This window comes from Streptomyces sp. NPDC001108, assembly GCF_053598535.1.
This window is the reverse complement of record NZ_JBSFKL010000005.1, coordinates 170225-225331: the sequence shown is the minus strand read 5'-3', so window position 1 is coordinate 225331 and position 55107 is coordinate 170225. Positions and strand designations below refer to the sequence as shown.

At 69.0% G+C, this 55107-nt stretch carries 58 protein-coding genes, 1 tRNA gene and 1 pseudogene (1 of these 60 running past the window's edge); 27 read left to right on the top strand and 33 right to left on the bottom strand.

What is annotated here, in order from left to right; translation table 11 throughout:
• Positions 1-50: 50 nt before the first annotated feature.
• The 3 genes from ACWC97_RS14480 to ACWC97_RS14470 form a co-directional block, all read right to left on the bottom strand.
• Positions 51-1649 (bottom strand): polyamine aminopropyltransferase, encoded by a 1599-nt coding sequence (locus tag ACWC97_RS14480; protein ID WP_450649457.1) that lies wholly within the window; start codon positions 1647-1649, stop codon positions 51-53.
• Positions 1650-1851: 202 nt separating this feature from the next.
• Entirely contained in the window at positions 1852-2373 is a 522-nt protein-coding gene (locus tag ACWC97_RS14475; protein ID WP_352275723.1) for a DUF2617 family protein, read from the bottom strand.
• A 302-nt stretch (positions 2374-2675) separates the two neighbouring features.
• Positions 2676-3017 carry a hypothetical protein gene (locus ACWC97_RS14470; RefSeq protein WP_450649455.1) on the bottom strand — a complete coding sequence of 114 codons (342 nt, stop codon included), beginning with the start codon at positions 3015-3017 and terminating at the stop codon, positions 2676-2678.
• Positions 3018-3161: 144 nt separating this feature from the next.
• On the opposite strand from ACWC97_RS14470, the gene ACWC97_RS14465 reads away from it, so the two are divergent.
• Positions 3162-4319 (top strand): pyridoxal phosphate-dependent aminotransferase, encoded by a 1158-nt coding sequence (locus ACWC97_RS14465; RefSeq protein WP_450649453.1) that lies wholly within the window; start codon positions 3162-3164, stop codon positions 4317-4319.
• Positions 4320-4397: 78 nt separating this feature from the next.
• On the opposite strand, the gene ACWC97_RS14460 is transcribed toward ACWC97_RS14465, so the two are convergent.
• The 5 genes from ACWC97_RS14460 to clpB all read right to left on the bottom strand — a co-directional run bounded on the left by ACWC97_RS14460 (position 4398) and on the right by clpB (position 10311).
• Entirely contained in the window at positions 4398-4748 is a 351-nt protein-coding gene (locus ACWC97_RS14460; protein WP_450649451.1) for a hypothetical protein, read from the bottom strand.
• A complete protein-coding gene (locus tag ACWC97_RS14455; protein ID WP_450649450.1) occupies positions 4745-5230 on the bottom strand; it encodes a prevent-host-death family protein in 486 nt (161 codons plus the stop codon). The genes ACWC97_RS14460 and ACWC97_RS14455 overlap by 4 nt, the downstream gene beginning before the upstream one ends.
• A gap of 165 nt (positions 5231-5395) precedes the next feature.
• The gene (locus ACWC97_RS14450) at positions 5396-5971 is read right to left on the bottom strand and encodes a type III secretion system chaperone family protein (protein ID WP_352275727.1); all 576 of its coding nucleotides are present in this window, start codon (positions 5969-5971) and stop codon (positions 5396-5398) included.
• A gap of 83 nt (positions 5972-6054) precedes the next feature.
• Positions 6055-7314, bottom strand: a complete 1260-nt coding sequence (locus ACWC97_RS14445; RefSeq protein ID WP_352275729.1) for an MFS transporter — start codon at positions 7312-7314, stop codon at positions 6055-6057.
• Between the two features lie 411 nt (positions 7315-7725).
• On the bottom strand, positions 7726-10311 hold the full coding sequence (gene clpB, locus ACWC97_RS14440; protein ID WP_450649447.1) for an ATP-dependent chaperone ClpB: 2586 nt from the start codon (positions 10309-10311) through the stop codon (positions 7726-7728).
• Positions 10312-10533: 222 nt separating this feature from the next.
• Between clpB and ACWC97_RS14435 the strand changes: the two genes are divergently transcribed.
• Complete coding sequence (locus tag ACWC97_RS14435) at positions 10534-10938, top strand: pyridoxamine 5'-phosphate oxidase family protein (RefSeq protein WP_352275732.1); 405 nt, start codon at positions 10534-10536, stop codon at positions 10936-10938.
• 137 nt (positions 10939-11075) lie between these two features.
• Here the strand turns inward: ACWC97_RS14435 and ACWC97_RS14430 are convergent, their stop codons facing one another.
• Positions 11076-11396 carry a (2Fe-2S)-binding protein gene (locus tag ACWC97_RS14430; protein WP_352275733.1) on the bottom strand — a complete coding sequence of 107 codons (321 nt, stop codon included), beginning with the start codon at positions 11394-11396 and terminating at the stop codon, positions 11076-11078.
• Positions 11393-11767: a hypothetical protein gene (locus ACWC97_RS14425; protein ID WP_352275734.1), complete on the bottom strand. Its 375-nt coding sequence runs from the start codon at positions 11765-11767 to the stop codon at positions 11393-11395. The genes ACWC97_RS14430 and ACWC97_RS14425 overlap by 4 nt, the downstream gene beginning before the upstream one ends.
• 140 nt (positions 11768-11907) lie before the next feature.
• Here ACWC97_RS14425 and ACWC97_RS14420 point away from each other — a divergent pair, with 140 nt between their 5' ends.
• Positions 11908-12891 (top strand): helix-turn-helix transcriptional regulator, encoded by a 984-nt coding sequence (locus ACWC97_RS14420; protein WP_385203284.1) that lies wholly within the window; start codon positions 11908-11910, stop codon positions 12889-12891.
• Between the two features lie 121 nt (positions 12892-13012).
• Here ACWC97_RS14420 and ACWC97_RS14415 read toward each other — a convergent pair whose 3' ends face one another.
• The 4 genes from ACWC97_RS14415 to dnaK all read right to left on the bottom strand — a co-directional run bounded on the left by ACWC97_RS14415 (position 13013) and on the right by dnaK (position 17227).
• On the bottom strand, positions 13013-13459 hold the full coding sequence (locus ACWC97_RS14415; protein WP_352275737.1) for a heat shock protein transcriptional repressor HspR: 447 nt from the start codon (positions 13457-13459) through the stop codon (positions 13013-13015).
• 1 nt (position 13460) lies between these two features.
• Entirely contained in the window at positions 13461-14642 is a 1182-nt protein-coding gene (dnaJ, locus tag ACWC97_RS14410; protein ID WP_450649444.1) for a molecular chaperone DnaJ, read from the bottom strand.
• 93 nt (positions 14643-14735) lie between these two features.
• Positions 14736-15386 carry a nucleotide exchange factor GrpE gene (gene grpE / locus ACWC97_RS14405; RefSeq protein ID WP_352275740.1) on the bottom strand — a complete coding sequence of 217 codons (651 nt, stop codon included), beginning with the start codon at positions 15384-15386 and terminating at the stop codon, positions 14736-14738.
• Positions 15383-17227, bottom strand: coding sequence for a molecular chaperone DnaK (dnaK, locus tag ACWC97_RS14400; protein WP_385203276.1), 1845 nt, complete (start codon positions 17225-17227; stop codon positions 15383-15385). The genes grpE and dnaK overlap by 4 nt, the downstream gene beginning before the upstream one ends.
• Positions 17228-17752: 525 nt before the next feature.
• Between dnaK and ACWC97_RS14395 the strand changes: the two genes are divergently transcribed.
• Together ACWC97_RS14395 and ACWC97_RS14390 are read left to right on the top strand one after the other, a co-directional pair.
• Complete coding sequence (locus ACWC97_RS14395; RefSeq protein WP_352275742.1) at positions 17753-20020, top strand: (Fe-S)-binding protein; 2268 nt, start codon at positions 17753-17755, stop codon at positions 20018-20020.
• Positions 20021-20209: 189 nt separating this feature from the next.
• Positions 20210-21202, top strand: a complete 993-nt coding sequence (locus ACWC97_RS14390) for a Yip1 family protein (RefSeq protein ID WP_450649441.1) — start codon at positions 20210-20212, stop codon at positions 21200-21202.
• Positions 21203-21295: 93 nt separating this feature from the next.
• Here the strand turns inward: ACWC97_RS14390 and ACWC97_RS14385 are convergent, their stop codons facing one another.
• Both ACWC97_RS14385 and dcd read right to left on the bottom strand, forming a co-directional pair.
• A complete protein-coding gene (locus ACWC97_RS14385) occupies positions 21296-21820 on the bottom strand; it encodes a phosphoribosyltransferase (protein WP_450649439.1) in 525 nt (174 codons plus the stop codon).
• Between the two features lie 18 nt (positions 21821-21838).
• The gene (dcd, locus tag ACWC97_RS14380; protein ID WP_352275745.1) at positions 21839-22414 is read right to left on the bottom strand and encodes a dCTP deaminase; all 576 of its coding nucleotides are present in this window, start codon (positions 22412-22414) and stop codon (positions 21839-21841) included.
• A 467-nt stretch (positions 22415-22881) separates the two neighbouring features.
• On the opposite strand from dcd, the gene ACWC97_RS14375 reads away from it, so the two are divergent.
• A tRNA-Gly gene (locus ACWC97_RS14375) sits at positions 22882-22955 on the top strand.
• Positions 22956-23135: 180 nt separating this feature from the next.
• Here ACWC97_RS14375 and ACWC97_RS14370 read toward each other — a convergent pair.
• Positions 23136-23363, bottom strand: a pseudogene (locus ACWC97_RS14370) (tyrosine-type recombinase/integrase); the annotation flags it as partial.
• Here ACWC97_RS14370 and ACWC97_RS14365 point away from each other — a divergent pair.
• A complete protein-coding gene (locus ACWC97_RS14365; RefSeq protein ID WP_450649437.1) occupies positions 23283-23711 on the top strand; it encodes an NUDIX domain-containing protein in 429 nt (142 codons plus the stop codon). The pseudogene ACWC97_RS14370 and the gene ACWC97_RS14365 sit on opposite strands and share 81 nt — an antisense overlap.
• A 113-nt stretch (positions 23712-23824) precedes the next feature.
• Here the strand turns inward: ACWC97_RS14365 and ACWC97_RS14360 are convergent, their stop codons facing one another.
• Both ACWC97_RS14360 and ACWC97_RS14355 read right to left on the bottom strand, forming a co-directional pair.
• Positions 23825-24391 (bottom strand): hypothetical protein, encoded by a 567-nt coding sequence (locus ACWC97_RS14360; RefSeq protein WP_450649435.1) that lies wholly within the window; start codon positions 24389-24391, stop codon positions 23825-23827.
• 713 nt (positions 24392-25104) lie between these two features.
• Positions 25105-25629, bottom strand: coding sequence for a DUF5994 family protein (locus tag ACWC97_RS14355; protein WP_450649433.1), 525 nt, complete (start codon positions 25627-25629; stop codon positions 25105-25107).
• A gap of 227 nt (positions 25630-25856) precedes the next feature.
• Here ACWC97_RS14355 and ACWC97_RS14350 point away from each other — a divergent pair, with 227 nt between their 5' ends.
• From ACWC97_RS14350 to ACWC97_RS14340, 3 genes are all read left to right on the top strand, one after another.
• The gene (locus ACWC97_RS14350) at positions 25857-26129 is read left to right on the top strand and encodes a hypothetical protein (RefSeq protein WP_190041589.1); all 273 of its coding nucleotides are present in this window, start codon (positions 25857-25859) and stop codon (positions 26127-26129) included.
• A 139-nt stretch (positions 26130-26268) separates the two neighbouring features.
• On the top strand, positions 26269-27582 hold the full coding sequence (locus ACWC97_RS14345; RefSeq protein WP_450649431.1) for a PP2C family protein-serine/threonine phosphatase: 1314 nt from the start codon (positions 26269-26271) through the stop codon (positions 27580-27582).
• A gap of 41 nt (positions 27583-27623) precedes the next feature.
• A complete protein-coding gene (locus ACWC97_RS14340; protein WP_450649429.1) occupies positions 27624-28184 on the top strand; it encodes a DUF5994 family protein in 561 nt (186 codons plus the stop codon).
• 351 nt (positions 28185-28535) lie between these two features.
• Here the strand turns inward: ACWC97_RS14340 and ACWC97_RS14335 are convergent, their stop codons facing one another.
• Positions 28536-28853 carry a hypothetical protein gene (locus ACWC97_RS14335; RefSeq protein WP_450649427.1) on the bottom strand — a complete coding sequence of 106 codons (318 nt, stop codon included), beginning with the start codon at positions 28851-28853 and terminating at the stop codon, positions 28536-28538.
• Positions 28854-29452: 599 nt separating this feature from the next.
• Between ACWC97_RS14335 and ACWC97_RS14330 the strand changes: the two genes are divergently transcribed.
• The 10 genes from ACWC97_RS14330 to ACWC97_RS14285 all read left to right on the top strand — a co-directional run bounded on the left by ACWC97_RS14330 (position 29453) and on the right by ACWC97_RS14285 (position 38178).
• Positions 29453-29836: a DUF6507 family protein gene (locus ACWC97_RS14330; protein ID WP_450649425.1), complete on the top strand. Its 384-nt coding sequence runs from the start codon at positions 29453-29455 to the stop codon at positions 29834-29836.
• On the top strand, positions 29833-32094 hold the full coding sequence (locus ACWC97_RS14325; RefSeq protein ID WP_450649424.1) for a hypothetical protein: 2262 nt from the start codon (positions 29833-29835) through the stop codon (positions 32092-32094). Before ACWC97_RS14330 ends, ACWC97_RS14325 begins: the two co-directional genes overlap by 4 nt.
• Positions 32095-32106: 12 nt before the next feature.
• Positions 32107-32394, top strand: a complete 288-nt coding sequence (locus ACWC97_RS14320) for a hypothetical protein (protein ID WP_450649422.1) — start codon at positions 32107-32109, stop codon at positions 32392-32394.
• Positions 32395-32558: 164 nt separating this feature from the next.
• Complete coding sequence (locus ACWC97_RS14315) at positions 32559-33986, top strand: DUF6177 family protein (protein WP_450649420.1); 1428 nt, start codon at positions 32559-32561, stop codon at positions 33984-33986.
• Between the two features lie 67 nt (positions 33987-34053).
• Positions 34054-34473 (top strand): hypothetical protein, encoded by a 420-nt coding sequence (locus ACWC97_RS14310; protein WP_450649418.1) that lies wholly within the window; start codon positions 34054-34056, stop codon positions 34471-34473.
• Between the two features lie 142 nt (positions 34474-34615).
• Positions 34616-34840 (top strand): DUF6243 family protein, encoded by a 225-nt coding sequence (locus tag ACWC97_RS14305; RefSeq protein ID WP_450649416.1) that lies wholly within the window; start codon positions 34616-34618, stop codon positions 34838-34840.
• 475 nt (positions 34841-35315) lie between these two features.
• A complete protein-coding gene (locus tag ACWC97_RS14300; protein ID WP_123453305.1) occupies positions 35316-35519 on the top strand; it encodes a cold-shock protein in 204 nt (67 codons plus the stop codon).
• Between the two features lie 277 nt (positions 35520-35796).
• Positions 35797-37356, top strand: coding sequence for a DEAD/DEAH box helicase (locus ACWC97_RS14295; protein WP_450649414.1), 1560 nt, complete (start codon positions 35797-35799; stop codon positions 37354-37356).
• Positions 37357-37402: 46 nt separating this feature from the next.
• Positions 37403-37801 (top strand): CBS domain-containing protein, encoded by a 399-nt coding sequence (locus tag ACWC97_RS14290; protein ID WP_352275763.1) that lies wholly within the window; start codon positions 37403-37405, stop codon positions 37799-37801.
• A 56-nt stretch (positions 37802-37857) separates the two neighbouring features.
• The gene (locus tag ACWC97_RS14285; protein WP_352275765.1) at positions 37858-38178 is read left to right on the top strand and encodes an SCO5918 family protein; all 321 of its coding nucleotides are present in this window, start codon (positions 37858-37860) and stop codon (positions 38176-38178) included.
• 155 nt (positions 38179-38333) lie between these two features.
• Here ACWC97_RS14285 and ACWC97_RS14280 read toward each other — a convergent pair whose 3' ends face one another.
• Positions 38334-38693, bottom strand: coding sequence for a hypothetical protein (locus ACWC97_RS14280; protein ID WP_352275766.1), 360 nt, complete (start codon positions 38691-38693; stop codon positions 38334-38336).
• 794 nt (positions 38694-39487) lie between these two features.
• Between ACWC97_RS14280 and ACWC97_RS14275 the strand changes: the two genes are divergently transcribed.
• Positions 39488-39826, top strand: coding sequence for a helix-turn-helix domain-containing protein (locus tag ACWC97_RS14275; RefSeq protein WP_352275767.1), 339 nt, complete (start codon positions 39488-39490; stop codon positions 39824-39826).
• 217 nt (positions 39827-40043) lie between these two features.
• Here ACWC97_RS14275 and ACWC97_RS14270 read toward each other — a convergent pair whose 3' ends face one another.
• Together ACWC97_RS14270 and ACWC97_RS14265 are read right to left on the bottom strand one after the other, a co-directional pair.
• Positions 40044-40469 carry a DUF4267 domain-containing protein gene (locus ACWC97_RS14270; RefSeq protein WP_352275768.1) on the bottom strand — a complete coding sequence of 142 codons (426 nt, stop codon included), beginning with the start codon at positions 40467-40469 and terminating at the stop codon, positions 40044-40046.
• Positions 40470-40523: 54 nt separating this feature from the next.
• Positions 40524-40970 (bottom strand): DUF1772 domain-containing protein, encoded by a 447-nt coding sequence (locus ACWC97_RS14265; protein ID WP_352275770.1) that lies wholly within the window; start codon positions 40968-40970, stop codon positions 40524-40526.
• A gap of 90 nt (positions 40971-41060) precedes the next feature.
• Here ACWC97_RS14265 and ACWC97_RS14260 point away from each other — a divergent pair, with 90 nt between their 5' ends.
• Positions 41061-41639 carry a TetR/AcrR family transcriptional regulator gene (locus tag ACWC97_RS14260; RefSeq protein ID WP_450649410.1) on the top strand — a complete coding sequence of 193 codons (579 nt, stop codon included), beginning with the start codon at positions 41061-41063 and terminating at the stop codon, positions 41637-41639.
• 271 nt (positions 41640-41910) lie between these two features.
• On the opposite strand, the gene ACWC97_RS14255 is transcribed toward ACWC97_RS14260, so the two are convergent.
• Both ACWC97_RS14255 and ACWC97_RS14250 read right to left on the bottom strand, forming a co-directional pair.
• A complete protein-coding gene (locus ACWC97_RS14255; RefSeq protein ID WP_352275772.1) occupies positions 41911-42510 on the bottom strand; it encodes a hypothetical protein in 600 nt (199 codons plus the stop codon).
• Positions 42511-42930: 420 nt separating this feature from the next.
• Positions 42931-43854 carry a LysR family transcriptional regulator gene (locus tag ACWC97_RS14250; protein WP_352275774.1) on the bottom strand — a complete coding sequence of 308 codons (924 nt, stop codon included), beginning with the start codon at positions 43852-43854 and terminating at the stop codon, positions 42931-42933.
• A 70-nt stretch (positions 43855-43924) separates the two neighbouring features.
• Between ACWC97_RS14250 and ACWC97_RS14245 the strand changes: the two genes are divergently transcribed.
• On the top strand, positions 43925-44578 hold the full coding sequence (locus ACWC97_RS14245) for a maleylpyruvate isomerase family mycothiol-dependent enzyme (protein WP_352275776.1): 654 nt from the start codon (positions 43925-43927) through the stop codon (positions 44576-44578).
• Between the two features lie 291 nt (positions 44579-44869).
• On the opposite strand, the gene ACWC97_RS14240 is transcribed toward ACWC97_RS14245, so the two are convergent.
• A complete protein-coding gene (locus tag ACWC97_RS14240) occupies positions 44870-45754 on the bottom strand; it encodes a sigma-70 family RNA polymerase sigma factor (protein ID WP_450649407.1) in 885 nt (294 codons plus the stop codon).
• Positions 45755-45853: 99 nt separating this feature from the next.
• On the opposite strand from ACWC97_RS14240, the gene ACWC97_RS14235 reads away from it, so the two are divergent.
• Positions 45854-46303 carry a carboxymuconolactone decarboxylase family protein gene (locus ACWC97_RS14235; RefSeq protein ID WP_450649641.1) on the top strand — a complete coding sequence of 150 codons (450 nt, stop codon included), beginning with the start codon at positions 45854-45856 and terminating at the stop codon, positions 46301-46303.
• 80 nt (positions 46304-46383) lie between these two features.
• Here ACWC97_RS14235 and ACWC97_RS14230 read toward each other — a convergent pair whose 3' ends face one another.
• From ACWC97_RS14230 to ACWC97_RS14205, 6 genes are all read right to left on the bottom strand, one after another.
• Entirely contained in the window at positions 46384-46806 is a 423-nt protein-coding gene (locus ACWC97_RS14230; protein ID WP_450649406.1) for an RNHCP domain-containing protein, read from the bottom strand.
• 25 nt (positions 46807-46831) lie between these two features.
• Positions 46832-47203 (bottom strand): RNHCP domain-containing protein, encoded by a 372-nt coding sequence (locus tag ACWC97_RS14225; RefSeq protein WP_450649404.1) that lies wholly within the window; start codon positions 47201-47203, stop codon positions 46832-46834.
• Between the two features lie 330 nt (positions 47204-47533).
• Positions 47534-49141: an oleate hydratase gene (locus ACWC97_RS14220; RefSeq protein ID WP_450649402.1), complete on the bottom strand. Its 1608-nt coding sequence runs from the start codon at positions 49139-49141 to the stop codon at positions 47534-47536.
• Between the two features lie 291 nt (positions 49142-49432).
• The gene (locus ACWC97_RS14215; protein WP_450649400.1) at positions 49433-50422 is read right to left on the bottom strand and encodes a hypothetical protein; all 990 of its coding nucleotides are present in this window, start codon (positions 50420-50422) and stop codon (positions 49433-49435) included.
• Complete coding sequence (locus ACWC97_RS14210; protein WP_450649398.1) at positions 50419-50961, bottom strand: DUF6932 family protein; 543 nt, start codon at positions 50959-50961, stop codon at positions 50419-50421. Before ACWC97_RS14210 ends, ACWC97_RS14215 begins: the two co-directional genes overlap by 4 nt.
• Positions 50962-51160: 199 nt before the next feature.
• Positions 51161-51301, bottom strand: coding sequence for a hypothetical protein (locus ACWC97_RS14205; RefSeq protein ID WP_450649396.1), 141 nt, complete (start codon positions 51299-51301; stop codon positions 51161-51163).
• A gap of 275 nt (positions 51302-51576) precedes the next feature.
• On the opposite strand from ACWC97_RS14205, the gene ACWC97_RS14200 reads away from it, so the two are divergent.
• From ACWC97_RS14200 to ACWC97_RS14190, 3 genes are all read left to right on the top strand, one after another.
• On the top strand, positions 51577-52602 hold the full coding sequence (locus ACWC97_RS14200) for a tetratricopeptide repeat protein (protein ID WP_450649394.1): 1026 nt from the start codon (positions 51577-51579) through the stop codon (positions 52600-52602).
• 245 nt (positions 52603-52847) lie between these two features.
• Positions 52848-53486 (top strand): LysE family translocator, encoded by a 639-nt coding sequence (locus tag ACWC97_RS14195; protein ID WP_450649392.1) that lies wholly within the window; start codon positions 52848-52850, stop codon positions 53484-53486.
• Between the two features lie 366 nt (positions 53487-53852).
• Positions 53853-54809: a hypothetical protein gene (locus ACWC97_RS14190; RefSeq protein WP_450649390.1), complete on the top strand. Its 957-nt coding sequence runs from the start codon at positions 53853-53855 to the stop codon at positions 54807-54809.
• A gap of 135 nt (positions 54810-54944) precedes the next feature.
• On the opposite strand, the gene ACWC97_RS14185 is transcribed toward ACWC97_RS14190, so the two are convergent.
• Positions 54945-55107, bottom strand: partial view of a helix-turn-helix transcriptional regulator gene (locus ACWC97_RS14185; protein WP_352275799.1) — the end only. It continues 2561 nt past the right edge of the window; 163 of the gene's 2724 nt are visible here — the last part of the coding sequence; its start codon lies off the right edge, out of view — the gene reads right to left on this strand; its stop codon occupies positions 54945-54947.

Below are 55107 nucleotides of genomic sequence, written 5' to 3'. Positions count from 1 at the left end.
AGCGGTTCGCCGCCGAGCGGCCCACACCGCACCCACCCGCCCCGCGCCCCTCAGCGCTCCTCCCAGTACCTCGGGTGCACCAGCGTCGACGGCGGCAGCCCGGACGGCCGGGCCCGGTCCGCCAGCTGCCCGGCCTCCGCCAGCGTCCGCCCCGTCACCGACCGCAGCACCGGCGTCCCCGCGGCGAGCCCGAGCCCCGGCCGCTTCCCCCGGCCGGCCAGGACGAAGCCCCAGCCGCCCACGTCACGCCGCCGGTGGGTGGCCCGGTCCGGCCCGGCGGTGGAGTCGGAGGGCCGGCCGCTCATCCAGTACGGGCGGGTGGCGAGCCCGGCCGACCGTATCGACGCCTCGACCGTCCAGTACGTACGCGGCCGGGTCAGCGCCGGGCCCCCGTGCACCACCAGCCGCCCACCGGGCGCCAGCGACTTGGCGGCCAGCCCGTAGAACTCCGCCGAGTACAGCTTGGTGCTGCTGGAGATCCCCGGATCGGGCAGGTCCGAAACGATCACGTCGTAGTGGTCGTGGCGCGCCCGCAGCCAGGTGAAGGCGTCCGCGGTGACCGCCGTGACCCGCGGGTCGCGGTAGGCGTGGCCGTTCAGCTCCGAGAGCGCCCGGTCCTCGCGGGCCAGTCGGGTGACGCCCGCGTCCAGCTCGACCACGGTGACCTCGCGCACGTCCCGGTAGCGCAGCACCTCGCGGGCGGCGAGGCCGTCACCACCGCCCAGGACCAGCACCCGGGCGTGCGGCCCGTTCATCGCCGGGTGCACCAGCGACTCGTGGTAGCGGTACTCGTCCCGCGCGCTGACCCGCAGCCGCCCGTCCAGGTAGAGGTCGAGGGAGTCGCGGTCCGAACCCGTCAGCACCACTTCCTGGACCGAGGTCTGTTCGGCGACCCGCACCCCGTCCCCGTACACCGCGCGCCGCGCCGCCCGCTCGAAGTCGCCGACCAGCGCGGTGGCGACGGCCAGCACCACGATCACCACCACGTTGAACAGGATCAGCAGCAGCCGGGAGCGCCGGGTGAGGTCCCGCCGGAACACGCACAGCACCAGCGCCCCGCCCGCCGCCGCGTTGACCGCCCCGGTGAAGAGCGCCCCGGTGAGCTGCCCGAGCACCGGCAGCAGCAGGAACGGAAAGGCGAGCCCGCCGACCAGCGCGCCCACGTAGTCGGCGGCGAAGAGATCCGCCACGGCACCGCCCGCGTCCTGCCGGTCCACCCGCTGGATCAGCGTCATCAGCAGCGGGATCTCCGCGCCTATCAGGATGCCGATCGTCAGCGAGAACCCCACCAGGGCGAACCGCGACTCCCCGACCCAGGCGAACGAGGCGTACAGCACCAGCGCCGAGGAGCCGCCGACGAGCGCGAGAGTCGCCTCGATCAGCCCGAACCCCTCGGCGGCCCGGCTGCGCAAACGTTTCGCGAGAAGCGACCCGACCCCCATCGCGAACACCATCACGGAGAGCACGACGGAGGCCTGGGTGACCGAATCACCGATCAAGTAGGAGGCGAGCGCGACCAGTTCGAGCTCGTACACCAGGCCGCAGGCGGCGCAGACGAAGACCGCGGCGAGGACGAGACACCGACCGGTCCTCGGTCGTACGGGAAGACGCGCCGCGCCCCCTCGCAGCGACACCTGCTGGTCGATCATGACCGAACGCTACGTCACGAACCCGTGGCAGCCAGTCACCCACAAGGGTGCAAATGGCGTGCTCACAACGGAGTTGGAGGGATCGGCGCGGCGCGAGGAGCCGATGAGACCGGGGGGACCCGACGGAGCCGACCGGACCTGGACGGAACGGCAGGTGATCCCGACACCCGACAAGGTCGACAGGCCGCGTCACCGGACCGGGTCAGAGGACCGCCGCGGGCGTCCGCACCCCGACCCGGGTCCGCGTCACCACCAACTGGCCCTCCTGCGGGTACGCGTGCCAGGTGCGCCACCGCACCTGGCCCTCGGTCCGCTGGGCGAGCATGGCGGTGAAGGCGTGCGGGCTGCCGGGGAACGTCCCGGCGAGTCCGTGCGGATGGTCGGCCACCAGGGCGAGCAGCTCCTGCGCGCGCCCCGCGAACGAGCCCGCCGACAGCGTCTCGACGCGGGCCGCGAACTCGTACTCCCACCCCCCGAGCCGCTTGGAGACACCGAGCGGGAGCGGGGTGCTGCTGCCGGGGATACAGGCGACGGTTTCGGAACAGGTCCCGCGGTCCTCCTCGAGGAGCACCTGATGGGAGGCGCCGAGCAGACGCATCTGCAACTTGGCACCGGCGAGGTCCAGGTCCAGCACGGCCAGCGCGGGCAGCGGTTCGCGCCCCAGCGCCCAGGCGAGGTCGGCAGCACGGGTGTCTGAATAAGCAGTCTGGAGGGTCGTGAGCATGGGTCGGCTCCGCAGGAAAGCATGGACGCATGGACAGGGGACGCCCCCCTGGCGTGCTGCTCGTGGGAGGTGGGTAGCGCCCGATCAGGTCCAACTAGGGTCCTAGGGCTGAAAGTTCTCTCAACCGAGGGAACCATGAATAAGTCGCATCCACAGCGTTTTTACCCAACTTGCCGGGGTTTCCATCCCCTCGGGGGCCCCTCGGATCATCTGTTCACGGACGACCCGCGAAACCTCCAACGAAAAGGTGCCCGGCGGGAGTTCACCCGCCAGACACCTTTCGGCCGTGCTTCACGTCCCGGTCAGCTTCCCCCGCCGCAGCCGCCTCCGCCACCGCACGAGGAACCACCGCCGCAGGAGTGTCCCCCGCCGCACGAGTGCCCACCGGAATGACCACCGGAGTGGCCGCCGGAGCTGCTCCCGGAGTCACCGGCCACCGAGCCGCAGGACGTACCGCCACCACCGCCGGAGCTGCTCGCGGCGTTGTTGTTCCCCGCCCACCAGCTTCCGCCCGAGGTGCTGCCGCCGCCCGAGCCCCGGCGCACGCTCCGGTAGCGCGCCGCCTTCCGCCGTGCCCTCGCCACCATCATCACGATCAGCCCGACCACCACGGCCGCCGCTATCACGCCTATGACCACACGCATGGCTCCCGCCCTTCCGTTCCCCCGAAGCGAGCTCCCCCCGCTTCCACGCCTGCGCGCACCGCACGCGTGGAGGTGGGATGCCCCGCGCCCGAACGGCCAAAGCAGACTTGAGCAACTCCAGAGCTTCCGCGCAGGATGGCAGTCATGACACAGGGACGACCGCTGCTCAACCGCTTCGGCACGACGATCTTCGCGGAGATGTCCGCGCTCGCCGTACGCACCGGCTCCATCAACCTCGGCCAGGGCTTCCCCGACACCGACGGCCCCGAGGAGGTCCGCGAAGCCGCGGTCCGGGCACTGCGGGAGGGGAAGGGCAACCAGTACCCGCCCGGCCCCGGCGTCCCCGAGCTGCGCACCGCGATCGCCGACCACCAGCGGCGCTTCCACGGCCTGGCCGTCGACCCCGACACGGAGGTCCTGGTCACCGCCGGCGCGACGGAGGCCATCGCGGCGGCCATGCTCGCGCTGCTGGAGCCGGGCGACGAGGTGATCGCCTTCGAGCCCTTCTACGACTCGTACGCGGCCTGCATCGCGATGGCCGGCGCCCAGCGCGTACCGCTCACGCTGCGCGCCCCGTCCTTCCGCCCCGACCTGGACGAGCTGCGGTCCAAGATCACCCCGCGCACCCGCCTCCTGCTCCTGAACACCCCGCACAACCCCACGGGCACCGTCCTCACCCGCGAGGAACTGACCGCCATCGCCGAGCTGGCCGTGGCGCACGACCTCCTGGTCGTCACCGACGAGGTCTACGAGCACCTGGTCTTCGAGGGCGAGCACATCCCGATGGCCTCCCTGCCCGGCATGCGCGAGCGGACCGTCACCATCTCCTCCGCCGGCAAATCGTTCTCGTACACGGGATGGAAGGTCGGCTGGGTCACCGCCCCCGCCCCGCTCGTCACCGCCGTACGGACCGCCAAGCAGTACCTGACCTACGTCAGCGCGGGCCCCTTCCAGTACGCGATCGCCGAGGCGCTGCGCCTGCCGGACACCTACTTCGACACCTTCCGCGCCGACCTGCGGCGCAAGCGCGACCTGCTCGCCGACGGCCTGCGGGCGGCCGGCTTCGAGGTCCACCGGCCGCAGGGGACGTACTTCATCACCACCGACATCTCCCCGTTCGGCGAGACGGACGCCCTCGCCTTCTGCCGCGCCCTGCCCGAACGCCACGGGGTGGTCGCGGTACCCAACTCGGTCTTCTACGACGACCCGGAGGCGGGCCGCAGCCTCGTGCGGTTCACCTTCTGCAAGAGGGACGAGGTGTTGCGGGAGGCGGTCGGCCGGCTCAAGCGGTCTGATGTCTGACGGGGCGTATGGAAGAAGTCCCGCCGGGGAGCGGGGCCGGGGCCTGCTCGCGGGTCCCGGCCCCGAAATGACGCGGGCTCACTCGGTGTCCTTCGGGTGCCGCGGCGAGGCGTACACAAGAATCACGGTGGAGGTCTCCGCGCTGACCAGATAGCGCACCCGCCCACCGCTGGTCACCTCGTACTCCCCCTGTTCGAGGTCGGAGCCCTTCCACGCTTTGGTCGCGTGCCTGCCTCGTAGCTGATGCTGGCGATTCCAGTTGGACCGGGACAAGGGGTCGCTCCGGAGGACGTCCAGGCATCGATGCACGTTGGGCAGCGCCACCCGGCACAGCTCCTCCCAGCCCGCCACCGCCTCCGTCGTCCCGAAGACCACGTTCCACCCGCTGAGTGGCGGCACACTGACCCGATCCCCCTTCTTCGGACTCACCCCCGCACCTCGACCGGGCCGAGAACGTCGCCGTCGAGCGGACGCGTCGCCTCCCTCAGCTGGTCGGGGTCCGCGTTGATCCGGGCGGTGGCGCGCCACGAGACGATCGCGCGGTGCACGGCCTCCCCCGCATCGAGTTCCGCGGCGTCGGACAACGCGCCAAGCAGTTCGACGGTGAAGGCTCGTACCTCCTCCGCGTCGAGGTGCCGCACCCAGGGGAACACCTCGGGGAGCGCGAGAAGAAGCGACTTGGCCCCGTCGTCCTGCTTCATCAACGCGAGAAAGAGCCGGGACGCGGTGGTCAGGTTCTCCTCGGCGTGCTCCGCACGCTCCGCCGTCGTCAGCACCATGTCCGGTGCGTCCCGGTGCGTGACACGGAGGCGCCCCAGGGCTGCGGCTCTGGCCGCGACGCCCTTGGGGTTGCGGGAAAGGTCGGTGAAGGAAACGGACTCGGTCTCTGCCCTCAGACGCACGGTAGCCATATCTCAGAGTGTACTCAGACCACGTTCTGATTGCCACGATTGCGGGAGGCGGTCGGCCGGCCGGCTGCGTCGGGCGGCGTCCTGATCGGGTGGGGACGCGGACCGGCCCGGGGCGGCGGTCGGGTGACCGTCGCCCCGGGCCGGGGTGCGTTCGGGGGGGGCGGGTCAGGCGTCGGTGGCCTTCTCCTCGCCGTCCGCCTGCTCCTCGCCGTCCGTCTTCGCCTCGGCGGGCGCCAGGCCGAGGCGCTCCTGGAGCCAGCGGTCGAACTGGATCGAGGCGCCGATCCAGCTGGCCGTCGAGGAGACGAAGTGCTCCAGGCTGACACCCGTGCCGGTGAGCATCTGCGCCTCACCGATGAGGCGGACCGAGACCTCGGTCTCCTCGGAGCCCTCCTCGGGCTCGTGGGTGTGGGTGTAGACCTTGGGCCACAGGGTGTTGCGGTTCCAGTCGTCGATAGCGTCGAGGAGGACCGGACGCTGGTCGACGGCGTGCGGGCGGTCGTAGAACGTACGGACCGCGAAGACCTGCTGCTCGGCCTCGCCGCGGAACATGAAGTACACGCGGAAGTCCTCCCAGACCGCCGCGAGGTCACCCTCGCCGTCGACGCCGTACTTCACCTCCATCTGGTCGAGGAGCTGCTTGACCAGGTCCTGGTCGGGGAAAACAGGGCCCGCGGGTCCTGCCGCCTGCGGTTCGGGCTGGACGCCGAAACTCGGAATCGAGGACGGATCGATAGACATCGCTGGGTACTCCTGTGGATCGCACGTGGTTTCCTGCCGACGACCCTAGCCGCGTTTCACCGCCGGGGCGTAGACCCCCCGGGCTACGCCTTCGCCGGGATCGCCCCGGTTCCCCGGGCCCGGGTCCACGCGGCTGCCACCAGGACGGCGCAGACCACCCCGAGGAGCCCGGAGGCCCCGATGGTGTTCGCGGAGGAGCCGGTCAGCTCGGTCACCGCGCCCCCGGCCGCCACACCGATGCCCTGCATGGCGGTCACCCCCGACCGGGCGAGCCCCAGCGCCTGGCCCCGCCGGTCGGCCGGGGTCAGCAGGACGAAGGTGGCCCCGGCGGTGATCTGGTACGCCGAACACACCCCGGCGACCAGCAGCAGGACCATCGCCACGCCCACGCCGGGATCGAGCCAGTAGGCGACCAGCGGCAGGTTCGCGGCGATCGCCAGCGGGCCGAGCAGCCTGCGCCGGGTCTCGTCCCCGACCCGGGACCGCCCCAGCAGGGCCGCGCCCAGCACCATGCCCGCCGGGTGCGAGGCGAGCAGCAGCCCCACCGAGTACGCCCCGCCGCCGGCCTCGTCCGCGAACGGGGCGGCCAGCCCCTCCGGCAGGACGATGAACCCGGCGAGCCAGCCCAGCGCGAGCAGCGAACGGAGCCTGCGGTCGGACCAGATCAGTGCGGCGGCACCGCCGACCTGGGCGCCGAGCTTCGCCGTGCGGGCCTCGGCGCTCGCCACCGGGCGGGCCTTCACCCCGAACCGGATGAGGGCCGCCGAGAGCAGGAAGGTCGCCGCGTTCACGGCCAGCGAGCGGTTGCTGCCCAGCCACGCGGCCAGCAGCCCGCCCCCGGCGAAGCCGACGAGCTGGCCGACCTGGTGGGTGATCTGCATGACCCGCTGGCCCCGCTCGTACCGCTCGACGCCGAGCACGGTGGGCATCATCGCGCCCTGGGCCGCCCCGAAGGGCGCCTCGGCCAGCTGCGCCAGCACCAGCAGCCCGGCGAGCAGCGGCAACGGCATCCCGGGCAGCGCCATCAGCCCGACCAGCACCATCCGGATCAGGTCGCAGCTGACCATGACCGTACGGCGGGGGAACCGGTCGGCGAGACCGGAGAGCAGCACCCCGGACAGCAGCGCGGGCAGGGTGGTCAGGGCGTAGGTCGCCGCCGTCCAGCCCGGTGAGTCGGTACGTTCGAAAACGAGCAACGACAGTGCCACACGGGCCAGTTGGTCGCCCAGGATCGACTGAGCGTAAGCAGCCCAAAGGGTACGGAATTCGCCAAGGTGAAAGAGATTGTCGGATCGGGGCTTCTTGGGCCCGCTTTTTATCTCATCGCCTATCCGCTCGTTCATGCGGGCACGCTACCGGCTGCCCAATTCGGCCTCGAATCCCAACTGTGGGCGGGGAGCCACGGGCAGGCCGCGGTGTCCTGTTTATTTGTGTCCACCGGGGCGGACGACATCGACCCGTGCCCTGAAGTCCCTTGTCAGAAGCGGTAAGAGGGGATAGAGGGGGCGACGGGGAAGCCGCCCGCGCCCTCCGGTACCGGAGGGCGCGTTTGGCGCGATATCGATGTTGAAGAATGGATCACTTCAGGCGGGGGCCATTTCTCCGAATTCCCGAAATCACCGCATTCTCCGTTTCCGCGACCGGGCGGCACCCCGGCCGGGCGGTCGACCCCCGCCCCTCTACGCGTGGAAACGTGACACCCGGCCCCTCGGGTGTCACGTTCCAGAACGCCGCCCCTGTCCGGGCGTACCCCCTCAGACCGCCGGACCGACGAGCAGGCCGTCGCCGACCCGGTCGACGCGTACGGTGTCGCCGTCCTTGACCTCGCCCGCGAGGATCTCCTTCGCCAGCCGGTCGCCGATCGCCGTCTGGATGAGGCGGCGCAGCGGCCGGGCGCCGTACGCCGGGTCGTTGCCCTCCTCGGCCAGCCAGGCCAGCGCCTCGGGCGTGACGTCGAGGGTGAGCCGGCGGTCGGCCAGCCGCTTGGCGAGCCGGTCGATCTGGAGCTGGGCGATGTGGGCCAGCTCCTCGCCGGAGAGTGCCGAAAAGACCACCAGGTCGTCGAGCCGGTTGAGGAACTCCGGCTTGAACGAGGCCCGCACGACCTCCAGGACCTGGGTCCGCTTCTCCTCCGGCTTGGTCAGCGGGTCGACCAGGAACTGGCTGCCGAGGTTGGAGGTCAGGACCAGGATGGTGTTGCGGAAGTCGACCGTGCGCCCCTGGCCGTCGGTGAGCCGGCCGTCGTCGAGCACCTGGAGCAGGATGTCGAAGACCTCGGGGTGGGCCTTCTCGACCTCGTCCAGCAGTACGACGCTGTACGGGCGGCGGCGGACCGCCTCGGTGAGCTGGCCGCCCTCCTCGTACCCGACGTATCCGGGCGGGGCGCCGACCAGCCGCGCCACGCTGTGCTTCTCGCCGTACTCGCTCATGTCGATGCGGACCATGGCCCGCTCGTCGTCGAAGAGGAAGTCGGCGAGCGCCTTCGCCAGTTCGGTCTTGCCGACACCGGTCGGGCCGAGGAAGAGGAACGATCCGGTGGGCCGGTCCGGGTCGGCGATCCCGGCGCGGGTGCGGCGTACCGCGTCCGACACCGCGCGCACCGCCTCGCCCTGCCCGATGAGGCGCCGGCCGAGCTCGTCCTCCATGCGCAGCAGCTTCTGGGTCTCGCCCTCCAGCAGCCGCCCGGCGGGGATGCCGGTCCAGGAGCCGACGACGTCGGCGATGTCGTCCGGGCCCACCTCGTCCTTGACCATGGTGTCCTTGGCGGCCTCCTGCTCCGCCTCGGACGCCTCCGCCAACTCCCGCTCCACGCCCGGGATCTCCCCGTACAGCAGCTTGGAGGCGGTGTCGAAGTCGCCGTCGCGCTGGGCGCGTTCGGCCTGGACGCGCAGCTCGTCGAGGCGCTCCTTGAGTTCACCGACGCGGTTGAGGCCCTGCTTCTCCTTCTCCCAGCGGGCGTTGAGGCCGCGCAGCTCCTCCTCCTTGTCGGCGAGGTCGCGGCGCAGCCGCTCCAGGCGCTCCCGGGAGGCGGGGTCGGTCTCGTTCCTGAGCGCCAGCTCCTCCATGTGCAGCCGGTCGACGGCGCGCTGGAGCTCGTCGATCTCGACCGGCGAGGAGTCGATCTCCATCCGCAGCCGGGAGGCCGCCTCGTCGACCAGGTCGATCGCCTTGTCGGGGAGGAAGCGGGAGGTGATGTAGCGGTCCGAGAGGGTCGCGGCGGCCACCAGCGCGGAGTCCGCGATGGAGACCTTGTGGTGGGCCTCGTAGCGGCCCTTGAGACCGCGCAGGATCGCGATGGTGTCCTCGACGCTCGGCTCGGCCACCAGCACCTGCTGGAAGCGGCGCTCCAGGGCCGGGTCCTTCTCGATCCGCTCGCGGTACTCGTCGAGCGTCGTCGCGCCGACCATGCGCAGCTCGCCGCGGGCCAGCATCGGCTTGAGCATGTTGCCCGCGTCCATCGCGGAGTCGCCGCCGGCGCCCGCGCCCACGACGGTGTGCAGCTCGTCGATGAAGGTGATGATCTGGCCGTCGCTCTCCTTGATCTCGGAGAGGACGGTCTTCAGCCGCTCCTCGAACTCGCCGCGGTACTTCGCGCCCGCGACCATCGCGCCGAGGTCGAGCGAGACCAGCCGCTTGTTGCGCAGCGACTCGGGGACGTCGCCCTTGACGATGCGCTGGGCGAGTCCCTCGACGACGGCCGTCTTGCCGACACCGGGCTCACCGATGAGCACCGGGTTGTTCTTCGTACGGCGGGACAGCACCTGGACGACCCGGCGGATCTCCTGGTCGCGCCCGATGACCGGGTCGAGCTTGCCCTCGCGCGCGGCCGCGGTGAAGTCCGTACCGAACTTCTCCAGCGCCTTGTACTGGCCCTCCGGGTCGGGTGTGGTCACCCGTCGTCCTCCCCTGCTCGTCTCGAACGCGTCCAGCAGCTTCTTCGCACTGGCCCCCTGACCGGCAAGGATCTCACCGGCACGGCCGCCCTTGGCGGCGATGCCGATCAGCAGGTGCTCGGTGGAGACGTAGTCGTCGCCGAGGTCCCGCGCCCGCTCCGCCGCGTCCGTGACGACGGCGAGCAGGTCGCGGTTGGGCTGCGGCGGGGCGACGGTCGAGCCGGTGACGCTGGGCAGCGAGCCCAGCAGCCGCTCGGTCTCGGACCGCACCGCGATCTGGTCGGCGTCGACGGCGGCGAGCAGATCGATGATGTTCGCGTTGTCCTCGCCCGCGAGGAGCGCGAGCAGCAGGTGCCCCGGGGTCAGATCGGCGTGCCCGTCCTTCACGGCCCTGTTGGTGGCCGCGTTGATGGCGTCCCGGCTCTTGTTGGTCAGCTCGGCGTCCACGTGCGCTCTCTCCTCCTGACTCGACCAGCGTGCGTAAAGTTGAGTCTACCCCACTCAAGTGAATGTTGAGTCCACTCCACTCAACTTGATTCGGGGGTCTTCCGTGCCCGTACCGGACGGATCCGCTGTTCCGAGTGAACCGGCCGGGCGGGCCACCCGCCACCGCAGCCCGGCCCCCGCCCTGCCGGGATCGCCGGGCCTGCGGGCCGTAAGGTCTGCCCCATGGCAGTCGACGTGACGAACCCCGGCCCCGAGTACCTCGCCTTCTGGCGCGCGCGGCACGTGTGCACCCTGACCACGCCGCGCCCCGACGGCACCCCGCACGTGGTGCCGGTGGGCGTGACGTACGACCCCGAGGCGCGGCTGGCCCGGATCATCACCGGCCGGCACACCCGCAAGGCCCGCAACGTCCTTGCCGCGGGCCCGGACGGGGCACGGGTCGCCGTCTGCCAGATCGAGGGGCGCCACTGGGCGACGCTGGAGGGGCGCGCGACGGTGCGCACGGAGCCGGAGGCGGTGGCCGAGGCCGTACGCCGCTACACGGAACGCTACGGGCGTACGCCGAGGCCGAACCCGGAACGGATCGTCATCGAGATCGCGGTGGACCGGGCGCTCGGCAGGGCCTGACCGTCCCGGCCCCTGGAGCACCCCGGAGCCGTCCGGGAGCCGCCCGGGGAAAAGCACAACGGCGCCATCGTGTTCAGGTCACGATGGCGCCGTTGTGTGGGGGAGTGACTGAGCGACATGGAACGACGGGGGATCGCTCAGGCACTGCGGGGGGTGGCGGAAATAGTCTCTGGCTCGAACAGCTGGTGGTCACGCCGGTCGAGGTTCACGAAGATCATGTCGTACCGGATCGCGCAGCGGACGGGCTGCGGAGCTCCACGCGGCTTGCGGAGACACCGGTAGGCGCGTACTTCGTCGTCTTCTTCGCGTGCGACAACGATCGGGTCGCCGAACAGAGTGACCATCAACGAGTCGCCACGGTGGGGAACGGCGGTGACGAGGTCGATGAAGTGCCAGCCCGATCGGTAGGCGGTGGCCATCTCCCGTCGGAAGGTCCGGTCGTCCGGCGGGATGGTCATGCGCTCGTACGGGCCGTGACGGAGGGGGCGACCCAGCCGATGTCGGACGACGTGGCGGGCGCGACCCAGCCGATGTCGGACGACTTCGCGGGCGAGACCCAGCCGATGTCGGACGCTCCCGCAGGGGAGACCCAACCGATGTCGGACGACGCGGCGGGGGCGACCCAGCCGATGTCGGACGACTTCGCGGGCGAGACCCAGCCGATGTCGGACGACGTGGCAGGCGCGACCCAACCGATGTCGGTGGCCTGGACGGTCCAGCCGATGTCGCCGCCGGCGGCACGGTCCTCGCTCCAGCCAATGTCGCTGCCGCCCAGCAGCCCGATCCCCAGGGCCGCGACGAACGAGACGGCAAGCGCCGAGCGATGCATTCGCTTATACATAGTCGGCTTCGTCCTCACTTGTGGATTCTTCTCCCCCGCACTTAAGACGATGTCTCACCTGGGCACGCGAGCACCACCGAGTGGATGCATCATGTTCTTGCATGTTCAGGAACCTGGGGGGTGACGATATGACTACAAGTGACGCAAAGCCGACACATCCTCACGGGATCACCGAACTGTGCGATGCGGGAGCACGCCTTTACGCCAGCGCTTTGCGACTGGGACGGATCGCCCGCGTCGAAGTGGAACCGGCTCCCTGCCTCATGGAGTTCGCGCTGCTTCATCCCGATCCGGACGACCCGACCTGGCTCCGCCCCGTTCCGCCGTCCACCGCTCTCGCGCAGCATCTGCACCCCATAGAGCGCGAGATCCTGGAGCGGCGCCGGCACTCGGTCGAGCTGACGGAATCGTTCGAGCCGTTCATGGACATCAGCACCGTGGGGCCGCCCACCACCAATGCCATCACGGTGCTGGAAGGCGTGAACCGCATCAACGCGGCACTGGACCTCGCCACCGCAGAGTGCCGTACCGAAGTGCTCACCGTCCAGCCCGGCGGCGGGCGGAGCGAGGACCGCCTCATCAAGTCGCTGGAACGGGGCCTGTCCGTCGTCCACCGGGGCGTCCGGATGCGCACGCTCTACCAGCACACCGTGCGCCACAGCCCCAGCACCCTCGCGTACGCGGAGCGCATGGACGACGCCAACGTCGAGATACGCACGCTGGAGGAGCTGATCGGCCGCCTCATCGTGTTCGACCGGACCGTCGCGTTCATACCCGCCAGCGACGACGACCAGATCGCCCTGGAGCTCCGCAACCCGGGACTCGTGCACTACCTGGTCAACGTGTTCGAACAGTTCTGGACCAGGGCGGCGCCGCTGTGCGAGGAGGTCAAGTACGAGCCGACCTCGCTCGGCATCAGCGGGGTCCAGCGGTCCATCGCCCAACTCCTGGTGGAGGGGCACGTGGACGACTCCATAGCCCGCCGGCTCGGTATGAACGTCCGCACCTGCCGCGCCCACGTCGCCAAGCTCGCCGCCGCCCTCGGCAGCAACAGCCGGGCCCAGCTCGGCTATCTGATAGCCCGCTCGGGCATCCTCGAAGAGGACTCCTGACCGCCCGTACGGACCCCCTGCCGCACAAAGGGCGTCCCGGAACGGCCGAAGGGCCGGGAGCCGTCCCTCAGGACGCCTCCCGGCCCTTCTCCGGCTGTCGCGCCGTCGCGCGGCCCCGTTCTCAGCCCTTCGGCCGCTTGGGCCGCCAGACCACCAGCGCGCTGGTCTGCTGCACGTCCTGGTACGGCACCAGATCGCGCCGGTACGAGGCGTGCACCTGGGCCTCGCGCTGCTGCATCGCCTGCGCCGCGCCGTCCACGGCCGCCGACAGCTCGGCGACGCGCTGCTGGAGGGCGGCGACCTGGTTCTCCAGCTCGATGATGCGCTTGATGCCGGCGAGGTTGATCCCCTCGTCCTGCGACAACTGCTGCACCGTGCGGAGCAGCTCGATGTCGCGGGCCGAGTAGCGCCTGCCGCGCCCGGCCGTGCGGTCGGGCGAGACCAGGCCGAGGCGGTCGTACTGGCGCAGGGTCTGCGGATGGAGTCCCGAGAGCTGGGCCGCGATCGAGATCACGTACACCGGTGTCTCATCGGTCAGTTCGTACGGATTGCGTCGTCGGCCGTCCACCTCAAGCTCCCTTCGCGGCCTGGAACAGTTCGGCCCGCGGGTCGTGGCCCGCGGTCGCCCGGCGGTACGCCTCCAGCGCTTCCCGGGCCTCTTCGCCGAGGTCCTCGGGGACCGCCACCTCCACCGTGACCAGCAGGTCGCCCCGGGTGCCGTCCTTGCGCACGGCGCCCTTCCCGCGGGCCCGCATCGTACGCCCGTTGGGCGTGCCGGCGGGCAGCTTCAGGGTGACCGGAGGTCCGCCGAGCGTGGGCACCTTCACCTCGCCGCCGAGCGCCGCCTCCGTGAAGTCGACGGGGACGGTGACCGTGAGGTTGTCGCCCTTGCGGCCGAAGACCGGGTGGGCGTCGACGTGGACCACGACGTACAGGTCGCCCGCCGGACCGCCGCGCTCGCCGGGACCGCCCTTGCCGCGCAGCCGGATCCGCTGGCCGTCCGAGACGCCCGCCGGGATCCGGACCTGCATGGTCCGGGAGGACTTGGCGCGCCCGGACCCCTTGCAGACGTCGCACGGATCCTGGGCGATGAGGCCCCGGCCCTTGCAGTCCACGCAGGGATCGGTGAGCGAGAAACCGCCGCCGGAGCCGCGCGAGACCTGGCCGGTGCCGAGACAGGTCTGGCAGACCCGGGGGGTGCCGTTCTTGTCACCGGTGCCGGAACACGCCTTGCAGGGCGCCTGGCTGGACATCCGCAACGGGACGGTGGCCCCGTCGACCGCCTCGGTGAAGCTGAGCGTCACCTCGGACTCGATGTCCTGGCCGCGCCGCGGCTGCACCCGCGTCCCCGTACCGCCCCGGTTGAACAGGCCGCCGAAGACATCGCCCAGGCCGCCGCCGCCGAAGCCGCCGGCACCGCCCTGGCCGCCGCCCTGGGCACCCCCGAAGAGGTCGCCCAGGTCGAAGTTGAAGTTGCCGCCCGCGCCGCCGGGGCCGGCCCGGAAGCCGCCGTTGCCGAAGAGGGCGCGGGCCTCGTCGTACTCCTTGCGCTTCTTGCTGTCGCCGAGGACGTCGTTCGCCTCGGAGATCTCCTTGAAGCGCTCCTCCGCCTTGTCGTCGCCCTTGTTGGCGTCCGGGTGGAACTCGCGGGCGAGCTTCCGGTACGCCTTCTTGATCTCGGCGTCGGTGGCGTCCTTGGGGACGCCGAGGACCTTGTAGTAGTCCTTCTCGACGAAGTCCTTCGTGCTCATCGACGTCCCTCCTTCCGGACGATCGGCCATGCGGCCGGCGCGTGGGCCGGTCGCATGGCCGGGCGGTGGGCCCCGAGGTGGTCGGACGGGATGTCAGACCTCCTCGGTGCCACCGCTCTCCTCGTCGGTTGCCTTCTCTTCCTTGGCGGCCGCCGGGGTCGCCCCCGGCTGGGGCTCGGCGACCGCCACCCGCGCGGGGCGGATGGTGCGCTCGCCGATCCGATACCCCGGCTGCAGGATCGCCACGCAGGTCGTCTCCGTGACGTCCGGCGCGTACGAGTGCATCAGGGCCTCGTGGATCGTCGGGTCGAAGGGCTCGCCCTCCTTGCCGAACTGCTGCAGGCCCAGCTTGGCGACGACCGTCTCCAGGGATTCGGCCACCGACTTGAACCCGCCCACCAGCTCGCCGTGGTCCCGGGCGCGGCCGACGTCGTCGAGCACCGGCAGCAGCTCGGACAGGAGGCCCGCCACGGCGATCTCCTTGACCGTGGCCCGGTCCCGCTCGACGCGGCGGCGGTAGTTCTGGTACTCGGCCTGGAGCCGCTGGAGGTCGCCGGTGCGCTCGGTGAGCGCGGAGCGGACCTGGTCCAGCTGGGCCGTCAGGCCGACTGTCTGCACTCCGTCCCCGGCCGGGGACGCCTCCTCCTCCGCGGAGGGCTTGGCGTCCTTCGGCTCGGCTCCTTCAGGGGTGGCGCCGGAGGGGACGTCGGGCTTCTCCTCGAAGCCCGGAGTCTCCTCGGTCACACCGCACCGCCCTTGGAGTCCTTCTCGTCGTCCACGATCTCGGCGTCCACGACGTCGTCGTCGGCCTTGGCCTGCTGGGCACCCTCGCCCTGCGGAGCACCCTCGCCCTGGGCGTTGGCGTACATCGCCTGGCCGAGCTTCTGGGAGACGGCCGCGACCTTCTCGGTGGCGGTACGGATCTCGGCGGTGTCCTCGCCCTTGAGCTTCTCCTTCAGCTCGGTGAGCGCGGTCTCCACCTCCGTCTTCACGTCACCGGGGACCTTGTCCTCGTTGTCCTTGAGGAACTTCTCCGTCTGGTAGACGAGCTGCTCGCCCTGGTTGCGCGACTCGGCGGCCTCGCGGCGGCGGTGGTCCTCCTCCGCGTACTGCTCGGCCTCCTCACGCATCCGGTTGACCTCGTCCTTCGGCAGCGAGGAGCCGCCGGTGACGGTCATCTTCTGCTCCTTGCCCGTGCCGAGGTCCTTCGCGGCGACGTGCATGATGCCGTTCGCGTCGATGTCGAAGGAGACCTCGATCTGCGGGACGCCGCGCGGGGCCGGCGGGAGGCCGGTCAGCTCGAACATGCCGAGCTTCTTGTTGTACGCCGCGATCTCGCGCTCGCCCTGGTAGACCTGGATCTGCACGGACGGCTGGTTGTCCTCGGCCGTCGTGAAGATCTCGGACCGCTTGGTCGGGATCGTGGTGTTGCGCTCGATGAGCTTGGTCATGATGCCGCCCTTGGTCTCGATACCGAGGGACAGCGGGGTGACGTCGAGGAGCAGGACGTCCTTGACCTCGCCCTTGAGGACGCCGGCCTGGAGCGAGGCGCCGATGGCGACGACCTCGTCCGGGTTCACACCCTTGTTGGCCTCCTGGCCACCGGTCAGCTCCTTGACGAGCTCGGCGACGGCCGGCATACGGGTGGAGCCACCGACGAGAACGACGTGGTCGATCTCGGAGAGCGCGATGCCCGCGTCCTTGATGACGTTGTGGAACGGGGTCTTGCAGCGGTCCAGGAGGTCCGCGGTCAGCTGCTGGAACTGCGAGCGCGTGAGCTTCTCGTCCAGGTGCAGCGGGCCCTCGGCGGACGCCGTGATGTAGGGCAGGTTGATCGTGGTCTCGGTCGAGGACGAGAGCTCGATCTTCGCCTTCTCCGCGGCCTCGCGGAGACGCTGGAGAGCCATCTTGTCCTTGGACAGGTCCACGCCGTGCCCGTTGGCGAACTGCTTCACCAGGTAGTCGACGACGCGCTGGTCCCAGTCGTCACCACCGAGGTGGTTGTCACCGTTGGTGGCCTTCACCTCGACGACGCCGTCACCGATCTCCAGGAGCGACACGTCGAAGGTGCCGCCACCGAGGTCGAAGACGAGGATCGTCTGGTCGTCCTTGTCGAGCCCGTACGCCAGGGCGGCGGCGGTCGGCTCGTTGACGATGCGCAGGACGTTGAGGCCCGCGATCTCGCCGGCCTCCTTCGTGGCCTGGCGCTCGGAGTCGTTGAAGTACGCGGGGACGGTGATGACCGCGTCGGTCACCTTCTCCCCGAGGTACGCCTCGGCGTCGCGCTTCAGCTTCTGCAGGATGAAGGCGCTCATCTGCTGCGGGTTGAAGCTCTTGCCGTCCAGGTCGATCTTCCAGTCAGTGCCCATGTGGCGCTTGACGGAACGGATCGTCCTGTCGACGTTCGTCACTGCCTGGCGCTTGGCGACCTCGCCGACCAGCACCTCGCCGTTCTTCGCGAAGGCGACGACGGACGGCGTGGTCCTGGCGCCCTCGGCGTTGGTGATGACGGTGGGCTCGCCGCCTTCCAGAACGCTGACGACGGAGTTAGTCGTGCCCAGGTCGATGCCGACCGCACGTGCCATTTCGATTCCTCCAGCTTGACTACTTGAGTGGAACTGACTCAAGGATGCACGACACCCATCCCACTGTCAACAGACCTGAGTCGACCTGACTCAACTATCGTGCACGCCCCCACGTCATTCACCCCTCCGCACGGCGCGCAGCACCCCTCACCCCCGACCCCGCCACCCCTCCCCCATCATCGCCCCATGGGATCGTTCTGTCACAAAATGCAGAAATCACGACAGAGCATCCACCCCGATTACCGAACTTCCGATCGAGAGGGAACGATGCGGGTACGAACATCGACGCGGACACCGAGACGCGCGCGGCCGCGAGCGCGCACGCGCGGGGACGCCCGCGGAGAACAGGTACCGGCACGGGTACGGGTGAGCGACACAGATCACCGCCTGTCCGGCTACAGAGCGACGGAATAAGTGGGTAGTGTCAGCACAGACTCATTAAGTTACTGCTTAGTAATCGCAGATGATCCCAGTATCCGCTCATCGACACTGGGTCCCACCCTCGCAGGCCCGAGGAGCCCCCAAATGCAACTCGCCGCGATCATCGTGTCGCTGGTGCTGACCGTCGTCGCCGTTGCGCTCATCGCCCGAGCCGTCGCGCAGATCTACCGGTTCGTCAAGCTCGGCCAACCGGTTCCGGCAGGCAGCCGCACCGATCATCCCAAAGAGCGCACGATCACCCTGGTCAGGGAGTTCCTCGGCCACACCCGGATGAACCGGTGGGGGATCGTCGGCTTCGCGCACTGGTTCGTCGCCATCGGCTTCCTGACCCTGCCGCCGACCCTGGTCCAGGCGTACGGGCAGCTCTTCCAGGCCGACTGGGTCCTGCCGATCATCGGCGACTGGGCCCCGTTCGAGATGTACACCGAGTTCATCGGTCTGATGACGACGGTCGGCATCCTCGTGCTGATCGCCATCCGGCTGCTGAACCTGCCCTCCCGGGCCGGCCGCAAGTCCCGCTTCGCGGGCTCCAAGGCCTGGCAGGCGTACTTCGTCGAGTACGTCATCCTCACCATCGGCCTCGCGATCCTGACCCTGCGCGGTCTGGAGGGCGCGATCCACCACGTGGAGGGCTACGAGGCGTCGTACTTCGTCTCGTACCCGCTGGTGCTCGCCTTCAAGGGGCTGGCGACGGGCACGCTGCAGAACCTCATCTACTTCGTCGCGATGATCAAGATCGGCGTCTCGCTGATCTGGATGATCACCGTCTCGCTCAACACCAACATGGGTGTCGCCTGGCACCGCTTCCTCGGCTTCCCGAACATCTGGTTCAAGCGGAACGCGGACGGCGCGACGGCGCTCGGCGCGCTCCAGCCGATGACCTCGGGCGGCGAGGAGATCGACTGGGAGGACCCGGCCGACGACGCCGTCTTCGGCGTCTCGCAGGTCGAGCAGTTCTCCTGGAAGGGCATCCTCGACTTCTCCACCTGCACCGAGTGCGGCCGCTGCCAGTCGCAGTGCCCCGCCTGGAACACCGGCAAGCCGCTCTCCCCCAAGCTCCTGATCATGTCGCTGCGCGACCACGCGCATGCCAAGGCCCCGTACCTGCTGGCCGGCGGCGGCAAGACCATGGAGGGCGAGGAGAAGGCGTCCGAGGAGCAGCTGAAGGACGTACCGGCCGCGGCCCTCGCCGAAGCCGAGCGCCCGCTGATCGGCACCGTCGAGGAGAACGGCGTCATCGACCCGGACGTCCTGTGGTCCTGCACCACCTGCGGCGCCTGCGTCGAGCAGTGCCCGGTCGACATCGAGCACATCGACCACATCGTCGACATGCGCCGCTACCAGGTGATGATCGAGTCCGCGTTCCCGTCCGAGGCGGGCACGATGCTCAAGAACCTGGAGAAGAAGGGCAACCCCTGGGGGCTGGCCAAGAAGCAGCGCGTCGAGTGGACCAAGGAGGTCGACTTCGAGGTCCCGATCGTCGGCAAGGACGTCGAGGACCTCACCGAGGTCGACTACCTGTACTGGGTCGGCTGCGCCGGCGCCCTGGAGGACCGGGCGAAGAAGACCACCAAGGCCTTCGCGGAGCTGCTGCACATCGCGGGCGTCAAGTTCGCGATCATGGGCGGCGACGAGAAGTGCACCGGTGACTCCGCCCGCCGCCTGGGCAACGAGCCGCTGTTCCAGCAGCTCGGCCAGGAGAACGTCGCGATGCTGAACATGGCGTTCGGCGAGGACGACGAAGACGACTCCACGAAGAAGGCCAAGTCGGCCAAGAAGATCGTCGCGACCTGCCCGCACTGCTTCAACACCATCGCCAACGAGTACCCGCAGCTCGGCGGCGAGTTCGAGGTCATCCACCACACCCAGCTGCTCCAGCACCTCATCGACGAGGGCAGGCTGATCCCGGTGACCCCGGTGGAGGGCCTGATCACGTACCACGACCCGTGCTACCTGGGCCGCCACAACAAGATCTACACCCCGCCGCGCGAGATCATGGACAAGGTCCCCGGTCTGCGCCAGCAGGAGATGCACCGCCACAAGGAGCGGGGCTTCTGCTGCGGCGCCGGCGGCGCCCGGATGTGGATGGAGGAGCGGATCGGCAAGCGCATCAACAACGAGCGCGTCGACGAGGCCCTCTCGCTGAACCCGGACATCGTCTCCACCGCCTGCCCGTTCTGCCTGGTCATGCTGACCGACTCGGTCAACGGCAAGAAGAACGACGGCCAGGCGAAGGAGTCGGTCCAGGTCGTCGACGTCTCGCAGCTGCTGCTGGACTCGGTCAAGACCCCGGCCGACCCCGCCGGGGAGGCCGAGTCGGAGGATGCTCCGGAGCCGGAACCGGTGAAGTAGTTCCGTACGGACCGCGCGTCGGCAGCGGCCGGATCCGCCTCGGGGGCGGGACCGGCCGCTGCCGCCTTTTCCGGCCCGGGGGCAGGCCCCCCGGGGTTCCCCTAGGGGATGTCACAGCTCGGCCGCAATGGCGGGCCCGCACCCCAGGCCCTCTGACCGTCCCGGCCCGGACCAGGTACGTTCAGTGACGTGGCTGGATTCAGGATCGGACGCGGCCGGGACAACCGCACCCCGCAGCAGGCGCAACAGCAACCGCGGCAGCAGCCGTACGGCACACAGGCACCACCGCCGTACGGTCAGCAGTCATGGCCCCCGGCGGGAGGCAACGCGGCCCCGCCCCCGTACAACAACGGCGGCTACGGCAACGGCGGCCAGCCGGGGTACGGCGGCGTCCAGGGCGGCTACGGGCAGGGGCACGGCGGCGGTCACGGCAGCGGTCACGGCGGCAGCCACGGTGAGCCGGAGTACTTCGGCGACCCGTACCAGCACCCCCAGAATCCGCACCACCCCCACGGCTCCCCGCAGCCGGGCGACCCGTACGCCGACGCCCCCGGCCACACCCAGGCCTTCAGCATCGGCGAGGACCCGTACGGCCCCGGCGACACCTACCGCGCCGGCCAGGCCCCCGCCCAGCCCACGGGCCCCCGGCTGCCGTGGAAGCAGCTACTCAGCGGCATCGTGCTCCGCCCGGGACCGACGTTCTGGCAGATGCGCGACTACCCCGTCTGGGGCCCGGCGCTCATCGTCACCTTCCTGTACGGGCTGCTCGCGCTCTTCGGCTTCGACCAGGCCCGCGACGACGCGATCCACGCGACGATCTCCACCGCGGTGCCGTACGTGATCATCACCGGCGTCGGCTTCGTCCTCGGCGGACTGGTCCTGGGCATGGTCACCCACACGCTCGCCCGCCAGCTCGGCGGCGACGGGGCCTGGCAGCCGACCGTGGGCCTGTCGATGCTGATCATGTCGATCACGGACACGCCGCGCCTGATATTCGCGCTCTTCCTCGGCGGCGAGAACTCCCTGGTCCAGATTCTCGGCTGGGCGACCTGGCTGGCCTCGGCCGCGCTCTTCACCTCGATGGTGAGCAAATCCCACGACCTGCCGTGGCCGAAGGCGCTGGGCGCCTCCGCGATCCAGCTCATCGCATTGCTGTCGATCATCAAGCTCGGCACGCTCTGACACGGTCCCCGGCCCGCGCCCGGGGACAAACGGCTGAAGCCCCGGCACTTCCCGTGCCGGGGCTTCAGCCGTTCGTCCACACCGGGGGGCGAATCAGGCGTCGAGAACCTGCCCGCTGCGCCGTACGACGGGCTTCTCCACGCTCCACGGGAAGTTGATCCAGTTGTCGGTCTTCTTCCACACGTATTCGCACTTCACGAGGGAATGCGACTTCTCGTAGATGACCGCGCTGCGCACCTCGGCGACGTGATCGATGCAGAAATCGTGCACCAGCTTCAGCGTCTTTCCGGTATCGGCGACGTCGTCGGCGATCAGCACCTTCTTGTCGGAGAAGTCGATCGCGTTCGGAACCGGTGCCAGCATGACCGGCATTTCCAACGTGGTACCCACTCCGGTGTAGAACTCCACGTTCACCAGATGGATGTTCTTGCAGTCCAGCGCGTAGGCCAGTCCACCGGCGACGAAGACCCCGCCGCGCGCGATGCTGAGCACCACATCGGGCTCGAACTCGTCGTCCGCCACGGCCTGCGCCAGCTCACGCACCGCGCGGCCGAACCCCTCGTAGGTCAGGTTCTCGCGCTCGTCGGTCGTCCCGGCACCACTCATGTCAACGCTCATGTCACCGCTCACGGGGCATCACACCTGGGTCCGATGGAAATTCATGAAAGAACGCGAAGCGGTGGGCCCGCGCTGGCCCTGGTACCTCGACCCGTACCGCTCGGAGCCGTACGGGAACTCCGCCGGCGAGCTCAGCCGGAACATGCACAGCTGCCCGATCTTCATTCCCGGCCACAGCTTTATCGGCAGCGTCGCGAGATTCGACAGCTCAAGCGTCACGTGCCCGGAGAAACCGGGGTCGATAAAGCCGGCGGTCGAATGCGTCACCAGCCCGAGCCGCCCCAGCGAACTCTTCCCCTCCAGCCGCGAGGCGATATCGTCCGGCAGCGAAACGACCTCGTACGTCGAGGCCAGAACGAACTCACCGGGGTGCAGGATGAAGGCCTCGTCCCCGTCCGGCTCGACCATGCGGGTCAGATCAGCCTGCTCGACGGCCGGGTCGATATGCGGATAGCGGTGGTTCTCGAACACCCGGAAGTAGCGGTCGAGCCGCACATCAATGCTCGACGGCTGCACCATCGACGTGTCGAACGGATCAATGCGTACACGTCCGGCGTCGATCTCGGCCCGGATGTCCTTATCTGAGAGAAGCACGTCCCGAGGATACGCAGAACGCGCGGGCCCACCCCAATCAGGTCCGCCCGCGCGCCTGCCGTCAACCGCTACCGCCGCACGGAAACCACGGGCACGGCATGCCGCAGCCGCGCACAGCGCGGACAGCGGATGAGCCGCCCCGGACCGATCCGCCCGGCCCCGAGCTGCTGCATCGGGAACGTAGCGGTAGCGAAAACGTGCCCTTCGGCACAGCGGACGACGGTGCGCTCCATGGAGTCCATCAAGTCCCTTCCCCAACCAAACCGTGGACGAGACCGCCACATTAGGGGATGAACGGGACGCCGCTCCACGCGGCACTCCGACCCCCCACGCTACGCCCCAACTCCCGCCCCCCGCACCCGCGTCCACCCGCCCCTCACACCAAGAAGGCCCCACGGCTCAAACGCCGGGGACCTGGCATGGGGTACAGTGTGCGACGGTAGCCGCCGATCGGGCGGGCTGCTTTCGCGGGTGTAGTTTAATGGTAGAACATGAGCTTCCCAAGCTCAGAGCGCGAGTTCGATTCTCGTCACCCGCTCCACGATGAAGGCCCTGGTCAGAGACCAGGGCCTTGTTTGTTGTCTAGACCTCTCCGAGCTCGCGTGCCATTCGCGTGCCATACGCGCCATAACGGGACGTCAGATTGAGTTCTGGCGCACGCTCCGCGACCACGCGATATTGCGCACTCTCGAATATCAGGACGCGCATCGAGTGATCCACGTCACCTCCTTCGTGCGCTTTCCGGCGACGCCGGGAACGGAGGCAAGAGCTGGTGAACGGTGGCAGCCGCGCCGCCCTCCGGGCCCCGGGCAGCCACCGCACGCCGACGGCGAACGTCGGCGTCGATGTCGTCGGCGAGCTTGCGCTGGTGGGCCTTGGTGGAGTGCTGGTAGATCAGCTGGGCCCGCTCGGAGGACTGGCCTGCGCGGACCATCAGGTCTTTCAGCTCGACGAGGCCGCCGCCCGCGAACTCAAGGAGGAGACCGGCCTGCTCGTCGACCCGGCCGATCTCTCGCTCGTCCACGTCGTCCACGTCGAACAGGGCTGGGACCAGGCCGGCCAGCTCGTCGTCTTCGTCTTCGCCACCGAAACCTGGACCGGCGAGCTGATCAACACGGAGCCGAACAAGCACCTGACTGCTCAGTGGGTCGCCGCGAACCGCCTGCCCGAGCCCTCGTTCCCGACCACCATGCAGGCCCTGGCGGCGTACCAGAACGGAGGCCCCGTCCTTATCCCGCTACGGATGGCCAGGCATCACTGGGTGACGAGCGGGCTCCAGAGCCAGGCGTCGCACTGAGCAAGGTGCTCCACCGCCGCACCCACACAAGCCACGAGGCGCCTCCGGCCTGACCCCCGCCTGCCGGTGGTCGAGCGCTGCTGGAATCGACCACCGGCCGACGACGGTCCGGATCAGGCGGCGGCAGCGTTCCCATCACACAGCTCCAGCAGACCGGCGATCACGCCGCCGGCGCTCTCCCCGTTGCGGAGTCGGCTTCGAGCGGTGGTTCCGCCGATACGGAGTTCCAGCATGTCGGCGGTGACGCCATGGGCCCGCAGTTGTCCGACGGCGTGCGGGTGTCGCACCCCGATGATGGCCGCCCACCCGAGGACCTCGGCCCGGCCCACACAACCGGACTTGGCCCAGGCCTTCGCCAAACTCCATGCCGTATCGCGGTCGCAGCCCGGCAACGTAGACATGGCGAGGTCGAACACGAACGCCTCCACGCTCGGCTCAGCCTGTCGCTGACCGTTCCGTCGACGCTCCGGCCTGTTGGCGGTCCGGCTGGGTGACCGACGTTCCAGCCCCAGGTCGAGCCCCTCCTGCCGGGCGATGTCCGCCGCAGTAGCGGGCCTCGTGCGGCGACGGGGCATTCTCGCGGGTGACGGCTTTCCTTCCGCGGTTGCCACGGTGGGCTCGGAACGAAGGAGACGGTAGATCGCGGCGGCTTCCGCATCGTGGCTGAAGTCGGGCTGCATGGGACCTGCCTTTCAGAAGCCCGCTGTGTGCGGGCGTGCGAAAGGCCCCGTCCGATGTCGAACGGGGCCTGGAGAAGAGGTCGCAAGGCAACGTAAACCCGGAAGGCGGCGCCTCTCAGCGGGCATGAAAAAAGGGCGAGGAGTGAACTCCTTCGCCCTGCTGTTCGCGCTGCCGTTTCCGGGCACGCGAAAGCCGCTCCAAGCGTCTCACCAGAGCCCCCAGGGCACAAGGCCCTTCGCCCATCAGCAGCCGACAGGCAGGCAGGCGCTCCGGGCGCGCGACTGGACGCCGTCCGGGGGCCAATCCACCGCGGCTACGGCCTCCCAAACAAGTCCGTCGCGCGGCAAGGCCCAGAGTTGAGCCCCCACTCCATCGCCGAACTCGCCCCCTGGCCGGCCCGGTGGCTCGTACCGCGCTCGGTGATCGTTCTCGCCTGCAGAGTGAGAGGCTGGTCGTCAGCCGAGCGGGCCCAGACCTCACGACGACGGCCACGAAATCGCTAGCACCGCCACACCTACTGGGCACGTGCCCCATCCGTGCCCTTCAGGGCGGTAAACAGCGGTCAACGCAGGTATCTCAAGGCCAGCGAGACCCCCATCCGCGAGGACGTTTCCGCAGGTCAGAGCTCGAATGATAGAGATGGGCTCCGGTGATTCCCAAGTTTATGGCGCGGGTTCGATTCCCGTCCTCCGCTCTTCTGTGAAGCCCCAGGTCAGCGACCTGGGACTTCGTCGTTCTCCAGGGTGGTGCCGACCGACGGGGCCGCGGCGTGGTGGAGTTCGGCGAGGAGGATCTCGGCGGCCTGGGTGGCGTTGTCGGCGTGGACGGCGCGGGCCATGGCCATGCGGGCGGCCTCGGGCGTGGTGGCGGGCGGGACGACCATGAGGGAGAAGTGGTCGTTGTCGCCGCGGGTGATCAGGACGGTGTCGTCGCCGACGGGGAAGGAGTCGAGGTGCACGACCCGGTCGTCGACGACCAGGCGGGTCGGGATGACGTTCCAGGCCGAGGCGTCCAGACCTACCCGGGTGAGGGGTCCGAGGTGTTCGGTCAGGGCGGTGATCAGCGGCGGGAGCTCTCGCTCCACGTCACGTGAGCGCGGCCACCAGGCCCCGTCGAGCAGGCTCTGCCGGGACCCCGTCGTCTCCAGTCGGAGCAGTGCGATACCCGGTCCGACGGCCCGGTGGATCTCGTCTGGCAGAAGGCGCGGGGGCGCGTGGGGAATGCCTGTGTCGGTCATGGCCGGGCCGTCCGTCCACGGGCGGTCCGCTGCCGCTCCGACCGGTGCTACGGCGGAAGCCGAACCGGTGAGCGGGGCGGCGGCCCCGTTCTTTCACCGTACTCCGGAAGGACTCACGGACGTGCCGCTCCCCGCCGCAGAACCGATCGGCGCCGGGCCTTCGGACGTACCGTGGACGTACAGAGACACGACCAGCCTGGCCTTCGACGGGAAAGGACGATGCCGCCTTGGACCGCAACGAGCCGGAAGCCGAAGCCCTGCCGCCGCCCGGATACGCCGAAGTCCGCATCGTCGCCGCCACCCCGGACGCCGCCCGGATGGTGGCCGATGTCCTCCGTCACTGCTTCGCCGGTGACGAGCAGCGCAGCTACCCCGCCCCTGGCGGGGGCACCCGCCTCCATCTCACCGTCGACACCGCCCACACCGCCGAACCGGCCCGGTCCTGGCTGGCCACCAGCAGGCCCCCGAGCGGCACCGGGCCCCACTCCCAGGAACCCTGATCAGTCAACCGGGCCGTCGGGCGCGCGTGGCGGCCCCGGCCGCCGCGGAGCATCCTGGAAGCCGCACCGCGATGCCGAGGGATCGGCCAGTCGGCACCGGACCAGGGTGTTGCCCCGCTGCCCGCCTGGAGGCCCCCGGATGACCGTCGGACCGCACGAGGACGGGGGCCCCGACCGCTCGGAGAGCTTCGGGGAGGTGCTGCTGGGCGGATTCCTGGACCACGCCCACGCGCTGCCGCCCGATCGGGTGGGGCCGGCCCTCTTCGACGTCCTCGCCCGGATCGGCGGCCGGGACCCGCAGATCCTGCTCCAGGACTACGGGCAGCGGAGCCTGATCCCCCTCGCCGGGGACGGACTGGCTGACGGCGATCCCGTACCCATCGACGGTTCGGCGGCCGGTCACTGCTTCCTCACCTCGCGTTCTGTCGAGGTGCCGGTGGTCGAGGGGGTGCGGGTCCACGTCCCGCTGCTCGACGGCGGCGACCAGGCCGGCGTCCTGGCCGTCACCCTCGACGCGGTCGACGACGACGCCCGCCGCCTCCTGCGCAGGCTCTCCGCCCTGGCCGCCGACACCATCCGGACCAAGAACGGCTACACCGACCTCTTCTTCCGCACCCGCCGGGGCGAAGCGATGAGCGTCGCCGCCGAGATCCAATGGTCGCTCCTGCCACCGCTCGCCATGACGATGCCCCACGTCGCCGTCGCCGGAGTCCTGGAACCCGCCTACGACGTGGCCGGCGACAGCTTCGACTATGCCCTGAACGGCGACGTCCTCCACCTCGCCATGATCGACGCCATGGGCCACGGCCTCGACGCGGCGACCATGGCGACGGTCGCCATCGGCGCGTACCGGCACGCCCGCCGCACCAGTGTCGAACTCTCCGAGATCTACCTCTTCATGGACCAGGCCGTCGCCGAGCAGTTCGCCCCCGACCACTTCGTCACCGCCCAGATGCTGCGGCTCGACACCGGCACCGGCCTCCTCCAGTGGGTCAACGCCGGACACCCCGCCCCCATGCTGATCCGCCACCACCGTGTCGTACGCCGCCTCGACAGCCCCACCACCCTCCCCGTCGGCTTCGGCGGAGACCAGCCGCAGGTCAGTGAGGTGGCGCTCGAACCCGGGGACCGGATCCTCTGCTTCACCGACGGCCTGATCGAGGAACACGAGAGCGGGCAGGAGGAGTTCGGCGAGGGCCGGCTGATCGACTGGGTCCACCGGCTGGACCGGGCCGACCGGAATGTACGGGCCGTGGCACGCGACCTCTCCCACACGCTCAGAAGGGCCCGCGGCGGGGTCACCACCGACGACGCGACCCTCGTCCTCATCGAGTGGCGCGGACGAGGGCGACGGGGACCCGGCGCGTCCGGCTTCGCCGCGGAGTACGTTGGAAGTACCGGGAGCACTTCGTACACCCGCTGTCACGCGGACGTCGTTCCCGGCGCTCACTAAGCCGGGGCGCCCCGGGCGCCCCGGGGACGGGTCCCGGTCTCATGACCAGCACCACTGCTCCCACCCGTCAGGCGCGCCTGGCCCTGACCCCGAACACCGCCGTGGTCGGCCTGCTGGACGGTGCCTGGTGGCCGTACTCACGCGATCTCGCCGACGAGTTGCTTCCCCTGGTGGAGGCTTTGCGGGACCGCTTCGGACGCGTCACGCGCATCACCGCGAACCCGGCCTCCTGGCCTGTTGCTTTGCGTAAGGTCCCCGTCGGCGGCTACGCCGTGCACGTGGGCTGGTTCGCCGGCCAGGCCCCCGACACGATGATCCTGCTCTCGTACAGCCTCGGCCGCTGCGACCTGCTCGTGATCCCGCCGGAAACCGAATCCGCCTCCGCCGCGCGCCTCATGGCCGCCGCGTCCGCCCCGGGCAACGTCCGCACCACCGGCTCCCTGATGTCCGAGGAGCACGAGACAGATCGCCTCCTGCGGGAGGAAGGGGCCCGTGAGGACGCCTGGGAGACGGACGGTGGCGCCTCCCCGCAGCCCCGGCTCCGCCCCCGCCCCGTCGTCGGGGCACGCATGATCTACCTGCCCCACAGCGTGCGGAGATGACACCTGCTGCGGCCCGCCCTCCGATCCCGTGCCCCATCCATGCCCTTGGTGGCGGTGAACAACGGTCAAAACGGGTGCCCATCGAGCCGATGGAAAGCCGACACAAGGACGCGTTTTCCCAGGTCAGGCGCTAGATGATCGAGACGGGCATCGGTGATTCCCAAGCTCAGAGCGCGAGTTCGATTCTCGTCACCCGCTCTTCCACGGAGCCCCAGGTCAGCGACCTGGGGCTCCGTCGTTGTCCAGCCCTTCGGACAGCCTCGCGCCCTTCCTCCGGCACGGGCGGGGGCCATGGTTCGTTCGCTCGGAGGGCAGCGAGGATCGCCGCCCCGGCCATCAGGACAGCGCTGATCACCGAGGCGGTCCGACCTCCCGGGCAAAGGTGTCGAAGGCCGCGCTCCGCAGGCAGTTCGCGATGCCCGGCGGGAGGGCTGCGGCGGTCTCGTCCGCGCCGCCGAGGGTGCCCTTCGCAATCTCCAGCGTTTCGGGCGTGAGGTCGTCGGGAGCCGTGGCGGACAGTTCCGAACGGTGGACGGCGGTGCAGATGCCGCCCAGGAGTGCGATGCCCAGGGCACCACCGAATTCGGCCGAGGTCTCGGCGAGGGCCGAGGCCGCCCCGACCCGTTCCGGGGGCGCGGCGGAAAGGATCACCTCGGTGACGACGGCCACACCGCTGACGAGGTGGCCGATTCCCGAGTCGCATGGAGCGCAGTCAGCGTGACGCAGCCGACGGTCGCCACGAGCAGCCCTCCTGCGACCACGTTGTGCTTGCCGACACGGGGAGCGGTCACGGTGGCCGGCGCGATGCCCGACTCCCGCCGAGGTCAGCTGTCATATCGTCCCTGCCGGGCGCGGCTGCTCATCTGTCCGGCCGAGCCACAATTTGCCGCAAACTCATTGCAGCCGTGGCTGATTCCCTCATGAATTCCATTGCTACGGTAAAAGATATGTGGACGTTCCTCTATTCACTTTGCAAATGGTAATGCCCTGCTGATAGACATGACGCACCGGTGCAGGCCACGGCGACCGGACGGCGGGCCCCGGGAAGCGGCGGAGTCCAGCTCGTGAAGTGCGGTGCGACCGAGCGATGTTGACCGGACCGGCGACTGACACGAGATGGTGACCGACACCTGCTTGACCATCGCGCGCTCGACGTTGGGTACAGCAACGGCACGGCGCACCAGCCGCCGGTCAGGGCCACGGACGCCGTCGGAGCCATCGGCGGACGCCGGGGCATTGGAAAGAGACGTTTACGGAGCGGGGGGACCGTGTCCAAGTGGGACATCAAGCCGGATGGTGTTCGCGGAGTTCTGAGCAGGACGGGCGAGGTCGGTGGTGAGTTCGAGGAAGAGTTCACCTCGTACGACGAAGACCTGCTGGGGGCCGCGACGAGTGCGGGAACGATGGTTCTGGGCGGGACCGAAATCCCCAAGGGCGGTGCGTTCGGTCCCGTGGCTCAGGCGCTGCAGGAGTTCCAGAACCATACGAGCGGCGACTTGAAGTTCCTTGCCGTCCGGACGGGGAAATCCATCACCGGGGCGCGCTTGGCCACTGAGGAGTACATCAAGGGCGACCTGGAGATGGCGAGGAACAAGCAGGAGCAGTATTCCAAGGCTCCGACTCCGGAAGAGCTGAAGGGCCTCAAGAAATGATTGACCTGGAGAAGATTCCGACCTTCACAGGCGATCTGGAGACCTTGGAGACGCAGGCGACTTCACTGAAGACGACCGCCTCCAGTATTCGTGGCACGGGCAAGGACACTCACAACGCTTTCCAAGCTCTGGACGCGGTCTATGACGCTCCCGAGCAGGAAGAGTTACTTAATTCGACCATCCCGGTCCGGGACGGGGCGGATGAGTTCGCGAAAAAGCTGGAGTCCGTCAGTGGTGCGTTGACGGAGTTCGCGTCGACCGCCCGTCCGCTGGTGACCAAGATGAAGCAGCTCCGCGAGGATGCGGAGAGGTTCGTCGCGGAGAACAAGGAAGACGACGACTGGCAGAAGGATCAGGACAAGATCGACGAGAACGCGCGTCTTGTCCGTGAGGTCGGCACGACATGGGTGGCGTTCCAGGGCGTCGAGCGTGATGCGGCCAACAAAATCACTTCGTTGGTGGGCGGTACGCGCTTCGTTGTCGATGACGGGTCACACAAGGCCGGCATGTACGGCTTCAAGGAAAGCGACGTCAAGGACGCCACGGAAACACCCTGGGGAACGGTCGACGAGCGTGAATACACGGGTCTGCGGGCTGCGTGGGAGTGGACGAAGGACCACGTCGGCGGCGGACTGAAGGGGTTCTTCGTCGATGGCGTCTGGGGCACCCTCAAGGGCCTGGGAAGCATGGTCAACGTGTTCGACTGGGATAATTTCAAGAACACCTGGTCAAGCATCGGCAATACCTTTGGAGGTGTCAGCGCCTACCTCATCACCCCCTACGACTGGGCCATGGACAAGATGTTCGGTCCGGTCGACCACAGTGACCGCGAGAAGCAGAAGGCGGTTCTGCGTAACTTCAGCAAGTCGCTGGTCGCATGGGACGAGTGGGACAAGGATCCTTCACGGGCGGTCGGGGCGGTGCTTTTCAACGGTGCGACGCTCGGTTCAGGCTCGTTACTCAAACTCGGCAAGGCCGGAAAGCTGGGTGTGGGCGCAGAGGCCGTGACAGCGCTGGGGAAGGCGGGCGTGCTCGTCGATCCGATGAGTTACCTGGGCAAGGCAGCGGGTGTCACCAAGCTGAAGGTCGGCGACTTCATGGAGGGCCTGAAGGCCAGCCAGGCCGGTATCGACGACATGGCCCGCAACGCACCCACCGGGGTTCCGTCTCCCGGCCGTGAATACATCGACCACGCGGGCAACAAGCGCATCATCGGCGACGACGCGTACATCAGGGACGAGCACGGCAATGTCGTTCCCGATACCCACCCCGTCCCGGAGCCGCACAAGGACGACTTGCCCAACACGCACGAGACCATCCCCGGCGAGGAGAAGGTGCTCGAGGGCGCGGGCGGACCCGGCCGCGCGGAGAACTCGGCGAGCCACCCGACCAACTCGGCGCACCCAGGAAGCGCGGCGCCCCACACCCCGGGCAGCACGGCCGACAACACAGTCCGCAACAGCCACACGACACCAGGCGGCAATGGCTCCGGGCCTCCCGGGGGCACTGGCACCAGCGCAACGGGCGGTGGAACCGCCACCCATAGCGAGCCCAGCACAACCGGCGGAGACGGCCATGGCGTCGGCTCGGGCCTCCCCCACGAGGGGGATAGCGGGAGCCACGATGCCTCGGGCGGCTCCGACACAGGCAGCCACGGCGACGCACCCAATTCTTTGCAAAGTGGTGCGGGACACCCGCCGATGGACCCCAAGGCCGTCGACGAACGCATTACGGAGTTGGACGACCGGAGGGGAGGACAGGGCCACGCGCCAGGCCGGCACCTCTACCCGAACGACCAAGTCCTGACCGACCGGCTCGGCACGGTTCTCCGAGACAATAACGGGGCACCAAAAATGTACGGGCCGAACTCGAACTATCCGGGGCTGGTAAAGTCGGAAAACAACATCGACCCATTGACCGGTACTGCGGTGGACGGTGTGACCGGCGGCGCACACCGAGTCGGCGCGTTCGCGACGCGTTTCGACAATGCGGAAGACATGGTGCGCGCCGACGCCTACTTCCGCGAAGAAATGGCGCGTACCGGAAGTGAGCCGATGGAGACACCGATCAGTGATGTGCTCGGGCCCGGTGCCGAGAGTCGATTCACCGGCTATTATCGCGACCCTGCCAACCTGAACGAATTCAAGCCGGTGAATTTTGAGGGTGGAACCATCGTACCTGTGTACCGACTGCTCCCCGACGGGCAGTACCGCCTGCACACCATGTTCGCCAACCCGGCCCGCGGTCGGCATCCGTAGAGAAGGATTCCAATGGACGCACGCTTCAAGAATTTCATCAGAGTGAACCTGGACCTTGAGCGAGGATATGAGACAAGTGGCGACCTGAGGCCCACTTTGTTGAGCTTCAGCGATTCCTACGTTGATTTGATCCGCACAGGATTCGAGGAGATCATTTCAGACGAATCCTTTGGGCCGGCCGAATACGAGCGACTGACTGATATCGAATTTCCCGACAGGGAAACCCTGCAATCCTATCTTCGCGGCATGTACGATTATCTGTTCAACGATGCACCGGAGCAGCCACTGCCGCCCGGTTAGCCAAGTGCGGGACTTCGAAACCCTTCCCGAGGGCCGACACTGTCGCGGAGCAGAGGAGACCGGGCTCAAGGCGCCCGACGTCAGCGACGAGCAGAGGTCAGGCCTCACCAATGCGGTGCTCGGCTGGTACCCGACCTGGCCCACGTTGTCCTGAGGAAAACTTCATGACCAAGGACGTGATCGCGCTCACCGAGCGCATGCCGGATGCGCTGAGTGTGCTGGCCGGCCTGCTCGCGGGCGGCCCGGATCTGCTGGTCGAGACTGCCGGTGAGGGGGCCGTGGTCCAGCTGTGTGATGCCGGGGGGCGGCCGCTCGTCTCGATCGAGGTGCCGCTGCTGCTCCAGGCGCGGGGTGAGGCGGCTCGGCTGCTGGGGCCCGGCTTCGAGCCGTCCGGCGGTGGTCCGGCGTGGTGGGTCGAGGCCCGTGCCGCCGCGGGGGTTCCCCAGGCCGAACAGCTCGCGGGCGCCTTCGCAGCCCGGCTGACCCTGCTTCTGGGCGGCAGGGTTTGGCCGTCGGATGCCCCCGGCACCGTCGGTGCGGCCAGCCCGGTCGATGTCTCCGGCATCACCGCCGTACCGGCTCCCGCCGCTGCCCAGCCGGCCGTCGACATGCTCACCGACAAGGCTGCCGTTGTCCTCCAGGACCGGCCGGTCGTCCCCATGACCAGCTGGCTCTCCGAGGCACTGCGGGCCACCGTGGACAGCGACCGGTCCCTTCAGATCGTCACCCCGCCGCACAGCCGGCTCTCCCTGCCCACCCGCACGCTGCTGCAGTCCACCTCCTCGCGCTGGGTGGTCCAGGACGAACGGTGCGGCTACTACGACGGACTGACCGGTGCAGTGCTGCGCTGGCAGGGCGACGCCTTCTCCCCGGTCCGGGATGCGAACGGGGAGACCCTGGTGGCGGACGCCTTCGCAGAGGTTCGGCCCAGCGGCGAGCGTCAGCTCGTCGTTTTCTTCCGGACCCTGCACGCTCCCCGGGCGGACCTCGTTCTCGGCGGCGCGCTGGAAGCCGCCTGGCAGGCGCTGGCGGGCGGCCCGCCGACCGGCTGGGGAACGTCGGAACCGGCTGGTCTGTCCTGGTCGAAACGACAGCTGACCGAGCTGGCGTACGGGCGTGCCCCGAAGCCCACCTGGATGGTGGTCGTCGGCGCCCCGGACCGTCCCGCCCTCGCCACCCTGCGCGTGATCCGCACACCGGAAGGCGTCGAGGAGGACATCACCCTCACAGTGGGCTACGGACCCGGCGAGAAGCCGCCCCTGGAAGCACTGCCGGAACTGGCCGACGACCTGGTGACCCGGCACGGGCTGAAGACCATGCTGTGCCAACTCCGCTCGGCACGCCAAGACTTGAGCGCCCCACCCCACTTCGAAGACCCACCACTGCCCTACGCCTTCGTACTGGGTCCCGACGAGGTCCGGGAGGCAGGGCGCGATACCGCGAGCAGAACACCGCTCGAGGAACGCCCGGTGCGACTGGGGCCGGACGCCCGCCCCGGCTTCTACTACCCGCTCGGGGACGGAGAGACCGCCGAGAGCTGGCACGCGCTCGAACAGCTGGTGCGCCATGTGCGGGGTGCACCGTCCGCCTGAGCAGTCACACCCGCACAAAGAGGTCCGGCTCCGTGGGTCCACGGGCCTCGGCTGTACCGTGTCCGCCGTGACGGAAGAGAACGAATGGGGGCTGCGGCCACTCGCGCCAAGCGAAGCCGACCGCCTCCGTGGGCTCGCCGCAGCGGTTGCGGCGGACCTGGCCCGGTCCGGGCTCGTCGTATCCGGCCAGCAGAATCAGCATCGGGAAGCGTCGGTAGGCGGACTGAGAGTCGAAGTGGATGAATTCGACGACGCCGCAGGCGGCATCTGGCTCCACTGGGAGGTACACCCTTCCCTCCGGGAAGCAACAATCGAGGCTCTCCGGGGACAACGACTCGATGACCCGGTGGTCGCGGCAGCGGGTCGCATTCAGGAACGAATGGCGTCGACGATCCTCTGCATGCTGGGGGCACTCGGGTACGTCGCGGAGGCGAGCGATGACGACTACCGGCCCCTTGCGGTCAAGGTGCTCTCGGCCGCCATCTGAACAACTGCCGCGCCCCTGGGCAACGCAACGCACACCCCTACCACTTTGTCCGGGCCGGGCCTCTGCTGACGTCCCTCGGCGTCGCCACGCCCGTTCCGCACCGTTCAATCGCCAGATCACTTCACCTCATTCCGGAGAACCCATGACCGTGAGCAAGAACATCAACAACCCTGTGGGCATGGGCGGCGGCCAGCGCAAGAGGCTGTCCCGCGCCGAACGGGAGAACAACGGTCCGCACCGCAACCTCGACCGTCAGGGTGCCGCCGACCGGAAGGCGGAGCTGGTGCGCAAGATGCGCGAGAAGGCCGGCGCGGCCGAGGGTGCCGAGGGTGCCGGGCTGACGGGTGACGGCAACGCGCAGAGCTGACGACCGCCGCCGGAGGGCGGCACCGCACGCAGCAGGGCCGGAACCACGACGCGCGGTTCTGGCCCTGCCGCCGTCCCGGGGCCCTGCTGCCGTCCAGGGGCCCTGCTGCGTACCGGGCCCCGCGGCGACCGCGGCATGTTCGACATGGCGCACGGCATTCTCAAGTACGGCAGAGACATGCCCGAGGTAAATGAATATCTATGTCGGCGGTCTCAGACTTTGACAGCCCTTACCGGGAGAGTTCCTGCCGCAGCGCGCACGGGAATTAAATGTGACACGCACAATCCGCCGCGGCGTGCTACTGTCGGACTCAGTTGCAGTTTTGGTACCCAAAAAAACTTCAAGCGTCTCCGGTCAGCCTTCGGGCCGCAGGGAAGCGCTTTGTATTTCCGGTCATTTTCCGGGCGGGCATCATCGCGGCGACACGGTTTCCGTACAGTGCGGATTCCGGTGTACTGCCCAAAGGAGATATGACATGGCTACTGGCACCGTGAAGTGGTTCAACGCGGAAAAGGGTTTCGGCTTCATCGAGCAGGACGGTGGCGGTCCTGACGTGTTCGCGCACTACTCGAACATCGCCGCCCAGGGCTTCCGCGAGCTGCAGGAGGGCCAGAAGGTCAGCTTCGACATCGCGCAGGGCCAGAAGGGCCCGACGGCCGAGAACATCGTTTCCGCCTGACGCTGACGCGTAATTCGTAGCTGGGGCCCGCATCCCTCGGGGTGCGGGCCCCAGCTACACGCTTTTCTGCAGCACACTGTCGAGGGGCGCACCCACTTCGGAGACGTGCCCGGCGATGCACCGGATTCTTTTCGCACGCCATCCTCCACTTCTGCTTACGTCGACACGGATTTCCCGTGAGCCACGTTCGCATTCCATTCGGTCCGTGCCTGTGATTCACCGCGCTGCTCCTACGCCGGGAATTCCTTGATGCGTGCCGTATCAAGGAAGGTTCTTCATGAACCCCACAAACACGAACAGCCGTTCCTCCCGCGCCCGCCGAGGCGGCGGCCCCGGGTACGACTCCCCTGCTGGTTCGACCCGGGGCAGTCGCTTCGGTTCGTCCACCCCGAACCGTTCGTCCGCCCAGAACCGTTCGTCCGCCCAGAACCGTTCGGCGGGTCCGAACCGTTCGGCGGGTCCGAGCCGTTCGGGTGGCCGACGGCCCGCCGCGATGCAGGGCGAGTTCGCCCTGCCCGAGACGACCACTCCGGCACTGCCCGCAGTCGACGTGTTCAGCGACCTCGACATGCCGAGGAGCCTGCTGACCACCCTCACCGCGCAGGGCGTCACCGCGCCGTTTCCGATCCAGGGCGCGACGCTGCCGAACTCTCTGGCGGGCCGTGACGTTCTGGGCCGCGGCCGGACCGGCTCCGGCAAGACTCTCGCCTTCGGCCTGGCTCTGTTGGCCCGCACCGCCGGACAGCGCGCCGAGCCCCGTCAGCCGCTGGCCCTGGTCCTGGTACCCACCCGGGAGCTCGCCCAGCAGGTCACCGATGCCCTCACCCCGTACGCCCGGGCGGTGAAGCTGCGCCTGGCCACCGTCGTCGGCGGGATGTCGATCAGCCGGCAGGCGACCGCGCTGCGGGGCGGCGCCGAAGTCGTCGTGGCCACCCCCGGTCGCCTCAAGGACCTCATCGACCGCGGCGACTGCCGACTGAACCAGGTCGCGATCACCGTCCTGGACGAGGCCGACCAGATGGCCGACATGGGCTTCATGCCGCAGGTCACCGCGCTCCTGAACCAGGTCCGCCCCGAGGGCCAGCGCATGCTGTTCTCCGCGACCCTGGACCGTAACGTCGACCTTCTGGTCCGTCGCTACCTCACCGACCCCGTCGTCCACTCCGTGGATCCCTCCCAGGGGGCGGTCACCACGATGGAGCATCACATCCTGCATGTGCACGGTGCCGACAAGCACCGGTTGACGACGGAGATCGCGGCGCGCGACGGCCGGGTGATCATGTTCCTGGACACCAAGCACGCCGTCGACCGCCTCACCCAGGACCTCCTCGCCAGCGGTGTCCGGGCCGCCGCCCTGCACGGAGGCAAGTCGCAGCCGCAGCGCACCCGCACCCTCGCCCAGTTCAAGTCGGGGCACGTGACCGTCCTGGTCGCGACGAACGTCGCGGCGCGCGGCATTCACGTCGACCACCTCGACCTCGTCGTGAACGTGGACCCGCCGACCGACCACAAGGACTACCTCCACCGCGGCGGCCGTACCGCGCGGGCCGGCGAGTCCGGCAGTGTCGTCACCCTGGTCACCAACAACCAGCGCCGCGACATGACACGCCTCATGGCGGCCGCCGGCATCGTGCCCCAGGCCACCCAGGTCCGCTCGGGCGAGGAGGCGCTCCACCGGATCACCGGCGCCCGCACCCCCTCCGGCATCCCGGTGACGATCACCGCGCCGGCACCCGAGCGGCGCAAGCGCGGCACGGCCTCCCGGGGTCGACGCAGCCCCGCTGCGGCTGCCCGGCGCGCGAGCGGGCGGAACTCCGCCTTCGACGCGGCGGCCTGAACACCGCGTGATCCGGAAGCTGACCCATCTCTGCAGGAGGTACGTCGTGACACTGATCCAGCTGCAGCCGCCCTCGGCGAACGCCACCCCCGTGGCCGAGGCGGCGTTCGACACCATGAACACGGCCGGGCCGCAGGTCTGCGACGACATGACCGTCGAGGTGGCCCTGTCCGTCATGGCCAGCGACAGGACCGGACACCTGAGGGTCTGCGACGACGACGGCCTGTGCACCGGACTGGTCACCCAGGCCCAGCTCACCACCGTCCGCAGCAGTTCCGCCTACACGGACCGGCTCCAGTTGCGCGACATCCTCGGGGAGCACGGGCCGCACACCTCGCCCGCCACCCTGGTGGCCGAGCACGGCACGCACCTCCGTCGGCCCGCTACCCCGTCCGCCGGGGACGAGCGGGCCGGCGCGTCGGGCGTCCCCGCCCTGGCCCTCTGAACCCTCTCGCCCGGCGGAACAACTCCTTCCCTTCTCTCTGATCCCTGTGAGGCATCGTGCGCTGTGTCATCGCCCGCTTCCCGTTCGAACTCACCAGGAACGGCGTCCTGGACTCCATGAAGGACATCAAGCCCGAGGAGGTCGTCGGCGAGTCCGTGACCATCGGCCGCCGCACCTACCCGGTCAAGCAGGTCGGCCAGGTCATCACCCGCCAGGACCGCCGCGACTTCAGTGCCGACGAGGTCGTCCGGGCCATGACCAAGCTCGGCTTCACCTGCCACGGCCTTCCCCAGCCGAGCGCGCCCACCCGCGCCCTCAGCCCGCACCAGCACGCCTCCGTGATGCTCGGCGGCCCGGTGGTCCCTCCGACCGCCTGATCGTTCGCGTCTCGTTCGGCTGCCCGCTCGGCTGATCGTTCGGCCGGGCGAAACATACGCGGACGACCGAACAGCCCAGAGGGCCCGACCGGCACACGCCGGTCGGGCCCTCTTCTGTACGAGTGAGTTCCTGGGTTCCTCCGTGCGGCGCGAGGTCAGTGGTCGGAGTAGCTGAAGTCGCCCACGGTCCAGGCGCTGACCTCCGCGATCGAGACGCGGTACATCCCACCCGTCTCCGGGATCCCCACCGCGCCCTGGAGGATCCGCGCCATATGGAAGTGCAGATATTCGGGCGGCCCCTCCTCCCGCGTCGTCGCGGTGAACATGGCGGAGAACTCGCCCAGGCGGGACGAGTCCGTCAGGACTTCCGCCACCCGTTGCCGCCACACGGCTTCGGGGGCCAGCCGACCGGTGATGACAGCGCCACCGGTGACCACAGTCAGGGACATCTGATTGCTGTGCCCGGACTCCACCAGCGCGGCGACGTCAACGAGCAGCTCGTCAGGCTTCGACATGAAAGCCGATCCTAATCACGAGTCGGCCCGTCCCCCACCGTTCCCGCTGTCGAGCAGGACGGACAGTCGCCGCCCTCCGCCAGGAGACCCGGCGGGCGACCACGGTCGTTCTGGCGAGCCGGTTGGCCACGGGCCCGTCCGATGTCTCCGGCAAGGCCGATTACCTCCTCACGGGACACGCGAAAATCTCTGTTCGCCGGAGTAGACATTGGGTGGTGGCGTGGCTATGGTTTCTCTCGTACCCAGAGAGACAGCAGGGCCTGGCAGAGAAGAACTGCCGGCAGTGCATGTAGTTCGCAGGACGGTGCGGTGGTGGAGTTTCGAAGCCAGGGTTGTTGCAGGACGGCGACGGGACTGACGGCCGGACCGGGTGGCCCGCAACGAGGGGCCGCCGGAGCGGGACCACTGTCATGGAAGGTGCGGTCCCGTTAGTGCAGTTCGCAGTACCCAGCAGTGAAGTGACAGAGCGGTACCTCGGTGAAGGCGTCGGCTGCGGACGCGCGCACCGGGAAGCAAGTAGTCGATCACCGAGGGAAGAACGGAGGAGCCCACGCCATCAGGATCGCCCGGGCCGGAGCAACGAGCCCGGGTACCGCAGGACATCGATAGCGAGGTGGTCCACGGTCAAGCAACCGCGATCCCCGCAATCCCGACAGCAGCCAGGTCGGGCACGCGGACACAGAATGCCGGTGCAGTAGCAGTATCAGGACCGGCAGGTGGTGTAGTAGTTCCTTCGGGGCCCTGGTGCCGTACGGCATCAGGGCCCCTCCATGCGTTCCACAAGAGAGGTGCCAGTGACAGCAGACGACTCGTACGGCCGACTTGACGACGACGACTACCCCGCCTTCACGATGGGCCGGGCCGCCGAGATGCTCGGCACGACCCAGGGCTTCCTCCGCGCCATCGGCGAAGCCCGTCTGATCACCCCCCTGCGCTCGGAGGGCGGACACCGCCGCTACTCCCGCTATCAATTGCGCATCGCCGCCCGCGCCCGCGAACTGGTCGACCAGGGCACGTCCATCGAGTCCGCCTGTCGCATCGTCGTCCTGGAAGACCAGCTCGAAGAGGCGCAACGCATAAACGCCGAGTACCGCCGCGCCGCCGAAGCGGCAAAGCCGCCGACCGAGGACTGAGGCGGTGCGGGTCCGCCGGACACCGGCGGACCGGAAGCGTGAGGCAAGGCATGAGGCGTGGCTGCGGGAGCTGCGAAGCGTTCCACCGCGGAGTTCGGCTTCGCCGCTCAGGACGGCAACGCGCGTAGGGAGCTCGGGGCGCGAGCTCGGTTCTCGTCACGCGCTCCATGACGAAGGCCCTGGTCTCCGGGACCAGGGCCTTGTTCGTTTTCCATCCTCAGGCGGGCTGCGGGGCGGGCGTCGTCGGGGCGGCCGTGGGGGTGCGGGTCTCGCGTATGAGCAGGAGACCGTTGGCCACCATCAGCGTGGCGGTCAGGCAGTGGACGCCGAACGCCATGGCCATGGAGCCGTCGTGGGCCAGCACGTTGGCCATGTCGCCGTAAGCGGCCAGGGCCTCGACCAGCAGGGCCCAGCCCAGCGCCCGACGGTGCCCCGTCACCAGCAGGACGGCCAGGACCAGGGCCAGGACGACGTCGCGGACGCCCTTGATGATCAGGAAGCCGCCGCCGTCGCCGGACGGCCAGCTCGGCAGGCCGAAGCTCGGCGCCGTCGTCTCCGGGCTCAGGATGTACTCCGTCCCGAACCAGAGGACGAAGAAAATGAAGGCAGCTGCCAGGACGGTGTTGATCTTCTTCAGCGACATGGTTCTTCTCCTTGCGGAACGTCGTAGACGTGGTGGGTGGCGGTGCTGTCGCTGTCAGACAAGGGCGGTGACCAGCAGGGCGAAGGCGGCGACGATCACGGCGACGCGGACGTAGTGGTAGCGCTCCCAGCGGTGCAGCTGCTGCTTCCAGTCGGCAGGCCGGTTCTCGGGGGTCCAGGTCTTGCCCCGGTTGTTGATCGGGACGAGCAGCAGCATCGACATGATCACGCTGAGGATCAGCAGGCCGGCGGCGGTGACGACGAGTCCGGCGCCGGGGTGGTGCCATCCGGCGGCGGCCCAGATCGCACTGAGGACGAGCGAGCCGATGTACCAGAACGGCATGAGCGCGCCGAGCATGCGGCCGCCGTGGGAGTGGCCGAGCTGGGCGCTGTGCTCGGGAAGGGCGTTCAGGATGCGGCTCATGATGAAGGCGACGGAGAACTCGACCCCCACCATCAGGCCGACGACGACGGTGGTGACGACCTGGAGTGTGCTGAGCATGACGGTTCCCCCGTTTTCTAGCGGCGCTAGGTGACGAGGCAACGCTAGTACTGCTGACGCTCGATTGTCTAGCGGTGCTAGGATCGGGTCATGTCAGTACAGGAACGCAAGGAGCGCGAACGGGCGGCCCGCAAGCGTCTCATCGTGGCCACGGCCCGTGAACTCGCCGAGCAGCAGGGCTGGGACGCGGTCACCACGCGCCGGCTCGCCGAGCGCATCGAGTACAGCCAGCCCGTCCTCTACAGCCACTTCCGCGGCAAGCGGGAGATCATCGGCGCCGTCGCCCTGGAGGGCGCGGCCGAACTGGCCGCAGCGGTGCGGGCCGCGACCGCCGCCGAGGACGGCCCGCGGGCCCGGGTCGCCGCACTGGCCCGCGCCTACCTCGACTTCGCCGCCCGCCACCCGGCGGTCTACGACGCCTTGTTCCAGCTCGACGGCGGTCTGGCGTACGCGCGGGAGGACACCCCCGAGCCGTTGAAGGACGCCTTCGCCGCACTGATGGAGACCCTGGCCGAGGTCTCCGGGGACGGCGTCGAACCGGGGACGTTCACCGAGACTTTCTGGGCCGCCCTGCACGGCCTGGCCACCCTGACCCGTGCGGGCCGCCTGCCTCCCGAGTACACCGAGACGAGGGTGGGGCTGCTCGTGGACCGGCTCGCCCTGGTCTGACGGACCCCGTCCTGCGGAAAGCGGGGAGAGACGGGAGCACCCGGGGAAACCTCGGCTTCTGGACGGTTGGGCCGGGACTGCTCGCCGGCCCTGGAGTCCTGACGCCGCTCCGGGCGGTGGTGCCGACGCGAAACGCCCGGCCGGGATGTTCCGGCCGGGCGTTCTACGTCAACTTCTGTCACCAGCCCGCTCGTTGGTGAGCCCGCGTTGGTCCGTCACGGGGGGAGTGGGCTCCTGCGAGCGGGGCGGCCTCCGGGCCGCCGCCGCCGGGTCAGATCGTCGGGGTGTCGTCGACGATCTCCTTGTGCGGCTCGACGACGAACTTCCAGCCGTCGCTGGGCTCCAGGAACCGCACCCGGGTGGGGTAGATGTCCAGGGCGCGGCGGTCGCGGTTCTGGCCGTTCGCGTTCTTCCGGGCCTTGGCCGGCTCCTCGTACAGGTCGATCTTGACGTCCGGCACCGCGACGACTTCCTCGCTCCAGCGCTGGACGACCCCCGCACCGAACGCGTCCCGTGCGGCGGAGTAGAGCGCCTCCAGGGACTCCGCGCCCCCGCTGGGCACGAAGAGGGCGAGGTTCAGGAGAACCCCGGCGCTCTGGAGGACCTCGATCTCCTCCCCGTTCTTGTCGGCGATCCAGATCCCGGCCTCTTCCGCGTTGTCCGGGAGGACGTGGACCTCCTCACCGAAAACCGTCCTCGCGACGAAGGACCCTCCCTCGAAATTCTTGCCCGGCCCGGTAAGAAATGCCGGGGCGTAGCAGTCGAGAGGAAGGGCACTCGTCCCTGCCGAGACGAAGATTCCATCCTGCGGACCCAGGCCCGAAATCTCCTCGGCCGTAAGACGTCGAGCCGTAACCTTCTCGGTGTTCACGCCATTCCCCTTTTAGTCGCGGCGTCCAGTGAATTCATTGATACTCTATCACGAAAATGATCACTAAACTCCCCGTCGCGAACGACTTCACACCCACTCCCACACCGGCCGACCTGCGGGAATTCCCTCCAGGGGCCCATAGGTCAACTCCCTTTGCTTCACTGGAGGATCACGGCGGGCACAGAGGAATGAAAGCAGCCCGCAAACGGGTTAGACAATTACAACAGCTTGCGTCACATCCAGACAAAACATGAATCTTTGCGCTCCGGACTTCAATCCGGACCGGGTGAAATCGAGTCGACGGCGACCGGTCTTTCCACTCCCCCTCGCAGACCGTCCCCCGAGTATCGGCGATAACGACGCCCGGAATATCGCGCCTCCAGATCCCGGACGGAAAAGGCTACAGCCTGTGTCGGTGCGTCAGGCCGGGCTGTCCGGTGCGGTGAGTTCGGTGCGCAGCAGGTCCAGAAAGATGGTGGCCGCGGGGCCGGCGAGGCCGGCCGTCCGCCAGGCCAGCGCGACCCGGCCGCGCAGCCGGGGCTCGGTGATCTCCAGTGTCCGCAGGCCCAGGGCCGCCGCCGCGTCGGCGGAGAGGGCCGGGATCACCGCCACCCCGAGGCCACGGGCGGCGAGCTGTGCGAGGAACGGTGGAGCGGCGGCCTCGAAGGCGATGCGGGGCCGGAACGCAGCCTGCGCGCACGCGCGGTCGAGCACCCCGCGCAGCCCCGTGCCACGCGGCAGACTGATCAGCGGACGGTCGCGGAGCTCGGCCAGCGGAATGGTCGTACGGTCCGGGGGCACGAGCGCCGGGTCGTCCGGAGCGACGCCCGCGACCAGGGGCTCGTCCACCAGGAGCTGGACGGAGATGCCCGGCGGGGGCTCCTCGTCCGCGAGTCCGACCACGGCGATGTCGAGCTCCCCGCGACCCAGCGCGGCGAGCATGTGCTCCGAGGTGTCCTCGGTCAAAGTGATCTCGACCCGGGGATGGTCCTCGTGGAAGCCGGCCAGTACGGCGGCCAGGCCGAACTCCGCCGCCCCGGCCGCGCCCGGGACCAGGCCGAGCGTGACCCGCCCGCGCAGCAGACCGGTGAACTCGTCGGCGGTCTGCCGTACCGCTTCGACGGCGCCGAGCGCGGCCCGCGCGTACGGCAGTACGGCCTGGCCCACCTCCGTCAGCGTCACCGACCGTCCGGAGCGGTCGAACAGCGGATGCCCGAGTTCCCTTTCCAGCTGCCGGACTTGGGCGCTCACCCCCGGCTGCGCCAGATGCAGGCGGGCGGCGGCCCGGGTGAAATTGGCTTCCTCGGCGACCGTGACGAAGTACCGCAACTGCCGAACGTCCATAACCGATCATTCTAGTTGCGAGACTTACAAACTCTTGGACTTATGGCACGGCCGCCGAGAGCCTTGAGTCATGGGGAACACGTCGCACCGGAGACCAGCAGCGGACGTCAGAGCGGCGATCGCGGCCGAACGACGAGAACTGGCGGCCGTGCTCGACGGCTTGTCGGCCAAGCAGTGGGAGGCTCCGAGCCTGTGCGGGGGCTGGCGGGTACGGGAGGTCGCGGCCCACATGACGATGGGGTTCCGGTACTCGCTGCCCAGGATGGCCCGCGAACTGGTCCGGGCGCGGGGCAGCCTCCACCGGATGACCGACCTGTGCGCCCGCAAGGACGCCACCGCCCACGGGACGTCGGAGCTCGCCGCCTTCCTCCGGGACCACGCGGACCACCCCTGGAAGCCGCCGGTCGGCGGGATCGAGGCGGCCCTGGGCCACGATGTGGTGCACGGCCTGGACATCACGGTGGCGCTGGGCCTCGGCCGCCACGTCCCCATGGACCGCGTGCGCATCCTCCTGGACCGCGTCGATGCCAGGTCCCTCGCGTTCTTCGGTGCCGACCTGAGCGGCGTGCGACTCCTCGCCGACGACCTCGACTGGTCCTTCGGCACCGGCACGCCCCTGTCCGGCGCCGGGCAGGATCTTCTCCTGGTCGCGTACGGCAGACGGCTCCCGCCGGGACACCTGCGCGGCGAACCGGGCGACCGTTTCGTCGCCCCGGGGAAGTGACGGACATGCGCATCCGGCTCCTTCAGGGACTCGCCCTGCTCGCCCCCGGCCGACCACGCGGAGATCCTGCGGCGCTGGGAACTCTTCAACGACCTGCGGACGTTCACCGCCCTCACCGCGTTCGTCCTCCTGATCGTGCTCCTTCTGAGGCGACCGGCGGCGGACTCGGGTACGGATCCGGGTACAAGTACAGGTGCGGGTGCAGGTACGAGTACGGGTACAGGTCCGGAGACCGCCGCCGGGGCGGGGAACGTGCCGGTCAGGGAGTCGTAGCGCCGGACGGTCCGCCGGTCACAAGGCGAGGCCGAGGGCGACCAGGCGTGACGGGTCCGTGAGGATGTCCAGTCCGGTGATCCGGCCGTCCCTGATGGTGAAGGACATGACGGCCAGCGGCCGGTCCTCGGCGAACGACACCACTCCGGGCGTGCCGTTGACCAGCACCAAGCGCGCGTCCGCGGCGAAGCGGGCGAAGGTGACCGCCTGGGACGCCACGTCGGCCGCCCCGCGCCTCAGGATGCTCGGGACGAGCGTGCCGCCGTCGGAGCGCGCCACCACCTCGGGGTCGAGGACGGTCAGCAGCGCCTCGAAGTCCCCGCTGCGGGAGGCGGTCACGAACGCGTTCACGACCTCGCGCTTGCGGGCGACGTCCGTGTCGGCGGCCGGTGCGACGCCCTGGACACGTCGGCGGGCGCGGCTGGCGAGCTGCCGGGTGGAGGCGGCGGTCCGGCCGAGGATCCGCGCGATCCCGTCGAAGGGCACGTCGAACATGTCGTGCAGGACGAAGGCCAGCCGCTCGGCCGGCGAGAGCGTGTCCAGCACGACCATGAGCGCGATGCCGACCGAGTCCGCGACCAGGATCTCCCGCTCGGGATCGATCGGCGCGAGGCCGCTGACGAGCGGGTCGGGCAGCCGGAGCCGTTCCTCCCCCTCGGGCAGCGGGTCCTCACGGCGCGACGCACGGGAACGCAGCATGTCCAGGCAGACCCGGCCGACGACCGTGGTGAGCCAGGCACCGAGGTTCCTCACCTCGCTCACGTCGCTGCGGCCGAGCTTCAGCCACGCCTCCTGGACGGCGTCCTCGCCCTCGGCGACCGATCCCAGCATCCGGTAGGCCACGGCGCGCAGTTGGGCGCGTTCCGCCTCGAACCGCTCGGCCAGAAGTTCTTTCTCGTTCACCGTCACACCCCCGTGTCGGGATCCGTCGACCTGATGACGGACACTCACCGATGAAGAGGAAACACCACGTTGAGCGCCAACACCACGACCACCGCCCGCATGAAGAACCCCGCGATGGTCCTGCCGGACGCCATGAAGGGCATCCAGAACATCTACAAGGCCATGTACCAGGGTGGTGTCGCCCCGCAGGTCCTGGAGCTGGTCCATCTGCGGGCCAGCCAGATCAACGGCTGCAGCGCCTGCGTCTTCGCGGGCGTCGCGGGCGCGAAGAGCCACGGCGAGACGGACGAGCGGCTGCACGCGGTGGCCGCCTGGCGCGAGGCGCCGTTCTTCGCCGACGAGGAGCGCGCCGCCCTGGCCCTGACCGAGGCGGCCACCCGGATCGCGGACCGCTCCGGGAAGGCCGTCCCCGACGCGGTCTGGGACGAGGCCGCCGACCACTTCAACGAGGAGCAGCTCTCGGCGATCATCCTGATGATCGGGCTCACCAACTTCTTCAACCGCATCAACGCGACGATCGAGGAGCCGGCGGGCGCTTCCTGGAACTGACCCGTCCGGGCCCGGACCGGAACCACGGCCGAGGCCCCCTGCCCGGACGAGGCCGGACAGGGGGCGCGGGGACCTGGGGGTTACAGGGTGAGCAGGGACCGGCCGACCGCCCCGGCACCGGCGAGGGGCCTCAGGGCGAGGCGCACCAGGGCGAGCGGATTGTCGTCGCCCGCGATGCGGTTGGCGCTGAGCTCGCCGCAGGAGGTGCACTGGTGGATGATCGTCCACTCGCCGTCGGTCCGGACGGACATGCCCACCGCCTCCATCCGGCCGCGGCAGTCCGCGTCGCGGTCGCCGGGGATCCTCCGGTCGACGTGCCGGCTCGCCAGGCAGTGGGGGCAGTGGTTGCGGTGCGCGGTGCCGGGGGCGTCGGGGGAGACGTCGAGACGGCAGGAGACGCACCGGAAGGCACGCGTCCGGTGCCCGCCCCCGGTGTGCAGGACGTCCTTGTGCCGCTGCGGGCGCCTCCGCCCGCGAGCGCTTCGCCCGTTGTGGCGCGACATGGTGCTTTCCTTTCCCGCCGGGTGGTCAGAGGGTTCCGAACGCTTCGAGGGGAAAGGGCGGTTGGGCCAGTGGCCGGACCGCCATGCGCATCAGGATGAGCTGGTTGTCGTCGGCGCACACCGCGTTCGAGGTGAGTTCGTCGCAGCGGACGCAGCGGTGGATCACCATCCAGTCACCGGTGCGGAGCACGGCGATGGCGATCGGGGACATCCGGCCCGCGCAGTCGCTCGAACCGCCCTCGACGTGGTCGAGGACGTGCCGGGAGTGCAGACAGGAGGGGCAGTGGTTGCGCTGCGCGGCGTCGGCGGCGTACGCGGACACGGTCAGCCCGCACCAGGCGCAGGCGAAGGTGTTGAGGCCGAGAGTGTTGTTGTTGGTGGTGGTGTTGCTGGACACCCGTGTGCTCCTTGCTGAGAAGTCTGTCAGGACAGCAAGAGCAGGCCGAGTGGCCTCGTCGAGGAACGGCCCGACATCACCGCAGGGCGGCGGACGGGCAGATCGGAGCACCGGAGGACACGTCCGGCGACCACCCGGGAACCGGGCGGCGGAAGGCGGCGGACGTTACGCGGAGCGGCGAGGCGCGCTCGGCACGGACCGGGTCATAAAACACCCCTTCTGGGGCGCATGGGCCCATAAGTAATCAGAACAACCCGCTCAGGCTAACAGGGTGCCTTCCGGGGGCGTCAACGCATTATTGGGCGCTGCCCCGCGCCCTCCCCCGACCGGTCAGGCAAAGGCTGTCTTCAGCGCGGACCAGGCGATCTTGGGGTCGGCCAGGCCGTGGTAGATGGACGGGATCTTCCCCTCGTCGAGACCGAAGTGGTGGTAGACGGCCTTCATGGCGCCGCGTACCGAGTACTCGACGGTGAAGACGACGTCCTCGGGGATCTCGACGAACTGGCCGAGGAAGGCGAAGTTCTCGGCGCCGTCCGGCACCACGAGCGGCCGGTCGGCCACGACGCGGCGCTGGAACTGGGCGTCGATGTACGGCATCTGGACGGTGGTGACCTGGGTGGTGGCCCGCACCTCGTCGGCGATGTCGTCGAAGCCGAGATGGCCGAGGAGTTCGTCGAGGATCTCGGCGCCCGTGCAGTCGTCCATCTTCTTCGGCACGTGGTCGCCGGGCACGTCACCGAAGAGCGCGTACCCCCACAGGGTGTACGTGTTCTCCTCCTGGTCCCGGAAGTGCGGCTGGGCGGGAACGACGACCGACAGCAGCCAGCGCGAGTCCTTCCAGGTCATCAGGGCGCCCTCGCCGGGCACGTTGCCGGTGTACTCCTGGATGCGGTCCAGGAGGGTCCGGCCGGTCATGGTGAGGGTGAAGGACTCCCACTTCGTCTCGTCGATGTTGCCGCAGAAGGCGTTCGGCCGGCCGAAGTCCGGCGCCTTCTTCGCGATCGACTCCCACAGCCGCCAGGAGCCGTCCCGCTTGTCGCGGATCAGCTCGGGGACGGTGGTGCGGTCGCCGTAGGTGGCGTCGGCGGTCATGGAGCCGATGGTCAGGAACGCGTAGTCGTCCTCGCCCAGCTCGATCGTCCCGGCACCGGCTCCCGCATCGGTCCCGTTCCGCTCCAGATGCAGCCGGGAGATCCGGCGCGCGTCGGGGTCGGAGAACTCGACGTCGGAGACGGTCGTGCCGAAGTCGATGTGCACGCCCTGGGCGGTGATCCACTCCTGGATCGGGCGGATGACGGAGTCGTACTGGTTGTACTTGCTGCGCCGTACGCCGGACAGGGTGTGGATACGGTCGAACTCCTGGACGAAGGCGAGGAAGTACCGCTTCAGCTCGATCGCCGAGTGCCAGGTCTGGAACGCGAACGTCGTGCGCCACATGCACCAGAAGTTGGTGGTGAAGAAGTGCGGCTGGAAGAAGTCGTCGATGCGGCGGGCGCCGATGAGCCGTTCGGGCAGCGCGAGCAGCCGGGTCATGTCGGCGCGGTCGCGGGTGTCCAGCCCGAGCCGGGCGGCGTCGGCGATGGTGCGGTCGGCGTTGATGATCCGGGCCTTGGCGTTCGTGGGGTGCTCGATGTTGAAGGCGAGCATCTCCTGCCGTACCGAGATCGCCGGGTCGTCCAGGGTCGGGATCGTCTCCAGGAGGTTCCAGAGGCACACATAGTGCTCCTCCTCGAACATCCGGCCGCCCCGGGTGACGTACCCGCCCTCGGGCGTGGGCGCCTTCGCCCCGTCCATCGACCCGCCGGCGATCGGCAACTGCTCCAGGATGTGCACGTTCTCCCCGGGAAGCCCCGCGTCCCGTACGAGGAAGGCCGCGGCGGTGAGCGAGGCGATACCGCCCCCGACCAGGTAGACCTTGGAGTTCTTCGAAGCCGGCACGGTCGGACCTCCGGATGCGTCGCGTATGCGGGGTGGGCGCGGGATGGGTGCTGCGACCGGCTCCGGAGTACGGGACCGCCGCCCTGCGCGCACCCTCCCGAGCCTGCCCCAGATGTCCGTCCTCCGCGATCGGAGACGTACACGCGCGGCCGCCAGCGGGTAGCACGCACCGGTTCAGCGATCATCTGGACGTGTCCGGCACCCCTGCCAGGCCGAAACGCCGACGAGGGACCATCCCCGATGGGATGATCCCTCGCTCGACCAGAAGCAGCCGAGGAAAATCTTTCTCAGTTAAGAGAACTGTTCCCCTAGTTCCAGCCCCAGAAGAAGATAGCTGCGATGCTCGCGCCCACCAGGCGACCGAGCAGTGAGCACATGCACGTCGGCCACCACACGACGCTCCGCATAACTGGCCAGGAAATGCGTCACTTCGTCCTTTGGCGCTCGCACGATCACTACCTTGCCAGCAATGGGCTCCAATTCAATGAAACCCCTTATCTTGCTGCCACCGACAAGCGTTCCGGAAATTCTCTCAATATTGTCTTCGACATGCGCAGATCTGAGAGCCTTCCGACAGCGATCGGCATTAATTGAACTCAGCCGAGCAACCCGACCGCTCGTCTCTCTCGATTGCCATGTGAATGTGACATTCGCACCCGACGACGCAAGAATTTCCGAGAGGTCGGACAAGTGACTGATCGCCCGCCGCCCCAACGGTAGCGCCGCGTCCAGAACAGCGTCAGCCGCACCTGAGGACAGGTTGGCCTGTTCGGCAATATCCAAGATTCGATTGACTGCCAGGTCGAGCAACTGCTCGTCGCCAATCCCTGGAATTTCTGCCTGCACCGGCGCTTCGGCGCCCTCCAGGACCATCCCATAAGAAGATGCGAAAACAGGACCTGCCAACAGTTTCGTTGCAGCTTGGATGGCTTTGGGGACTGGTCCAGAATCTCGCGTCGGGCGCACATCGTCCAACGCATTGGCGACTGAACTGACCGCAGTTTGCAGGGCAGTGAGCCATCCACCCAATACACCGGCCTCGACCTTGTGTCCCGGAACTGGGCCACCATCAAGAGCAAATCTCAAAATAGGTCGCCGGAAAGTCTCTCGACCTTCTTCGGTCATCCCGCCGGAAAAACCACTGGCCAACTTGTTGAGCTGACGTTCCCGAAGTTCTGCCATTGTCGTCGGAGGAGGCCCGGCATCATCACGCCTTGCTTCCATCCAGGCACGGAGAGCATCCTTGTCGGTAACGTCTGGCCACGCTTTAGGAGTGCTCATAGCGTCACCTCCACGTAGCCCCTTCGTCGACCGTTACCCACCCGGCAACGCTGCCAGATTTCGTCGTACAACCCAAGCTGCTGAAAAACTTCAGCGTCCTCTGTGGCCATCGCACCGGTCAAACCCAATGCGGTGAACTCTTCCGTGGCGGGCAGGCTCAGGATGTATGCGTCCACGCGCATGCCCTGTTTGGCGCACCACTCACGATCCGCCAGGTTATTCAGGTGTGCAACACCGCCCGGATCTTCTGCGACCGCCCGGTACGTGGATGCTTCGAGCAGGTAGGTCACGTCCACGTCGGACGGGTCGAGCTTGCCGCTGACGAAGCTTCCGGCAATCCAGAGGCGGCTCGCGTAGCCGACAGCACATTCCACCATCTGCCGGTGTGCTGTGAACTGCTCCCACAGCTCCAGCCGCGTCGTCGATCCTTTGAAGGCGTCTGCTCGCACAAGCGCCTCCTCCACCTCGGCCAAGGTCACGGGGAACCTGCCGGGCGGAGGGCACTGCGTCTCGGGGTCAAACGGCGGCAGAGGGGACATCGAGCTCCCAGACGATCCAATCAGTGGAGCAACCATACGTGGCCCGCCTCGCAGCGGGGGGGCATTCCGTAGCGACTCGGCCACCACTGTCCTGCGCCTCGGCACCCCGTCACGGCGCCCGTCACGCTACGCCGCGATCCCGAAGCGGAGGGGCGCGCAAAACTCCACCAGACATCACACGCGGGTCACAGCCCTTGGCTCAGCCGGCCCCCATCCAACGCCGGACCTCCCGGGCCCGTTGCCGGAGTGCGGGCACCAGGTCCGCCTGGTCGCCGCGTTCGGCGCTCTGGAGGAGTTTGGTGATCGCCACCAGTTCCGCGAAGCGTCCGGCCTCGTCCACAGCCTCCCGCCCGCCTTGCCCACCGGGCTGTGGACAAGCCGCAGCCACCCCACCCCGAAGGGCCCCGTGACGAGTCCCGTGCGCCCCCGCCACCCGCACGCTTCCCACACCTCCGCGTCAACGCCGCGGGCCTGAACGACCTGCTGGCCACGAGGGCTCCTGTCAGTGCGCGGACTTCGACGAGGGAACCAGAAGCGATCAGCCCTCCGGAGGCCACGCCGTCAACACCGCACGCCGATACCGTTGCATCAGTTCTGCACCTGGGAAGGAGCGACGTGGAGCGTAGGGAGTTCGTCCTCGCGTCCGGTGGGTACGCCCTGTCCGCGCTCGGTCTGCCCGACATGGAGAGCATCACCCGGCGGACCAGTAACGCCGCTCCTGGAGCGGTTCGCGTGGGGCAGGGTGAGGTGGCCGCTGTGCGGCACGTGGTGAAGGCTCTCGGCGATTCCGCCTCCGAGCTGGGAGGTGGGCACGCCCGCCACTTGGCCGTTCGATACCTCACCCACGACGTCGCCCCCTGGTTGGAGGGCCGATTCACCGAGGCCACGGGACGTGAGCTGTTCTCCGCCACCTCCCAACTCGTCCACCTGGCGGGGTGGATGGCACAGGACGAGGGCGACACTCCCGGACTGCGCGGGCTGGCCCAGCGCTACTACGCGCACTCCTTCCGGCTGGCAGCCGAGGCCGACGATCCCGAGCTCTCGGCGACTGCGCTGCGAGGGCTGGCCGTGCAGTGCATGGACCTGGGACACCGGGCCGAGGCGGTCCAGTTCGGTGAAGCCTGCGTCGCGTACGGCCGCCACCTCGACCATCCGCGCGCGGTCGCCTACTACGAGGCCACCCTCGCCAACGCCGCGGCCCAGGACGGCGACCGGCACACCGCCACCAAGCACCTCGCCCGCTCCGAAAGCTCCATCGCCAAGCCGGTGGCCGTGGCGGGCGACTCCTGGGCCGCCCACTACTCCCCCGGCCGCTGGGCGCACGAGTCCGGCATGATCCTCTCCCGCCTCGACGACCTCGACGCGGCCGAGGAGCATCTGCGCCTCGCCCTCGACATCCACGGTCTCGATCGCCGCCGTACCCGCGCCATCGTCCTGGCCGACCTCGGCGGCGTACGCCTGCGGCAGGGCGACACCGATGGCGCCATGGCCGCATGGGGTGAATTCCTCGACTGCGCCGACGGCATCCGCTCGGTGAAGGTCCAGACAGCCCTCCAGGACATGCGGGTACGCCTGCGGCGCTACAGCGGGCTTCCGGAAGCCCAGAGTCTGCGCGAACGGGCGGCACACATCACGGGCTGAACCCGGGGCGAGGGGGCCGAGAGGGAGAAGCAGCGGCTGTGGCACAACAGTGGCCGGTCGTGGCGCTCGCGGCGGGCGGGCGAGGGTGGAGCGAACAAGTTGCGCTTTAGATATACGAGTTGGGGCTCGTTCCAATCGGGAGGGCCACGCAACGCCACACACCTTCCGCTTCTCCGCGCTGACATTTCAAGATCCGCTGGCTTCACCGGCAAGTACAGCGATCCGGCGCGGTATCCTGACATTCCATGGCAATAAGTTCCGCCCTGTGGTCCTTCGCCCTCGTTGTAGGGCTTCTCACCCTGACTCCCGGACTCGACACCGCGTTGATCTTGCGCACATCGGCCGTCGGTCGGCGCAGGAGAGCCTGGGGAGTCGTCCTCGGAATCCAAACCGGCACCCTGGTGTGGGGCGCGTTCACGTCCCTCGGGGTGACCGCGCTTCTCACGGCCTCCCATCTCGCTTACACCGCGTTGCGCTGGGTCGGCGCCGCTTACCTGATCTGGATGGGGTTCCGGATGCTCCGGGACACGTTCCGGGGGCTGCCCTCGGCAGACGCGGACGACTCGGTCCTGACCTCCGGCGCGGACTCGGTCGGCGCCGGCTGGCGGCAGGGGACGCTCACCAATCTCCTGAACCCGAAGATGGGCGCCTTCTACGTCGCCGTCCTGCCCCAGTTCATCCCCGCGGGCACCGGCCATTTCACCATGGGCCTCCTGCTCACCGCGGTACACATCTCGCTGGGTCTGCTCTGGTCCACCGTCCTCATCGGCTTCGCCCGCGTCCTGCAGGGGTGGCTCCGCAAGCCCCGGGCCCGCAGGCTGCTCGACCGGGTCACCGGCACCGTGATCGGCGTCTTCGGCGTCAGGCTGGCACTCAGCGACTGACGGTTCGCAGGTCAGGGTCCAGCGCCCGACTCGGCACCGGACCCGGGCCGTGATGACGGACGCGACGGAGGGCGTGACACTGGCAGGTCGGGGGAGGCCCGCCCGTGCGCACAGGCGGACCGCACCGCCGCCAGGACAACCGCGTACAAGTTCACCTTCTGCTGGGCGAATTGACTCCGCCCCGCACGAACGATCCGCACCCGAACCGGCGTCGGGCGATTGCGGCGCAAGTGGACGTTTTCATGCGGTACGGTGATCGCGTCATCACGCTCTGTGCGCCCATGTGTGCGTAGAGCGGCCCCCGGTGGTGTTCACAGCACCGAACCGAGGGCCTTCACCTACGAGTGGAATCAGAGGTCCACCAAGATGCTTTGGCATGCTATCGCGCCGTCCCGTCGCTACACGAAGGCCTCGCACGATGTCGTGCGGCACCCGCGCCTGAACAGTGACGCGAAGATCCTCCTCCTGTACGTACAGGGCCTCCCCGAACAGGAAGTCGAAAAGGCGCTCAGCGATCACGCCAAGTCGCTCGGGATCTCCGGGCGGGCCTATCAGCGCGCGAAGAAGCAACTGATCGCTTCCGGGTTCGTCCACGAGTGGAAGCGACAGGGCCGCCGGGGCTACTGGGTGACCGATCAACTTTTCGCGAACATCTCCCTGACCGACGAGCAGGCCAAGGCGGTACGGAACGACCGGGTGGGGGACGTGGTCCGCTCCGCCGTCGATCCGGGTGCGCAGGAACCGACGGTCGGTCGGCCGAGGGGCCGGGAGACCGGTGGCTATGAACCGGTAGAAGAAGAACTGGGGAAGAACTACTCCCACCCTCCCTCCGAACTCGCCGAAGTCGTGGAGAGCGAGCGGGTGCTGCTCTCCCTCCGGCACGCGCATCCGCAACTGCACCTCGGGGTGCGGGAGGCCCGTGGGCTGGCCGAGGCGGCGGCCGAATGGATCCGGCGCGGGGTGAGCACCGCCGATCTGCGGCGGGCGCTGACCAGCGAGCTGCCCCGCGAGGGCGTACGGTCCGCCGTCGGCTTCCTGCGCCACCGCCTCGTCCAGAAGCTCCCGGCGCCGCCCGCCGCCTCGGCTGTCGCGCCCGTATCGCCGCCTCCGGCACGGGAGTTGATCAGGTGCGAGGCGGAGGGGGCCGTGGAGGAGCATGTGTTCCGCCCGTTCGGCGACGAGACGGTGTGCGGGCCGTGCTACCGGGAGGAGCGGGCGGCCGCCCTGGCGCGGTGGACCGAGGAGGCGAGGAACCAGCCCCCGGCGCCGACCTGGCGCGAGCGGGTCGCGGCCCTCGCCGACGGCACCGCGAGCCCGGCGTAAGGCGGAGCGGCCACCGCCGGACCGCGCCAGTTGGCGACCCTCTGACCAGCCCTGACGGCTGGAATCCGCGCGCAGGTGTCGACGCGCGCGGGGTCCGTCCGACCCTTCGTCCTCAACGGCCTCCGGGCGGGCGGCTTACTCGCGCGCCGGGGTGATGGAGCGCGCGAGCTGGAAGCGTGAGTGCAGACCGAGTTTCCGGTAGACGCGGGTGAGGGTCGCTTCGACCGTCTTGACGCTGACGGTGAGCGCGGTGGCGATGTCACGGTTGCTCGCTCCGGCGGCGGCGAGTTCGGCGCAC

What these genes read in the sequence shown, in the direction of transcription:
- ACWC97_RS14230 (WP_450649406.1), bottom strand. Translation starts at nt 46,806, where the DNA reads ATGTCGCGCCACAACGGGCGAAGCGCTCGCGGGCGGAGGCGCCCGCAG.
- ACWC97_RS14215 (WP_450649400.1), bottom strand. Translation starts at nt 50,422, where the DNA reads ATGAGCACTCCTAAAGCGTGGCCAGACGTTACCGACAAGGATGCTCTC.
- ACWC97_RS14260 (WP_450649410.1), top strand. Translation starts at nt 41,061, where the DNA reads ATGTCAGTACAGGAACGCAAGGAGCGCGAACGGGCGGCCCGCAAGCGT.
- ACWC97_RS14450 (WP_352275727.1), bottom strand. Translation starts at nt 5,971, where the DNA reads ATGTCTATCGATCCGTCCTCGATTCCGAGTTTCGGCGTCCAGCCCGAA.
- ACWC97_RS14250 (WP_352275774.1), bottom strand. Translation starts at nt 43,854, where the DNA reads ATGGACGTTCGGCAGTTGCGGTACTTCGTCACGGTCGCCGAGGAAGCC.
- ACWC97_RS14435 (WP_352275732.1), top strand. Translation starts at nt 10,534, where the DNA reads ATGGCAGTCGACGTGACGAACCCCGGCCCCGAGTACCTCGCCTTCTGG.
- ACWC97_RS14470 (WP_450649455.1), bottom strand. Translation starts at nt 3,017, where the DNA reads ATGCGTGTGGTCATAGGCGTGATAGCGGCGGCCGTGGTGGTCGGGCTG.
- ACWC97_RS14190 (WP_450649390.1), top strand. Translation starts at nt 53,853, where the DNA reads ATGCTTTGGCATGCTATCGCGCCGTCCCGTCGCTACACGAAGGCCTCG.
- ACWC97_RS14355 (WP_450649433.1), bottom strand. Translation starts at nt 25,629, where the DNA reads ATGACCGACACAGGCATTCCCCACGCGCCCCCGCGCCTTCTGCCAGAC.
- ACWC97_RS14280 (WP_352275766.1), bottom strand. Translation starts at nt 38,693, where the DNA reads ATGTCGAAGCCTGACGAGCTGCTCGTTGACGTCGCCGCGCTGGTGGAG.
- ACWC97_RS14300 (WP_123453305.1), top strand. Translation starts at nt 35,316, where the DNA reads ATGGCTACTGGCACCGTGAAGTGGTTCAACGCGGAAAAGGGTTTCGGC.
- ACWC97_RS14265 (WP_352275770.1), bottom strand. Translation starts at nt 40,970, where the DNA reads ATGCTCAGCACACTCCAGGTCGTCACCACCGTCGTCGTCGGCCTGATG.
- ACWC97_RS14270 (WP_352275768.1), bottom strand. Translation starts at nt 40,469, where the DNA reads ATGTCGCTGAAGAAGATCAACACCGTCCTGGCAGCTGCCTTCATTTTC.
- ACWC97_RS14465 (WP_450649453.1), top strand. Translation starts at nt 3,162, where the DNA reads ATGACACAGGGACGACCGCTGCTCAACCGCTTCGGCACGACGATCTTC.
- ACWC97_RS14475 (WP_352275723.1), bottom strand. Translation starts at nt 2,373, where the DNA reads ATGCTCACGACCCTCCAGACTGCTTATTCAGACACCCGTGCTGCCGAC.
- ACWC97_RS14445 (WP_352275729.1), bottom strand. Translation starts at nt 7,314, where the DNA reads ATGAACGAGCGGATAGGCGATGAGATAAAAAGCGGGCCCAAGAAGCCC.
- ACWC97_RS14295 (WP_450649414.1), top strand. Translation starts at nt 35,797, where the DNA reads ATGAACCCCACAAACACGAACAGCCGTTCCTCCCGCGCCCGCCGAGGC.
- ACWC97_RS14345 (WP_450649431.1), top strand. Translation starts at nt 26,269, where the DNA reads ATGACCGTCGGACCGCACGAGGACGGGGGCCCCGACCGCTCGGAGAGC.
- ACWC97_RS14210 (WP_450649398.1), bottom strand. Translation starts at nt 50,961, where the DNA reads ATGTCCCCTCTGCCGCCGTTTGACCCCGAGACGCAGTGCCCTCCGCCC.
- ACWC97_RS14325 (WP_450649424.1), top strand. Translation starts at nt 29,833, where the DNA reads ATGATTGACCTGGAGAAGATTCCGACCTTCACAGGCGATCTGGAGACC.
- ACWC97_RS14480 (WP_450649457.1), bottom strand. Translation starts at nt 1,649, where the DNA reads ATGATCGACCAGCAGGTGTCGCTGCGAGGGGGCGCGGCGCGTCTTCCC.
- ACWC97_RS14320 (WP_450649422.1), top strand. Translation starts at nt 32,107, where the DNA reads ATGGACGCACGCTTCAAGAATTTCATCAGAGTGAACCTGGACCTTGAG.
- ACWC97_RS14430 (WP_352275733.1), bottom strand. Translation starts at nt 11,396, where the DNA reads ATGACCATCCCGCCGGACGACCGGACCTTCCGACGGGAGATGGCCACC.
- ACWC97_RS14395 (WP_352275742.1), top strand. Translation starts at nt 17,753, where the DNA reads ATGCAACTCGCCGCGATCATCGTGTCGCTGGTGCTGACCGTCGTCGCC.
- ACWC97_RS14245 (WP_352275776.1), top strand. Translation starts at nt 43,925, where the DNA reads ATGGGGAACACGTCGCACCGGAGACCAGCAGCGGACGTCAGAGCGGCG.
- ACWC97_RS14315 (WP_450649420.1), top strand. Translation starts at nt 32,559, where the DNA reads ATGACCAAGGACGTGATCGCGCTCACCGAGCGCATGCCGGATGCGCTG.
- ACWC97_RS14305 (WP_450649416.1), top strand. Translation starts at nt 34,616, where the DNA reads ATGACCGTGAGCAAGAACATCAACAACCCTGTGGGCATGGGCGGCGGC.
- ACWC97_RS14425 (WP_352275734.1), bottom strand. Translation starts at nt 11,767, where the DNA reads ATGCATCGCTCGGCGCTTGCCGTCTCGTTCGTCGCGGCCCTGGGGATC.
- dnaJ (WP_450649444.1), bottom strand. Translation starts at nt 14,642, where the DNA reads ATGAGCACGAAGGACTTCGTCGAGAAGGACTACTACAAGGTCCTCGGC.
- ACWC97_RS14235 (WP_450649641.1), top strand. Translation starts at nt 45,854, where the DNA reads ATGAAGAACCCCGCGATGGTCCTGCCGGACGCCATGAAGGGCATCCAG.
- ACWC97_RS14420 (WP_385203284.1), top strand. Translation starts at nt 11,908, where the DNA reads ATGACTACAAGTGACGCAAAGCCGACACATCCTCACGGGATCACCGAA.
- ACWC97_RS14455 (WP_450649450.1), bottom strand. Translation starts at nt 5,230, where the DNA reads ATGGCTACCGTGCGTCTGAGGGCAGAGACCGAGTCCGTTTCCTTCACC.
- ACWC97_RS14385 (WP_450649439.1), bottom strand. Translation starts at nt 21,820, where the DNA reads ATGAGCGTTGACATGAGTGGTGCCGGGACGACCGACGAGCGCGAGAAC.
- ACWC97_RS14360 (WP_450649435.1), bottom strand. Translation starts at nt 24,391, where the DNA reads ATGCAGCCCGACTTCAGCCACGATGCGGAAGCCGCCGCGATCTACCGT.
- ACWC97_RS14195 (WP_450649392.1), top strand. Translation starts at nt 52,848, where the DNA reads ATGGCAATAAGTTCCGCCCTGTGGTCCTTCGCCCTCGTTGTAGGGCTT.
- dnaK (WP_385203276.1), bottom strand. Translation starts at nt 17,227, where the DNA reads ATGGCACGTGCGGTCGGCATCGACCTGGGCACGACTAACTCCGTCGTC.
- ACWC97_RS14340 (WP_450649429.1), top strand. Translation starts at nt 27,624, where the DNA reads ATGACCAGCACCACTGCTCCCACCCGTCAGGCGCGCCTGGCCCTGACC.